Raw genomic sequence first — 54,813 nt, 5'->3', positions numbered from 1 at the left:
CAATTGTAGGGGCGGGTTTAGGCACAATTGTAGGGGCGGGTTTAGGCACAATTGTAGGGGCGGGTTTAGGCACAATTGTAGGGGCGGGTTTAGGCACAATTGTAGGGGCGGGTTTAGGGACTAAATTCAGATATTCACCCCTAACGGAACAGCAAAACCCGCCCTCCCCACCAATAACGGAACAGCAAAACCCGCCCTCCCCACCAATAACGGAACAACAAAACCCGCCCTCCCCACCACTAACGGAACAGCAAAACCCGCCCTCCCCACCGATAAATTAACAACAAAACCCGCCCTTATAAGGCAATAATCCCTAAGCCAAATTTCCGTGACAATGATTCTTGTTATCATTAGCGCGGCTGACCTAATTCGTAGGCGGCGGATGCCAATGTATCAGCAGCCGCGTAGTTACCCTGCTGATGGAGTAGTTTAGACCAAGCATCCAGAATCTCCCAATCGTGGATTCCTTGAGACTTGAGAGACGCGATCGCGTGGTTAACCTGTTGCTGTATCTGTCGGGTACGGGTTGAATCTGTATTCAAGACTTTTGGGCAATCCAGTTATGGCAAGTGGGAAAAGAGTTGAATTAATAGAGGAGCAGTGCAAAGCAAAGCCACATCGATGACGGTAATGGTTGCGGTGCGAATCCAAGAGGTGTTCATAATGCCCCTTCCTTTAAACCACGATAGGTTTGAGATGAACTATTGCATCCTAAGCGATGACGCCTCTGATGATCTAGAGATTTCCGTCACAGGATGATTGTGATATTGAACACAGAATCGTGCGATCGCGTCCGGTTAAATTTTTCTGTGAAAACCAGTCCTGGCTTATGATTAAGCGGTTGATTAGCCTGATTTATCGCCCAAAAGTTATCGTAATGAAACTTAATTAAGCCGAGGGCGACCCGACCCCATTAAAGGGATAGGACTTGTGAATGAATGCAGGCGGGTCGCCCCTACAGGAGAACCCAAGGGTGAACGGGTCGCCCCTACAGAAAGACCAAAGGTATTTCAAGGTAATAAGCGTAAATCGCCCAAGTTACAGCAGCTAAGACAATAATCATATTACCCAATAGATAGGTAGAACGTGAGGTAATTACGACTTGGAATCGATCATGGAAAAATAGAGTAAATCCTAACACCAGAATACCCACACCAATCCATTGACGCAGAGTATAGTGTTCTTTAAACACAACTAAAGCGCCCAAACCTAAAAACATGGGGGCTAACTGAATCAGCACTTGGGCATTTGTAGGAGACGTTTGCCCTAACCCTTGCAAAAATAGGAGGTAATTACCTCCTAAAAAAAGAGTCGCGATCGCTAATAGTCCCAGAGACGCTGACCGCAGTTGCTGTAATGACGGAAACTGTTGTCTTGTGGCTAAAAAAAGCGCCAGCAATCCAAAAGCCATAAGAAAACGAAACCAGGTGATTGTATAAACATCCAACACCTGAAGAGTTATGGTTAGCGCTAGAGGGAGAATCCCCCACATAAATACAGTAATTAAAGATAGCGCTAATCCCAAGCGCCAGCGACCCGAAGTTTGATGGAGTGACATGAATATAAAAAAAGTAACAAGTCATGTAGAGACGCGCCATGGCGCGTCTGCCAATTGTAGGGGCGGGTTTAGCCACTCAACTTGAATATCACCGATAACATTTAGAACAAAACCCGCCCTTTCCTAAATTGAAGATATAGACTGTAGCTTAACTTAACACTAAGTAGGTGGACACAATTAAAGTTAGCGGTGGAGATTAGGGAACAGGGAACAGGGAACAGGGAACAGTAAGGGTTTGAGCTTTGTTTACATAACTTAATCTAGTTGAGTTTATTTCCACCAACCTACTTAATGCAAACCCCAATCCCTAATCCCGATTAAAAGAAATCCGGCATCCAAGGTAATGAGCCAGAAAATAGTGAATTAGCCCTTGACAACGCTGCCGCCGTACTATCCAAATAACCCATCCGTTGCAGTTGCTCAGGTGTAAATAAACTGGTAAACAGAGAAGCCAACGCCCTTACATGCAAACGGAATTCACCAGTCCCTCCGGGCGTGACTTTCCCGCGTCCCTGAGACACGTTCAAGATAAAGTTACCGTTATTAGTGGCAAATAATTCATCTTGAACCTGTAAATGTAATTCAGTTTCAATCTCTAAAGGATATCCTCGTTTTTCCAACGCTTTCGGAACATCAAGAATCCGCAGCATCCAACGTTCTTGTTGACAAATTTGAGCCGTTTGCTCCGGTAAGAGTAATGTTAAACTATCCATCAAAGAGCTGTACCAACCTACTTGCCTCACCTGAGAACGATGATCCGCGCAGAATGTCCAAAAACGCCGTGCGGCGGCTGGGGTAAGGAATGCCCAATCTTTAATATTCAGCAATAAGCCCTCAGCGTTTGAATATTGGGTACAGATAACATAGCCTTCCGGTTGAGATTCTGCACCGATAAGATAAGCATAAACCGACTGATCATTTGGTGCTTCAACCAGACTTTGCCAAATCGCTGAATTTCGATTTAAATTACCGTTGGTTGTTTTTGCCTGTTGAGAATATAAGTCCTGAAAAACCTCATAGTTTACGGGTTTTACCCTAAACATCGGTAAAGTGCGATCGCGCTTTTGAATCCTCTGGGTTGATATCTGCCAACGACAGCGAATCCCTGCTTGTTCATAGCCGACTTTGCGATAGAGAACTTGGGTAGCCGCGTAGAGGGTGGAAATGGGTACGCCTTGCTGATGAAGTTCTTGGAGTGTGCATTGCATCAGTTTATAAGCCGCCCCTGTACCCCGATACTCTGGGGCAATGCCAACGGCGGCAATTCCTGCCATGGGTATGGACTGACCGCCATACCATTGTCCCATAGCGTAAATGGCTAAACCGCCAACAATCTGTTCCCCTTGACGGATGAGACGGAAATTATCTTGACCGATACGATTCAGGTAAACTTGCCCATCGTTAAGGGAACTACCAAAACATTGCGTCAGTAGTTCCCCAAGTTGTTCCGCCTCATCCGGGGTGGAGATGCAGCCATAATCAAGTTGAGCGCTGATAACCATTTTGCACTCTTATAATACTGTTTGTATGTAATTGTAATACATTATCGAGAACTTCCTGATCGGTTATCGAGAATTTCCTTATCGGTTATGGATGAAAACCCTGTAGGGACGGATTTAGATGTTCTTAAATGGCATACAAAACCCGCCCTTGCACAAACTGCCGCGTGAAAGCGCTTCTGAGGAGATTAATCAAAAAAATGTTATCAATAGTGACAATTGTCACAGGACTAGAATAACTTGTGGTAATTTTTTCCAGTTCAACGATACCAGATGCAGTCGGCGGCGTTGGGTTAAGCGACTTGTTGACTACAAGCAGGATGCGCCGTCAAAAACTTTGGGTTGTAGTATTTCACCCCGAGTTTATCCAATGTTGCGATCGCGCTATCCATGGCTTCCTTAATCCAATCATTTGGATCAGGGGACTTGGCACTGAGTTGGTAATCCGTTACATGAGGTTTGCACTCATCGGGATCATAGGTGCCGGAAGCTCGGCAAATAGACACATAGATGGTGTTATCAACATCTGGATTTGGCATCTCAATTCTGATGTAGTGATTCAGATAGAGCAAGGTTGACATGAACATGAGCCTAATCTCTCCGTCTTGGCTAAAGGGATTTACATCTCTTAATTTACTATCACTTTTATTTTTATTTGATCCTGATATTTTCGCTTCCGCCAAATTTTCTGATTATTTTGTGTACTTTGGCGGATTGACAAAGATTACATTTTTAGTTACATGGATTTGACTTTATGTTTTTTTATATTCCTAACAAAACATAATATATTTTCGTCAGACTAATAATTATATAACAAAACTTAATCAAATGCAACACAGTATCCCCACGTTGGCAGATGTTCTTCAGACGCACACCATCAAATCAACCTAGTGCAGCATGGGGGAAATCTATTTACGACTGATAAATATATAAGTCGTCATTTCTCCCTTACCTTTAACCGGAATTTGACCCCGCTGCTCAAATAAAAACTTATCCTTACAGAGTTTGTATGTCGTTTCTGTCACCTGAATCTTATCCGGAATGCCATGAGATTCCATGCGGCTAGCGGTATTGACCGCATCTCCCCACAAATCATAAATAAATTTCTTGGTGCCAATTACCCCAGCAATCACAGGACCACTATTGATCCCAATCCGCAGACAGAAATTTTCATCCTGAAACTGATTAAAGCGAGCAATGGCGATTTGCATATCTAATGCCATTTCGAGCATGGCTTCAGCATGATCTTTGCGAGGAGTGGGAATACCACTGGCGATCATATAAGCATCGCCAATTGTTTTAATCTTCTCTAACCCATGTTTTTCCGTTAATTGATCAAATCGGGAGAATATCTGATTTAATAAGAACACCAATTGCGCGGGTGGCATCCGAGCCGAAATATCGGTAAAACCAACAAGATCGGCAAATAAAATCGTCACATCAGCAAAGCGATCGGCAATGAGACAGGTTTCCTGTTTTAATCGCTCGGCAATGGGTTTGGGTAAAATATTCAATAATAAACGATCAGCTTTCTCCTGTTCCCAACGCAATGCCTTCTCAGCTTGCTTGCGTTCGGTAATATCACGGACAAAGGCACAGTTGTATTCCTTGCCGTTAAATTCCAAATAACTAATTCGCACTTCTACGGGGATACGTTTACCCGTTTTGCTGCGATGATGAGATTCAAGGCAGAGGGAACCACATTGTTTAAGAATCTGCCAATGATCTGACCAACTCTGAGCTGTAAAATTCGCATCAATCTCATGAATTTTCATCGACAGCAAAACATTCAGAGGATACCCCAGCAACCGACAAGCGGCATAATTGACATACAATAACTTTCCATTTTGCCCAATCCAGAAAATTGCATCAGCCGCTCGATCAATTGAAAACTGCGTAAATCGTAATGCATCATTAACAGTTTCCAGTTGTTCATTCGCCGTTTCCAGTTGGGTTGTACGTTCAGCTAATGCTTGTTGAGCCAAGTATTTTTCAGTGATATCATTGAACAACCAGAGGCGACCTTGAATATCTTGACCGTAAGTCGGCAAACTTGAGATACTCAGTACCACTGATTTGGGTTGACTAAATGTCCAGATCCAGTCGTGAATTTCAGCATCCGGTTGGGAAAAAAGCTGTGCCGCCTGTTTAGCAATCTCCTCCTGATTATCCGCGCTGCTGCGTAAGGTTGCCATCGCCTGGGCGATCGCACTCGGTTCCGCTTCTCCCTGTTTTAATCCCAAAAGCTTTGCCCCGGCTGGATTTAGCCAACCTTGTCCGCCACTGATATCGACAAATACGATTCCCTGGGGGATCTCTAAAATGGCATTGTAGCGGGCTTGGAGTTGTTCGAGGCGAAACGTGGTGGTTTGTAGGCGTAGAAGGGTGTGGAGTTCTCCGAGTAGTAAATCCAGGAAATGACGCTGATAGGAGGGTAGGTAAGTTTGACGATACCAGAGTAATAAGATAGCACCTTGCTCCTGTGTCGTTTGCTCCTTTCGCAGGGGGAGTACCGCTAGAGACTTGGTACCTTTGGCGACAAGCACAGGGGCGGCTTTGGGCGTCGCTGGATAATTCTCATAGAATAGGGTGCGGTTATGGGTTAGGGCTTCAGCAAAGAGTTTCGGTGTTGTCAGTTTATCCGGTAGGGCTGTAGGCGGGAAACTGACGAGTGATTGAGCCGTTACCTGATCGAGTTGACGCAGTGCGATCGCGGCGTCGGCTTGGTTATACTCATACAACAAGCGGGTAACCTGCTCAATTAGCTGATCAGGAGTATTGGTATCTGATTGGGCGATCGCGGCAAGTACAGAACCCGCTGCTAATTTCCATTCAATCTCTAACAGAAAACGACGCACCAGCAAACCCGATGCGATCGCCAAACTCACTCCTGTGAGCCAAGGGCATAAGTAGGCATACCGACTAACAAGCAGCCAGCCACCGATCAAAATCAACCCTATTACACACAGCGATCGGAGATTGGGGATTGAGGATGGAGGAACCATTCGTTCGCCTTGATGATAGGGTTTTGATGGTTCAGAGGTATCATGGCGCGTCTTTTGGGGCGGGTTTAGGAAATTCGGGCAAGCTATTGATGATAACATTTGTGCAAAACCCGCCCTGACTGTAGAGACGTAGCATGCTACGTCTCTACAATCTCCCTTATCTTCCCCCGTTTCTGTTGCTGTGAAGGGATTCAGCATCCAAGCAGGTAGAGGTAACAAAGCGATTACAGTACAGACAATCGATGCTAGACTCAGTGTCGAGATCCTGCTGGGATTAAGGATATCTAGTCCAACCAGCATCAGCAATAGTCCGATTAAAAATCGTCTAAAGGTAGGAAGCTGATTGGGATGATCCAAGGACAACAATTAGCATTAACAATAAGTAAAGTAGGATGTTGGTCATCAGAGCCAAAGTGCAACTGGCACAAAGAACGCCGACGATAAACTCTTAGATCAACGTCCTTTAAGTTCAGATAAGTTCAGAACTAAAGATAAGCCGCGATCGCTTGGGTTACGGTATCTGGCGCACTCAAGTGAGGTAAATGACCCCATGCTTTTATATTGATTAGCTGACTCTCAGGGATGTTATCTGACATATACTGACCCACTTCTGGAGGTACAGCAACATCATCACTCGATTGTAGAATCAGAGTCGGTACATTCAGGCGCGGTAACTCTTTCCGGTGATCCGACTGGAATATAACTCGAGCAACGGCTTGGGCAATATCCGGACGAATAGCCGTCAGAGTATTCGCAAATTCTGTTGCCAGTTCCGGACGTTCAGGGTTTCCCATCACCATGGAGGCAAAACCACTTACCCAAGCATAGTAGTTCGCTGACATCGCCCCATAGAGTGCATCTAGGTCAGACTGATCAAACCCACCCACATATCCCACATCGTTGAGATACCGAGGAGATGCACCAACAAAAATAAGCTGGCTGAAGCATGAGGGATCGATGAGTGCAGCTAGCAAGCTAATCATACCACTGACTGAGTGACCCACCAAGATGGAGTTAGTAAGTTCTAACTCATGACAGATTTCTAGTAAGTCCTCGGCGTAGCTATAGAGACTACTGTAGCGATGGGGACTATAGGCAGAAAAATCGGATTTTCCAGCACCGACATGATCAAAAAGGACAATCCGATAGTCAGAGGCGAAGGCGGCGACTTGATGACGCCAAGCGGTTTGGTCTGAACCAAAGCCATGGGCAAAGATGATCGTCTGAGTACCTTCACCGAGAATATTGATATGATTGCGTTCTAATACACTTGTTGTCATAAGCGGGGTTTTCTAATGTAGGGGCTGCTGAATGTCTTGTGGTGGGGAGAGGCAATAGGGAATAGGCAATAGGCAACAGGAAATACCCAATTTAAATGCATGACAAAGGACGAGGAGATCGTCAAACACCATGAGAGACGCGATTAATCGCGTCTCTCCCCTGAAAATCCTGCATATAAAATTTGTCTTTCTCAGACAGCGTGGAATGCGGCTAATATTTGTTTAGGTCTCAACGGAAACTTAAACCGTGAATGATTGGTAGATGCAACGGGTTGCGAGTCGGAAGCCTTCGCTTCTTTCTCCTCTAAACTATCCTCGTTTAACTCAGATACCGGAACTAACATGGAATCGTGAGAACGCACTGCCATTTCGCCTTGTGCTAATGCCTCTCGCCACTGACGCCCAGTTTTCCAAGCTTTAAACTTGGCAGCATTCCAACGAGGATTCACTGGATATCCCGCAAATCCACAACGCAACGCGGCATGGTTAGCACTGGGAATCAGGGTATTAACCCAAACATTATCGGTTAGATCGATTCGCATGAAGTTTGGCTCCTTGGAAACTGTAGACATAAACTTCACCTCCCTATTGTTGTCAACCGCACAATTTTGTTGAGTATTATCAACTATTGTATTACGGATTGTTAAATAGCTACATCGCTTACTTGCGATTTACTTGTATTCACCTTCAACCGCAACATAGCCATTTCCGGAGAAACGTGCGATCGCGCCCGACTTCCGAAATTGACTAGAAAGCTTACCAGCAACCTTTCTCACAGGCGCTAAAACCTAAAGGGTTTGGGATTTTTCCCACCCACGCCATTACCCTTTAGCAATGTAAAGAAACCTTAAAGATTTGTCAAACGTCTTATTTATACAAGCATCCCCTAATCTGGGGTAACGTTCAATCCTAAATGTTCTCTGCACCCAAACGCAGGCGATCGCACATCTTTTCCCCGGCTACCCTACTGGGACGGACAAAGTTGGGACGGACAAACAATGCGAGTCACTTCCCGATGCCCTCATACACCAGGGAGTGCGGATGGCGAGACTCGAACTCGCAAGGCTTACGCCACACGCCCCTCAAGCGTGCGTGTCTACCAATTCCACCACATCCGCATGGCTAACCTATTATATCAACTCTTTTGAGAAATTACGACTTCCCGACAATTTTGTTGAAATCCCACGCCTAGAACGTCGCCAATGATTCCTCAAGGATGCCACCAAAGGGGACAATCCCCTTTATCCTACTGAATACGGATATAGCAGCGCTGTTTTATGGACTTTGCCAAAATCTTAATTGCCAATCGTGGGGAAATTGCCCTGCGGATTCTCCGAACCTGTGAAGAAATGGGAATTGCCACCGTTGCCGTTCACTCAACCATCGATCAACAAGCCCTCCATGTCCAACTGGCGGATGAAGCTATATGCATCGGTGAAGCACCCAGTAGCAAAAGTTACTTGAATATTCCCAATATTATTGCCGCCGCCCTGACGCGCAACGCCACCGCCATTCATCCCGGCTATGGTTTTTTGGCAGAAAATGCCCGATTTGCCGAAATTTGCGCCGATCATCAAATCTCTTTTATCGGTCCATCACCCGAAGCGATGCGGGCGATGGGGGATAAATCTACTGCCAAGGAAACCATGCAACGGGCAGGCGTACCCACCGTACCCGGAAGTGAGGGATTGTTGAGTAGTGAACGAGAAGCCATCACCCTTGCCAAAGACATCGGTTATCCGGTGATGATTAAAGCCACAGCAGGCGGTGGCGGACGAGGGATGCGCTTGGTTCCCGATGAGAGTGCCATGAGTCGCCTGTTTCAAGCCGCCCAAGGAGAAGCCGACGCAGCCTTTGGCAATCCAGGACTTTATCTGGAAAAATTTATCGTCCGTCCCCGCCATATTGAGTTTCAAATTCTTGCTGATAGTTACGGTAACGTAATTCATCTGGGAGAACGAGACTGTTCCATTCAACGGCGTCACCAGAAACTCTTAGAAGAAGCCCCCAGTCCCGCCTTGACCCCAGAACTGCGAGAAAAAATGGGAACTGCTGCTGTCATGGCTGCCAAGTCGATTAATTACGTCGGGGCGGGTACGGTTGAGTTTCTTCTGGATGCCATGGGTAATTTTTACTTTATGGAAATGAATACCCGCATTCAAGTTGAGCATCCTGTCACCGAGATGATCTCAGGATTGGACTTAATTGCCGAACAAATTCGGATTGCCCAAGGCGAACCCTTGAAACTGACTCAAGACCAAGTAAAGCTTAAGGGACATGCAATTGAATGTCGGATTAATGCCGAAGATCCCGATCGCAATTTCCGTCCTCAACCGGGGCGGATTAGTGGGTATCTGCCACCCGGAGGACCCGGCGTGCGGATGGATTCCCATGTGTATACCGATTATGAAATCCCCCCCTATTACGACTCATTAATCGGCAAGTTAATCGTATGGGCACCCAACCGCGATGCCGCGATTCGCCGCATGAAACGCGCCCTGCGCGAATGTGCGATTACTGGGGTTGCCACCACGCTGAGTTTCCACCAAAAAATCTTAGAAACCCCAGCGTTTCTCAGTGGTGATGTATATACAAATTTTGTTGAGCAAATGATGGCAACCGCCCAATCTTAAAGGGTTAGGGGCAGTCAGTGCATCATGGTCAGTAATCCTTGCTGACCTACAAGAATCTCCCGCAGTAAGCTAACAATCCCAACCCAAATAATCGGCGTAATATCCACACCCCCAATGGGCGGCACCAGTTTGCGGGTTGGGACTAAAAAAGGTTCGGTGGGCAAAGCGACCAGATTAAAGGGGAAGCGGTTGAGATCAATCTGAGGATACCAGGTAAGGATAATCCGGAAGATGAATAGTAAGATAGCCAGTCCCAGTAAAGGGCTGAGAATCCATGTTGCCAGTGTCAGAGTATTCATGAGATAAGTCCTAATTTCACAAAAAAGTATGGAAATCAGTTAGCCAGTCTAACGCAAGACGAGGATGAACTACTATCAGGGATAGGGTAGGATATCCGTTGATCCTAAGATGTAACGGACTCCAGGGTAACTAACGTCTGCATCTTCTCAATCAGCCACATCTATATCAAATGGGCTAATTTTTAATCTTTTAATCAGCCCTTAGTTCTGCTATACAACCTTTATCTATAGCAATCTTATTTGAGTCCTGTCCAAAAAGCTGATAATTTTCGGGTATGGGCAATGGGCAATGAGAAAGAGTTTCAAAGCTTTTTTCTATTTTTTGATTTTTCACAACCTATTTAGGATTGCTATATCTGCACTGCCAATTTTCAGCTTAGGTTGAAACCACTACTTTGTGTCACCGGAGTCTGAGCTCTAAAGTCAATCCAATTCCGTCCCACTCGTTCAGCGACATCAGCCGAATCATAGGGGAGTTGCATCCCAAATACGTCTCCTGCTAAGGTAGTTACCCGGAACTGCCAACAATGAAGCTTGGTAAAGAAAACCGTGAGCAGGTAACCCCGATACGCTGTAAAAATATGGATATGGGTAATAGGAAGGGTGGATTGAGAAATTGGAATATTCACGAACTTGAACGTAGATTATTTGCCAAATAAATAAGGAATAGCATGACGAACTTTTGCTTACCCGCTCGTCAGAACTTAACCTTGTGTTAACATTTTAGCACTATGACTTATTTTTAGGTCAGAAATCATCCTTTTGAATTATCTATCCGCTCCGGAAATTACTACTTTTTATAGACAAATATATTGAGTAAAAATACCTAATAATTTGCAACTCCTCACCCGTGCGTGAGGAAACTGTAGGGGCGCAAGGCTTGCGCCCATCAAATCGGCAAAATCTAACTTGTAATGTTTGAATAAAAAGCAAAAGCACATTTCTACCTCGTCAAAAGTTTACCCTGATTCGCGGCAGCCGCGATCGCGTTACGGTTTGCTGTAAAAACTTTGATTCCCGGAACAGTTACATAGTCACCATCATCAGTAATCACGTTCACGATTCCTGCTTGATCTATTGCTTCAAGTATGAGCAGATCGTAACCATCAAGGGGTTGAGTCTGGAGTCTGACTAGAGATTTGTTAATGCTAACATCATCCACTGTAATATCAATACATGAAGCAATAGATGTAACCAGACTCCAAGCGGTTTGAACTTCAGCTACAACATTAGCTCTTTGCGATGGATGGTTGTGGCGATAGTCTTTGGCTTTTATTGTGGCGGAAAAAATTTTTCGTTCGGTTGTCTCAATATTGTGTGCTAACTCTGCTAGGGAAAGACCACAGTATCGGAGTGAAGCTTGAACAGAAATAGCTTTCATTAAATAGGAGGGATACACATTAGTCTGATAAGATAGTGCTGAGGTACTAGCTTGGGTATAGGTGAGCCAGTACCAGACATTAGTGTCAACAAGAAAAATGTCATCCTGTTTTGGGATATCAGAGTGAATATCAAAAACCTCAGCCTGAACTGTGTAGTTGATCACCATCAAAGACTATTTGCTTGTTCGCTAACGACTTTATCTACTGCTTTGCGAGTATACTCATCTGAGTAATACCGCTTCGAGTTCTCAATCACCGCTTTGAGTACCTGTTTGCCAACTGGGTTGAGGTTAGACACTTTAAGCAAACGGTTGAGGGTTTCTGGTTTTATGTCTCCTAGCAATTGACCAATGGCAAAGTTAAAAAAAGGAGACGCAAAAATATTCACTCCAGCAAAGTCTACCTCGACAGGACGCTCTGCTTTCAGTTCCGGGTGAATGAGTTTGTAAACCTTTTGACCATCTTCAAGAGTCATGCAGTATTTGCCCACCAGGTCGTAGATATTGTATTTTTTCATCATTCTGACCTCCCTTTAGAACAGCGGCTCCTCACTGGGTTCAGAGTTCAGCGAGTCTAGTGAGTAATAAGACTCATCAGATTTAAGTGTGATATTGACCAGTGTTCCCTCAAAGAAACTTTGACTACTCTGATACGTTTCTTGTGTTTTATCAATTATGACATATCCATTATGACTGAAAATCTCTAGTTTTCCCTCATTCACCCTGACAAATTGTTTTAAAGAGTCAAGTCCTATGCCCCTTGCTATACCATGTTTGGTGGTTGTCCCTCGCCTAAATGCCCATTTGAGAGTCTCATCTGCTGATAAATCAGTCTGGTTCAAGAAATCGCGAACGTTGCGAGGAATACCAACCCCAAAATCGACTACGGTAAGTTTCAGTTCTCCCAGAGTGGGGTAGTGCTGTCCGCAACTAAAAACCTCAATATTTGTTTGTCCATGCTCGAAGGCATTTGCATAGATTTCCCAGACGGTTGAAACAATATGGTTTTTCAATAACTGATCGATATGAACCCAGCCACGACCTAACCATTGTTCAGATAGGTAGTCTACTAAACCGCTGTTGTCTAGATATCGGTCTTCTCTATATGGGATGGAGTTTCCTTCCCAAGGCTCTACACCCTCCCCAAAGATGTGCATGAAACCATTTTGTTGAAGATTTATCATGATTGGATTGTAAAGTGTATCCCACTTGAAGCTAACCTTACGCCCCTGGGATTCAATTAAGCGGGCTAACCCACCTATAAAAGCTACAGCATTTTGTCGTAGAAAGCTGCATCCAGAGAAATCGAAGACTACTTCCAAGTCTGTCTGGTTGACTTGCTGCCAAAGTTGAAACAGCAGCTCAAAGTCTTTCAACTCATCGTTGATAGTTAGAACTTGAAGAACTAGTCTCACAATTAATTCTGGAATGTGTGGTCAAGATATAGAGTATAGTTTAAACTTAGCCCAATCCCAGCGATGACTGAATTAGCGACGGCGGACACACCGACACCCAGCAGAGTTAGCGATCGCACTCGTTGCCGATAGCGGCGAGTATAGCGCTAGTCTAGCAATTCTGCCGTACTGCGACCAATCAGATGAACGGGTTGATCCAGGGAACTCTTTTTTTTGCCCATCTCCCTCAATGGCTGAGACGCTGAGAAATATTTACGAAATGAAATATTTCTTAATTATTTTGTACTAATACTTAATTAAGTTAAAATCTCCCAGCTTGTAAAAACTAATACAGCTTATTATTTAGATTATTTTAAGGTAGGGAGTTGCCAAAGTCTTAAATAAATTAAAAAAAAGTTAGATTACCTAAATTACTAAATTTTTGTTAGATAATAGAAGAGTATTCGGAAGAAGGCGGGAAGGTTAAAAGACCGTTAAGGAATCCCGGAAACGACCGTCAGCCATATAGCCTGGGGTTGAAAGTCGATTTATGTCCGCCTAGAAAAAACAACATTGACGTTGTTCAAAGAAGGACTCAATTGGAAAATTTATGCTAATTCGATTGCCAAGAAAATTGACGTTTTGTAGTGGAAGAGACGAAATTGATAGGGGATTTGCAATAGATAAAGAATTAAGTTGAAGTTTAGCGCCCCAAACAAAAAAGATTACCCAGCAACCCAAAAAGGTTTGTAACTATGACGAAACGAACGATTGCAACTCTAGACGGAAACGAAGCGGTAGCTCGCGTTGCCTACCCACTCAATGAAGTGATCGCCATTTATCCGATCACCCCCGCTTCACCCATGGGAGAATGGGCAGATGCCTGGTCTTCAGAAGGTCGCAAGAACCTCTGGGGTACTGTTCCCTCAATCATTGAAATGCAGAGTGAAGCAGGGGCGGCAGGTACGGTTCATGGTGCGTTGCAGGCAGGGTCATTAACCAGCACATTCACCGCCTCTCAAGGCTTGCTGTTAATGCTGCCCAACCTCTACAAAATCGCTGGGGAAATGACCTCAGCCGTGATCCATGTCGCCGCGCGATCGCTAGCCGCCCAAGCCCTGTCCATTTTTGGGGATCACCAAGATGTGATGGCGTGTCGTGCTACAGGCTTTGGTCTGTTGGCGTCGGGATCAGTCCAAGAGGCACATGACCTGGCATTGATAGCCCATGCCGCCAGCCTAGAATCCCGCATTCCCTTTATCCATTTCTTTGATGGCTTCCGCACCTCCCACGAAGTTCAGAAAATTGAACTCCTGGCAGAAGAGGATCTGCGGGAAATGATCAACGATGAACGGGTGATGGAACATCGGGCGCGGGGTCTAACCCCGGATCGCCCCGTCTTGCGAGGCACCGCCCAAAACCCAGATGTCTATTTCCAAGCACGGGAAACCGTTAATCCTTACTACAACGCCTGTCCGGGAATTGTCCAGAACACCATGGACAAATTTGCCGAACTCACTGGGCGCAAGTATGAACTGTTCCAATATTACGGTGCCCCTGATGCCGAACGAGTGATTATCCTCATGGGTTCTGGTACAGAAACCGCCCATGAAACCGTGGATTACCTGAACAAACAGGGTGAAAAAGTGGGGATGATCAAAGTGCGGCTGTATCGCCCCTTTGATATGAAGCAGTTGGTTAAAGCGCTGCCTGCTACCACCAAGAGTATCGCTGCCCTAGACCGCACCAAAGAACCCGGTGCCGGTGGCGAACCCCTGTATTTGGATGTGGTGACAGCCGTTCAGGAAGCCTGGGAAGCCGATACACCTAAACCCAAGGTTGTCGGTGGACGCTATGGCTTATCCTCCAAGAAATTTAGCCCCGCGATGGTTAAGGGGATTTTCGATAACCTGGCGGCAGATCAACCGAAGAACCACTTTACCATTGGCATCAACGATGACTTGACCAATACCAGCCTCTCCTTCGATCCCAACTTCTCCACGGAACCGGAAAGCGTGGTGCGCTGTGTGTTCTATGGCTTAGGGTCAGATGGTACTGTTGGCGCGAATAAGAATTCGATCAAAATTATTGGCGAAGAAACTGATAACTACGCCCAAGGCTACTTCGTTTACGACTCCAAGAAATCCGGTGCTGTTACCGTTTCTCACCTGCGCTTTGGGCCAGAACCGATTCGTTCAACCTACCAGATTAGCCAAGCCAACTTTGTGGCTTGTCACCAGTGGCTGTTCCTGGAAAAATTGAACGTCCTCAGTAGTGCTGCCCCTGGTGCCACCTTCTTACTAAATAGTCCCTTTGGACCCGATGAAGTCTGGGGTCTACTGCCTCGTCCAGTGCAAGAGGAAATTGTCAACAAGAACTTGAAGTTCTATGTCATTGACGCTAACCAAGTGGCAGTTAGCAGTGGGATGGGACGACGGATTAACACCGTGATGCAAGTCTGCTTCTTTGAACTGGCGAATATCTTACCCAAAGAAGAAGCGATCGCCAAAATTAAGCAGTACATCGAAAAGACTTACGGTAAGAAGGGTGCAGAAGTTGTCCGCATGAATATTGAGGCGGTGGACAATGCTTTGGCACATCTGTATGAAGTGCAAGTGCCAGACACCTTGGACAGTACTGTAGATATGCGTCCCCCGGTTCCCGACACCGCCCCAGCCTTTGTTCGGGATGTGTTAGGTAAGATGATGGCGCGGGGTGGCGATGACCTACCCGTGAGTACCATGCCCGTAGATGGGACATTCCCCACTGGTACAACCAAATGGGAAAAACGCAATGTGGCATTAGAAGTCCCCGTTTGGGACCCCGATGTCTGTGTCCAGTGTGGCAAATGTGTCATGGTTTGCCCCCATGCGGTGATCCGAGGCAAGTCTTATGACCCGCAGGTGTTAGAAAATGCCCCAGATTCTTTTAAGTCTATCGATACTCGTGATAAAGAGTATGAGGGACAGAAATTTACGATTCAGGTGGCGGTAGAAGACTGCACCGGTTGCGGGATATGTGTCGATGTTTGTCCGGCGAAGAATAAGTCTCAGCCCAAGCTGAAGGCGATTAACATGGAATCCCAGTTACCGTTGCGGGATCAAGAACAGCAAAATTGGGACTTCTTCTTAGATATTCCTAATCCCGATCGCCGTTCCTTAAATTTAGACCGCATCCGTCAGCAGCAATGGCAGGAACCCCTGTTTGAGTTCTCCGGTGCTTGTGCCGGTTGTGGGGAAACCCCCTATCTGAAACTGGTGACTCAGTTATTTGGCGATCGCATGTTGGTGGCAAATGCCACAGGCTGTTCCTCGATTTACGGCGGAAACCTACCGACTACGCCTTGGTCACAGAATGCAGAAGGGCGTGGACCGGCTTGGTCGAATAGCTTATTTGAAGATAACGCTGAATTTGGCATTGGCTTCCGCGTTTCCGTTGATAAACACACCCAATTTGCCGCTGAGTTAGTGCAAACTTTAGCGGGTGAGATTGGCGATAACTTAGTCGGTGGCATTCTTAACGCTGACCAGAAATCCGAAGCCGATATCTGGGAACAACGGGAACGAGTGGCGCAACTCAAGCAGAAGCTGCAAGGGATGAACTCTCCTGAAGCCAAGCAGTTGTTGAGTTTAGCCGATTACCTGGTTAAGAAGAGTGTCTGGATTATCGGTGGTGACGGCTGGGCGTATGATATTGGTTACGGTGGTTTAGACCATGTGATTGCCAGTGGTCGCAATGTGAATATTCTGGTGTTGGATACTGAGGTGTATTCCAATACAGGTGGTCAAGCGTCCAAAGCTACCCCACGGGGCGCAGTGGCGAAGTTCGCCGCAGCAGGTAAACCGGCACCCAAGAAAGACCTAGGGTTAATTGCCATGACCTACGGGAATGTCTACGTTGCCAGTGTGGCAATGGGGGCGCGGGATGAACATACGCTGAAGGCGTTCTTAGAAGCGGAGGCGTATGATGGTCCATCTATAATCCTGGCGTATTCCCACTGTATTGCCCATGGGATTAATATGACCACATCCATGTCTCATCACAAGGCGTTGGTTGAGTCCGGGCGCTGGTTGCTGTATCGCTTCAATCCAGATTTAGTCAAAGAAGCGAAGAATCCGCTGCAACTGGATATGCGGAGTCCGAAATTCCCAGTGGAACAATCCATGTATCAAGAAAACCGCTTCAAGATGCTGACCAAGAGTAAGCCAGAAGATGCTAAACGTCTTCTAGGAGAAGCGCAACAGGATGTGCAGACTCGGTGGCAGATGTACCAATATCTGGCAGCCCGTCAGTTGGACACCCACAACGGTGATGGAAATGGTCAGACAACCCAAACAGGTGGGGAGGTTAAGGAACCGACGAATACCTAATTAATAGTGTAGAGACGTAGCATGCTACGTCTCTACACCCCGCCACAGGATTACCCATAAAGAATTGAGAGGTTTAAACGGATGGATCTGACAACAACATATTTAGGGTTAGAATTGCGATCGCCACTCGTCGTTGGTGCGGCGGCACCCTTGACCGAAGATGTTGACAATATCAAGCGCATGGAGGATGCAGGCGCGGCGGCTGTGGTGCTGCATTCCTTATTTGAAGAACAACTGCGCCAAGAAAAGTTGGAGTTACACCATCACTTAGAGTATGGTACCGAAAGTTTTGCCGAAGCCCTGACCTATTTCCCGGAAGCGGAAGTCTTTCATGTGGGTTCAGAGCAATATTTAGAGCATATCCGCAAGGCAAAAGAGACGGTAAATATGCCGATCATCGCTAGTCTTAATGGTGCTACCGTGGGCGGCTGGACGCACTACGCCAAGGAAATTGAGCAGGCGGGGGCGAATGCGCTGGAGTTGAATATCTACAGCATCCCCACGGATATGGATCAGACGGGGGCGGAAATTGAGCAGAATTATCTTGATATTCTGCAAGCGGTGAAATCTGAGGTGAGTATTCCAGTTGCGATTAAACTCAGTCCCTTCTTTAGCAATATGGCAAATATGGCGAAGCGGTTAACTGAGGCGGGTGCGGATGGTTTGGTCTTTTTCAACCGATTTTACCAGCCGGATATTGATATTGAGGAGTTGGAAGTTTCACCCAATATCTTGCTGAGTACACCGCAAGCGATGCGCTTACCCATGCGCTGGATTGCGATTTTGTATGGTCGTTTGTCGGTGGATTTTGCTGCTACCAGTGGGGTACATAAAGGGCAGGATGTGATCAAAATGATGATGGCAGGGGCAAAAGTGACGGAAATCGTCAGTGTACTGCTGCGTCATGGGATTGGTAATCTGCAAGAGATTGAGCAAGAGGTGCGCCATTGGATGGAGGAACATGAATATGAGTCCATCAAGCAGATGCAGGGTAGCATGAGTCAGATTAACTGTCCTGATGAAAGTGGCTTTGAACGGGCGCAGTACATGAAGGCGATTCAGACATACAAGCCTCAATTGGTGGGGTTTGCGCCGTAGGATAAACGCCAATTAATTAGATCCCCGATTTCTGGAATAAGTCGGGGATCTGATCAGGACAAATCATCCAGGAAACCGTAGGGGCGCATAGACGTGCGCCCGACTCAATGGTAAAAGCCGCGAAACCGGAGGGGCGCAAAGATTTGCGCCCGATTTAACTGGATTATTTACCGTCAGTTATCCGATCAAGGGTTAGTTTTTCGGTGTGGTTCAAGGATTCTTCTGATTTTTTAGCTTTTTCGGCTTTTTCAGCCATCGAGTCTAGTTTACGGCTTGCCTTTTTCCGTCCATGTTCAATCGCCTGTTTTCTTTTCTCGGTTTTGCCGATCAATTCCTTGGTTGTCTCTAAGCCCTCAAATGCCTTTTCTGATGCCTTTTTCGCTTGCTCACTCCCTTTGTCTAAATCGACAGATTTCTCAGATTGGGGATGGGCTGGGGTTAATTGGGCTGTAGGCGTTAGAGGGGTGGCTAAGGCTGCGCTATTATTGTCTGCGATCGCTAATCCGAAAACTAGGCAAATTGGAATTAAAAACAAGGCTAGGATTTGACGCAGTTTGCTGAGGTGTAGTTTCATTTTTAATAACGGCATAATAGTCTTTAAAGGCAATAGGGAACAGGGAACTAGGAAATGGGCAATACCCGATACTTGCACCTTTGTCAATAAGCCCCGACACCCGCCAAGAAATCAAGTTTTTGGCTAAAAGCACAAGTCGTCTCAAGACGACTAAAACTCTTATTCAGTCAGCTAAGGCTGACTTGGGATTTTAGTCTTGGGTTTCAACCCTAAGCGGTTGGTGAGACTCTGGGCATACTTTCCCATAGTGGCAATAAACCCCTACAATTTTCTTCATACTAAAGACAGAAAAACGGCAGTTTTGACACTCACCCTCATCTTCCCTATCTCCCTCCGCTTCCCCAGCTTCCCGATCATCATCCTGTGAAACGTCAGCCCTTATCTCGTCCCCCAATTCTCAGCCCACAAACGGTTTGGGGATTAGTATTTATCGGCGCGATCGCACTTTCTCTCTACCAGGCGGGTATCTGGGGACAAGATATCTTGAATCCAGGTGGATTTTCCTTATTGGGGCGATTTCTCCAAGCTAGTCTACAGCCGGAGTTAAGCCTTGAGTTTCTCCAATTAACCTTAGAGGCGACGCTTACCACATTAGCCTATGCCGTCTGTGGTACGTTTCTCAGTGTGGTGCTGGGAATCGTTGGCGGAATTTTTACCTCAGAGGTGTGGTGGTTAGCGGTTTCCCAGGGTTCAATCGAGAGACATTCCGCCAAAATTTGGGTGAGTTTGCGGGGATTGTTGGCGGTTCCCCGGGCGATTCACGAAATGCTCTGGGGATTGTTTTTTGTGAATATTTGGGGACTTGATCCCTTAGTCGCCATTTTAGCGATCGCGCTTCCCTTTGGGGCAGTAGTGGCGAAGGTTTTTGCCGAAATTCTGGATGAGACGCCCCGTCAACCGCTAATCACGCTGCTGAATAGTGGGGTTGCACCGTTAACCGCGTTTCTGTATACGCTGATTCCCCAAGCCTTCTTAAATCTTCTCTCCTATACGTTTTATCGCTTTGAATGTTCGATTCGTTCGGCGGCGGTATTGGGAATTATCGGGGCTGGGGGATTAGGATATGAGATTTTCTTGAGTTTACAGTCGCTACGTTATCAACAGTTGTGGACGTTTTTCTATGCCCTATTTATCTTAAATGGGATGGTTGATTTCAGTAGCGCTTGGTTACGCGATCGCTTAGGCTGTAGCAGTCGGCTGGATTTAAATGCTGATCACGGTTCTACGTCTCAAAGGAAATTATATCAGCGTGATCCGTTGATTACTCTGGCGGGTATCGGCGGGGCGCTACTCATTCCCTTTTGCTTTTGGTATGTCCATCCTGACTTTACTCAACTTTGGTCACCCCGCACTGGGAAATTATTGGTGGATGCGATAACCGTATCCTTTCCACCGGATATCAGTTGGGAACAATTGCCAGAATTAGTCCGATTATCAACCCAAACCCTATCCATGTCTATTCTCGCGATCGCACTAGCGGGTATGGGTGGCATTTTACTCTCATTTCCGGCGACTCGTAATTTTTTCCTACCTGGAGGATTACTCAATCCCAGTCGTCATGGAAGAGGGCGAGGCGAGACGATTTGGGTATGGATTACCTTTTTACTCACACGGGCGATTTTATTGGTATGTCGGGCAATTCCGGCACCAATTTGGGCGTTAGTGGCGCTGTTTATCTTCTTTCCAGGTATTTTACCGGGTGCGATCGCGTTGGGATTGCACAATTTGGGAATTTTAGGGCGGCTGATGGCAGAAGTGACGGAAAATCTCCCCCAACCTCCATTACAAGCCTTAAAAGCTCAGGGAACCCCCGCTAAGTTGGTGTTTTTATATGGGGTGCTACCAATGACATTACCCCGTTTTCTGGCATATAGTCTGTACCGTTGGGAAGTCTGTATGCGAGAAACGGTAATTGTGGGATTAGTGGGGGCGGGTGGGTTAGGGCGGTTATTGAGTGAACAATTGAGTAGTTTTGACGCGCCCGGTATTGTTACCACTATCGCCTGTTTAATTATGCTGACAATTCTCGTGGATTGGGTGAGTGGAATTAGTCGGCGATCATTGCGATGAACTTGTTGGATCGCCGAAATCCTTGATATTCCCTAGGGTGGGCATTGCCCACCAGCATACCAGTCAGTACCATTCAGGTTGGGACATTCTTGACTGTTGCCTGTTGCCTATTGGGAGCAACTGATATCCTAACGCATCTCCATAGTGCTATAGTCGTTGACTATCATGCTTTTTGTATATACAATGTACACACATAGCTAACATCATCAAACTATAAAGTAAGAGCAACTATGGCGTTTCTTGATAAAACCAATAAAGACAAGCGCTCCCTTGTCGTCAATATGAGAGTTGAACCCAATCAGCTTGATCTCATAGACACAGCGGCATCTGTTTGTGGCAAGACTCGGAGTGCTTTTATGTTAGACGCAGCCTATCGAGCCGCAGAAGAGGCATTGCTAGATTGGAGATTGTTCCGCCTTAATGATGACCAGTGGAAGGCTTTTAATCAAGCTCTTGATCTGCCACCAGAGAAAAACGAAAAGTTACATCAATTGCTTCAGGTAAAATCTCCTTGGGAATAATTATTATTCTGTGGTAATTACCTCATGAAGTATACCCCACCGGAACATATTCAACCAACCCATGATCTAGAGTCATTTGATTGTGGCGAGACAAGCTTAAATCAATGGTTAAAAACACGCGCTCTTAACAATGAAACCCTTGGTTCATCACGCACTTATGTAGTCTGCTGGGAAAACAAAGTAGTAGGATACTACTGTCTAGCTAATGGTCAGGTTTCCCATATTGAATCTCCAGGCAAAATCAAAAGAAATATGCCCGATCCAATCCCAGTCGTAGTAATGGGTAGACTGGCTGTTGATATTCGTCATCAAGGAAAGGGGATTGGTATGGGAATGATCAAAGATGCCGTAAAGCGTACTCTACAAGCATCAGAGATACTAGGGATTAGAGCGATTCTAATTCATGCCCTTAACGAGAATGTGAAAAATTTTTACGTGGAACGTTGCGGCTTTATGCCTTCTCCAATTCATCCTTTAACGGTCATGGTAAAACTTTCTGACATAAAAAAGAATCTTATTTGAAATGTATTATATTAACGCGATCGCACGATTGGTATAGTCGGGGAGTTCAGGCGTTTTTCCATCCTGATCCGGAACCGCTTCGACAAAAACCTCTTTATAGTCCATCTGAACATTACCAAAAATAGTAGCAAAGGCTACGTCAGCCGCATCGCGCCCAATCCCAATCCGAATTAAGCCATTACAGGGGGCGAGTCGGGTAGGGTCAAATAAATACCAGCGATCGCCTAAATACGCCTCAAAATAGGCATGAAAATCTTGCGGTTCTAAATTATAGGCATATCCCGTCACAAATCGAGCCGGAATATTCAACGCCCGACAAAACGCAATTCCCAAATGGGCAAAATCTCGACAAACCCCTGCTCGTTCTGTCACGGTATCATAAGCCGAGGTATGTTGATTCGTGCTACCCGATAAATAGGTGACATTATCGTAAATCCAGTTACAGATAGCCGTGACGCGGGAATAGTCAGGAATCAAATTACCAAACTCATTCTGTGCCAGACGCATCAGCCGATCTGACTCACAGTAACGTGATGGATAGAGATAATGTAACGTTTCTAACGGTAACTTATCCGGAGGATTTTCCGGAATCGAACTGGGGTCTTCATCCCGATAAAATAAATCCACAGTTGCTTGATAGGACACCTGTAAGTTACCTTGGGGTACATAGAATCGTAGATATCGGTTTTCCATCCGAGGAGAAACATACTCCTCATAATCCAATGATGGTTCAATTTGCAAGCTTTCTTGCAGGATTTTTTGATGTTTTTTCTCAACAACGCTGAGATTAAAAATAAAAGTGCTGCTTGCCGCAATACTATAATTTAATTGACAGCCCAGTTTAAATTTCATAATTTATCTCAATAAGGATTATTTTAAGGCTTTCTCTAAATAATTTGCCATTATTTGGCATTTATTTATATTAATTGTTGTCAACGTAAATTTTTAGAATTAACAATCTAGGTTCTAATAATCGTAAGCCATAGAGGTTTTATTGAAAAAATGACAAATGACAAATGATAATCACTAACGTCTTAAGAAGCTTGATGAGTTGGCTGTTGTGCGGCTGAACCCGAACAGCGAAATTGAGGAGTCTCAGCTAGTACAGCGATGATTCCCTCCCTTTGAGTTTCTAGAGTGGTATCACTAAGCAAATCAACCACCTCTACTCCCAAAATTTTCTGGATTCGCTCTCTCAATTGAGGCTTGATGGCAGCATCTAAATCTGAGCGCACCTTCTCCGTTAGGTCTTTGTCTCCCTGGTTAGCAAGTAACTGCTCCGGCTGAGTTACAGCATCTTCCAGAATTAGCGTAACTCTATCACCTTGAATACTGGTTGTTATTTTGCCCGGTTGATGTCCAAGTTGCTCACGGTAGAGTGATTGTATTCCTTGAGAGAGGCGGCGTTCCAACTGTCCCCGGGTCGGAAGAGCTTTTTTTGACATAGACATAATATTAATATACAGAGGTAACGCAGAGGATGATAGCAATAGATTGGCTCAGATGCATGCTTGGAAATTAAGCGTATCACAAAATGTCACACCTGAAGCAGCAGGTAAGCGTTGGTGTTAACTGAAGTTGAAAGCAAAATTTCCCCACACCCGACACCCGACACCCGACACCCCATACCCGACACCCGACACCCCGCCCCCTCAGCCATCACAGTAACAGTTGTTACAAAATCTTGACATTAGCTTTGTTAACCTAAGCAACAATGCCGAAAAAGGAAACAAAATGCCGTGGGAGCATCGGTTTGTATTCAGATTATCGAGGGGAATCCCCATTTGCGATCGCTGCTAGGTTGGCACTTACAGCAAGCTGGCTATTGGGTTTATCAATCTGCCAGCCTCTATCAAGCCAGAGAAACGTTCTACAATCGCCAACCCACTCTTGTGGTTCTAGACTCTGACTTACCTGATGGTGACGGAGTAGAGTTTTGCCGCTGGATTCATCAGCAGCGACAATCATTAATATTTATGTTGTCTGCCCGTAATCACGAGGTCGATATCGTCCAAGGGTTAAAAGCGGGTGCCGATGATTATCTAACTAAACCCTTTGGGATGCAGGAGTTTCTGGCAAGAGTTGAGGCGCTGATTCGCCGCATCCAAACCACGGCTGTGCCAATGACGCTGGAATATGGTGATCTCAAAATTGATTTAGTCCAGCGCCGGGTATGTTACAAAGGGGAGTTTGTTGATTTAACGCCTCAGGAGTTTAGTTTACTCTACGTCTTAACCCAAGCGGAAGGATTACCATTAAGTCGTTCTGAGTTACTCCGTCGAGCGTGGCCCGATGCGATTGACAATCCCCGCACTATTGATACCCATGTCCTCTCGTTGCGGAAAAAAATCGAAACTGATCCCCGACAACCGAGTTTAATTCAAACGGTGCGGAATGTGGGTTATCGATTTAATCCAGAAATGCTGGAACGCAGCCAATCAACTGGAGGAGAAGCCAATAATCATTATCCGGCGTCTCACTCCCGTGTCGCACCCGCAGCCGCGAGTACCGCTGGGCGACAATAGTGTTCTGGGATGGAGAGGAGCAAAGGTTGATAACAGGTATATAGCGACAAGGAGGTTCACTGCACAATTTAGTCAGGGCGGGTTTTGTACAAACGTTACCATCAATCGCGATCAGAAAGTCCCTAAACCCGCCCCGACAAACCAGGTTCCCTTGCTTCCTCTGCTCCTCTTAACCGAGCGGTATTGGGTTCTCTTGAGGGAAGCGAAGGGTCAAAACTCTTCTTCTTCCCAGTCTTCAGTCGCTTGTGCTTTGGCTTGAACTAGGGATTCTCGTAACAGGTTCCAGTCCAAATTAGTCGCGGATTTATCTTGCCTTAGTTGACCTGTTTGTAGATACAATACTCGATTACAGAACAGTTGAGCCATGTCTAACTGATGATTGACCATTAAAACCGTAATCTGATCCTGCTTCACCATGTCAGCCAAGACACCCAAAACATGAGAAGCTGTCCCCACATCAAGGGCGGATGTCGGTTCATCCAGTAAGATAATTTTGGGTTGACAAACTAAAGCCCGTGCGATCGCCACCAGTTGTCGTTGTCCGACGGAAAGTTGTAATTCGGTGCGTTCGAGCCAATCATTGGGGATGTGCAACCGTTCCCGATAGGTTTCAATCCGTTGGGCGATCGCGGATTTTCCTAGCTGCTGTAACACCAACGGATAAGCCATCGCCTCCCGTACTGTCATTCCGAGTAGCTTGGGTTCTTGGGAAACCAGCATAATTTGCCGTCGTAACTGCAACACGGGAATGGTGTGAATCCCTTGATTATCCAGATAAATCGTACCGCTGGTGGGATCACTCAATCGGTTCAACAGCCGCAGCAGTGAACTTTTTCCCGCACCCGATGGACCAATTAAGGTTATGCGATCGCCTCTAGCCACGTCAAAGGAAATATCGCTGAGAATAGGCGTCGCTGGAATCGCGCCTTTGGCTGATGTAACCAAACTCACTTGTTTGAGTTGGAGTTGAGCCAGCGCCGGGGATAATGAATCATCAGATACCGTGGGCGAGTTCATGGTTACTTACTGTTCATGGTTACTTACTGTTCTCCTGATTCCTCTATTTCTCTTATTTCTCGGATTTCTTTAACGTTTCCCAGTTTTACCGTCGTTTCCGCCCGGGCAATCACATCTTTGGCTAACCGTTCACTAAATCCCACGGTAAACGCGATCGCAAAATAAAATAATTCTTCTTTTCTACCCGTAGCCTCTGTTGGGTTCGTATCCAGGGGAATCAGTCCAGAACTAATTAGGGTGTACATAAAAACACCAAATGATGCCCCAATAATTGGCTTAAACGCCCCGATTAAAAAGGGAATAACTGGATCGAGGATTTCTCGAAACTCTACATCAAACTCCTTCAGTCGAATTAAAATACTGACTACACTTCCCAACGCTCCCGATGCGCCAACCACAAAAACTCGGAAAATAATTTGAGAATCTTCTGGCGATAAAGAAATCGTTTCCAAACCAAAAGGCAAGGTGATAGTTAATTGTTTAGCGGATTGATTTTCTGCTTGCATTAATTGAAGTTCTTCCTTGACCTGATTCTCAAGGGATGTCAACGTTGATTCAATCTCGCGGATTCTTTCTTCCATCGGAGCTGGACGGCTGTCCGCACCTAATGAACTTAACCTTCTTTGTGGTGTCTCCATACCTGCTAAACTTTGTTTTATTTCTTCACGTTCATTACTGATTTTCTCTAAAGATTCACTAACTTGGGATAGTTCTGAAATTTGAGTTTCATAATTCAAAAAATAAACGGAAGAAATTAGCGCAATAATCCCTGCCAACGAAAAGGGAAAGCATAGTCCAATAATGACTTTGGTCGGGACTGAATCCAAATAGTAAATATCGATAAAACTATTAAGAATCGAGCGTCTAAGGATTAGGAAAAATGGTTCGTGTCGGCGGAGCGATCGCAACAGCCTAATTCGGGTCTGTTTGACCAGAGAAATACCCGCTTTGTCATCCACAACCGATTGAATCGCTGGAATCAAAACTTCAACGATACTGGTAAGTTCTAGAACTCTGGGTTCATGTCCTCGGTCAATTTGCTTCTTTTTTATACTTAGTCTTTCAATCCGTTGAATAAAAACTAAAATATTAGAAATCTCGTCAAGAATCTTTTGGCGAGATTTTGACGATCCATCAACACTTTTCTGTTTATTAATTAATGCATTAACCAACTCCATAATTTTTTGCTTTTTTATAGCAAAATTATGCATATAGTCTTGAGTTGAATTCATTTTATATTAGACTAAAAAACTGATAGATTAGTATTTTTAGGGGGCATCGATATGATTCGTGTCAACTTAAACCTATTCCAGTTCCCTCCCCTTGACAAGGGGAGGGTTAGGGTGGGGTAAAATCAAGGTATTGCAAATTTTTGCTTAAGTTTACACCAATAACCGACGTGCGCCCATAAAACCGATAAAGTCTACTGCACTTAAATGTATCACGTCCCTCGAACCGTCGGATTGGTTGAAAATTTCAAGCGATCAAACCTTGACTAAAAACCGTCCAAATTGTCCAACCATCGACGAGTAATAGCAACAGCGTCAATCCTAACAAAATGAGATACATCCAGGGTTGTGCCAATGGACGGATATCGGTAGTATCAATACCTGTATACGTTTCCACCAACTTAACTAACCGAGCAAAACCCACCACACGCATCGGTAGTAAATACGCCTGCTCCGATGACTGGCTTACAAAATAGTAAACCAATCCCCCTTGTCCCGTCGTCCGCATTTTTAAATCTTTAACATCTGTCCAATGTAACTCCCAACCTTTACGGAAAAAACGAGGAACCCATTTAGGATAAGTCACCTGAATTTTCTCATTATCCACAATGACTCGTTCACTCAACGCCCCATACAGCGCTAATAATCCCAAACCAATCCCTCCCCACAGTAACAATGCTGGCGGTACGGGAGCATCAGACACTTGAGCTAAAAAGGGTAGAGGTACCGTTAGCGCCACGTATAGACTCAAAAGAGTAATCCGAATTAAGGGAGAAAGGCGAAACGTAGAAGGACTAGATTGAACGTCTTGTTCTGATTTTGATAGAGTTTCAATGTTTGATGACATAGACTTAAACGTGCCTATAAAAATATTTTTTTCCAAATTTCACACACCAGCTAAATCAACTAGCCTTTTTAGCTTGTTATTGTACCATTTTAAAGTGCGACACTATGCTCCAGCAAGACTTTACGTAAATTAAGCGGTCATGCATTTAAATTGGGAATGGGTAGCGAGCAAGATGCTCGCACTACAATGATTCCCATGAATTTACCCTCAGAAAGCATTGTCAAGCTAAAATTGATCTGAGGTTTACCCTTCACGGAGTAATCATTAATGGTAAGGTTAACAGATCATTGTCACATTGTCAGAAATGACGAAATACTCAATAGCGAACCCATTATCAAAGGCACCCGCACACCAGTCAGGGCAATAGTGGAAATGTGGCGTATCGGAGTTTCGCCGGAGGAAATTCCTCAGCGGTTGCCGCATCTTACGCTATCACAGGTATTTGATGCACTCAGCTATTATCTGGATTATCATGCAGAAATCAATGAATACATTGAGCGTAACCGTATTCCAGACGAACTAATTGATCCACGAGTTCGGAACCTATGACTGATATTTTTATTCATGTTTATTTGGACGAAGATGTTGACGTATTGGTCGCCAGTCTTTTGCAATCTAGTGGTTTCCAGGCAACAACAGCGCAACAAGCAGGACAACTCGGTAGAACAGATGCTGAACATAGATAGATTTTTAATGTTTGATGACATAAGTTTAAAGTTGTCTTTCTTGCCAAAATGCACAAGCTAAATCAACCAGCATTTCTACCTTGTTATTGTATGATCTTGGCATATCTGGCATATATTGGTTAATGTATTTTTCATAGTAACGTCCAAACGATTTGCTACTGGCATGACCAAATCAATAATTCTATAGCCAATGTTTAAGACTTGTGTAACTTTTTCCGGCTCAGAATATCTATTTAATAGAGAATTAAGTGCCTGGAGGGAATGATTTTCAGATTCGGAATTCATTTTTACTCTTTGTCTCAGTTATTGCGTTTCTCATAAGCATGAGGGAAAAGGGTGGGGGCGCAAGCCTTGCGCCCCTACAGCGTTTTTCAACTCGATGTAGTACATCCAACTTCTCCCAAGACGGCTCGGATAAGTTCTAAGTTAATTTTTTCTTCCCCAGCTTCCCCAGCTCCCCCAGCTCCCCCAGCTCCCCCAGCTTCCCCAGCTTCCCCTGCTCCCCCTCACCACAATCCTTATTCAGCAACCCCTAATCAGAAACCATGCTTGGCTTCATCAAAACATTACAACAGCGCACTCCCCTAGGGTTACTTCAGCTTAAACATGATCGAATGCGGCTGTTAACCGCGATCGCAGGTATTACGTTTGCCGATGTGCTGATTTTTATGCAACTGGGGTTTGCTGCTGCCCTATACAGAACCAACACCCAATATCCTCGCACCCTACAAGCCGACTTGGTAGTAATTAGCACCCAAGCCCAGAACTTTGGGCAATTGCGAACCTTTACCCGACGGCGACTTTATCAAGCTCAAGACGTGCCAGGAGTCGCCTCTGCCGATGCATTATACCTTGGCTCAGTACAATGGCGAAATCCCCAAACCCGCCAAAAGACATCCATGCTGCTGATCGGACAAAACCCGGATCGCCCTGCCTTTAATTTACCTGAAGTCAATCAGCAACTCGACGCGATTCAGCTACCCGATACAGTTTTATTTGACCAAGCCTCGCGGGGTGAATATCAAGACATGATTACCCAGATTCAACAGGGAGAGTCAGCCACCACAGAAATTGGACAGCGAACCGTAACCATAGCCGGATTATTCCAAGTCGGTGCATCCTTTGCTGATGATGGCGCATTAATTACCAGCGATCAAAACTTTCTGCGGCTATTTCCCAAACGGGATGCTGGATCGGTAAGCTTGGGGTTAATTCGTCTGCATCCGGGGTATGAGCCAGAACAGGTGAGAGATGCTTTAGCGGCGCGGTTACCGGAAGATGTGCAGGTGCTGACGAGTCAGGGTTATGTAGATTTTGAGATTGCCTATATTCAATCAAGATCACCGATTGGGTTTGTTTTTGGCTTAGGTACGATCATGGGATTGATTGTGGGTACGGTGATTGTCTACCAAGTGCTTTCGACCGATGTGAATAGCCACTTGGAAGAGTATGCCACGTTCAAGGCAATGGGTTATCGGAATACTTACTTGTTAGGAGTAATTTTTGAAGAAGCACTGATTCTATCGGTGTTAGGGTTTATCCCCGGTTTAGCGATCGCATTAGCGGCTTATCAAGTTACAGCGGCTGCAACGGCGCTGCCTTTGGCAATGCCGTTGAGTCGGACTATTTTGGTGCTTCTGCTGACATTTATTATGTGTGGTGCATCAGGTGCGATCGCGACTCGCCGACTCCAAGCGGCTGATCCGGCTGATATTTTTTAAAGCTGGGGAAGCGGAGGGAGCAGGGGGAGCAGGGGAAGCGGAGGGAGCAGGGGGAGCAGGGGGAGCAGGGGGAGCAGAGGGAGCAGGGGGAGATGGGGAAGTCGTGAGTTAACTCAACACTCTACCTTACACTGTTCCCTGTTCCCTGTTCCCTGTTCCCTATTCCCTGACAAATGACAAATGACAAATGACAAATGACAAATAAACCCGTAATTTATATTCATCAACTTAACCACTACTTTGGCACAGGGAAACTGCGAAAGCAGGTGTTATTCGATATCAATTTAGAGATTTTTGCTGGCGAGATTGTGATTATGACAGGTCCTTCTGGATCGGGGAAAACCACGCTACTGACTTTATTAGGCGGCTTGCGATCGGCTCAGTCAGGCAGTTTAAATGTGTTAGGGCAGGAACTTTGTCAAGCTAGCCAGAATATTTTGGTACAGGCAAGACGACACAATGGTTATATTTTCCAAGCCCACAACTTACACGGCAGCTTAACGGCGCTTGAGAATGTGCAAATGGGGTTAGAAGTTCATGGCATATTTTCCAAGTCAGAACGCCACCGTCGGGCGGCAGAAATGCTCAAGCAGGTTGGTTTGGAGGAGCGCATCAATTATTATCCGGCAGATTTATCAGGTGGACAAAAACAGCGAGTCGCGATCGCCCGCGCTCTTGTCAGCCGTCCCCAAATCGTGCTAGCTGATGAACCCACTGCCGCCTTGGATAAAAAATCGGGACGAGATGTGGTTGATATTATGCATGATTTAGCCAAGCAACAGGGGTGTACAATCTTACTCGTAACCCACGATAATCGCATTTTGGATATTGCGGATCGGATTATTTATATGGAAGATGGGCGCTTATCCAAGCAACCTGAATCAGTAGCGATTTCCCAGTAATCCAGTTCAATCATACATAACGCGATCGCGCCGGCTTGTAGTAAGGGCTTTAGCCCTATATTCTATTGGGTAACATGCGCCAACCCAACCGACCAATTACAATACGCTGTAGTCCTTACGTTCTTTCGGAACAGGCTCCGTCAACCCCTGCTTTTGAGCTTAAGTTGACATCAATGACAGACGTGCGCCCCTACAGTATCTGAAACCTGAGGTAGTATCGGTTGATAAAGTGTATCGCGTTGCTGGTAGGGACGCCCTAGCGCATGAATCGCTTTTTGGAGAGTCTCGACTTCCATACAGGTTCCCCCTTGAGCGCCTGCCATGGTGGTGATATGTTCTTCCATTAACGTGCCGCCAATGTCATTACAGCCCCATCTGAGAGCTTCCTTCGCACCAGCCAAACCCAATTTTACCCAGCTTGGTTGATGGTTAGGAATCCAATTACCCAGGAAAATTCGCGCCACCGCCGTTAATAATAGGGCATCCTGGAGAATCGGTTGATCTCGCCCCACACGCTGACGCAACGGTTTAGGGGCATCTTGACCAACAAAAGGCAGTAGAATAAACTCTGTGATATGGCCCTGATAGCCTTGAGCGCGAGTTCGTTGCTGAAGCGATCGCAACTTGGTTAAATGCCCCATCTGCTGTTGGTTCGTTTCAATATGACCGGAAAGCATGGTGCTAGTTGTGGGCATTCCCAATCGATGCGCCGTTCCCACAATCTCTAACCAGGTTGTCGTATTTGTCTTTTCCGGACAAAGGATACGGCGAACCTCATCATCTAAAACCTCAGCCGCCGTTCCAGGCATTGAACCAACCCCAGCCTCTTGCAGTGCGGCAATGACCTCAGCGTAACTCAATCCATCTTGTTCGGCGATAAATTGGACTTCCTGGGGGGAGAACGCATGGAGATGTAATTGAGGAAATGCTTGCTTAATCGTTTTCACCAATTCCAGATAATAGGGTAAAGCCGCACCATTAATAGTGGCTTCCGGGTTCAAGCCCCCCTGCATACAAATTTCCGTCGCCCCCCGTTGTACTGCATCCTCTGTCTTTTCCAGAATTTGCCCCCAATCTAGCCAATACGCCCCCTCTGTACCCCCATCGCGGCGGAAGGCACAGAAACTACAGTGCTGAGTACAAATATTGGTAAAGTTGATATTACGGTTAATCACGTAGGTGACGCGATCGCCTGCTTGGTGATGGCGCAATTGGTCAGCCGTTTCCTGAATCGCCGCCACAGCAGTCGGTTCAGTTTGCTGGAGGAGAATCACACCTTCCTCTGGAGAAATGTCTTCACCAGCTAAGGCGCGGTTCAGAATGGCGTCAACGGAGTTGGTAATCACGGAATATCTGGAAAAGATAGGGAAACACTCCTCTTGATACTACTATGCCCTAGAGTATCGAGCCAGTAATCATTGACACTCCCCCGGCTGAAGGCGCAGAGGCTTACACCTCAATGGGCGGGTAAGACAGCCAAAAAGGAGACAGGGTGTAGGGTGTGGGGTATGGGGTGTGGGGTGTGGGTAAATTCAGGAGGATCAAGGGGCGGGTTTAGGAACTGTAGGGGCGGGTTTAGGAACTGTAGGGGCGGGTTTAGGAACTAAAGTCAGCTATTGCTGAAATCAATGAACAACAAAACCCGCCCTATCTCACCAATAACATATCAACAAAATCCGCCCTTATTTATAAGTTGGAAATTGCCAATTATTTAACCTCTCCCCTATCTTTAACTAACACATTTATCTGGTCTGAGTTAGCTGACCAAGCGCTGACATAAGTGCTACTCTGAACCACCATTTCTTTAACGGGTTCCTCTTTACTACTTCTAACCGCAATAATGGCACAGGGATTAAAGTTATTGTGGGGATATATCTTCGATTTGACATTCGAGCGATTATCCGGATGTAAAATATGCTGAACCCGAATAGTTTTAGAATTGTTTTCCTGCAAAAGTACCCAAAATGGATATTCCCAATACGTCCCCGATGGTACGGCTGTACCTCCTAAAGATAACCCAATCGTTTCACAGTTTTGTTTTTTGAGAAAATCAGCAGTCGTCAAATAGGGTTCTTTGAGATATTTACGATTAGCAAAGTACAGTTCATTGCGGCTGGTATTAAATATATTTTGCTCGGCAACAATCGGTCGGTATTTATTACCAACCACAAAGGGAATTGATGCTACGAGCATAATCACAGCCATAATTATTAAAACATGACGATTCCAGCTTTTGTTAAAAACTAAACCGACAAAAGACGAAAATAGGACAAACAGCGAAAGATGGTGGCGACTTTGATAAGGTTGTATTTTCAGCATCCAACAAAGGAGTAAGAAGCCACCAATTAATGCCAAGACATAACCGATTACATTGTTTTTTGTCCTCAATTCCTTGTTAAACACAAAAACTATAATCGCTAAAGCAATGAGTAATAGATGCAGGGGGTTTCCGGCAACATTTTCATCAAAGGATAGACCCGGAACTGTATAGGAGTTTAGGGGCCAGGTTGTTCGCGGATCATTCATATCAACGCCCAAAACGGAATGAATTATACTGATTAATTTATGGCTAATCCCCGTAATCGGCGTAATAAAATCCTGTAGTCCTAGGTATCTAACGATATCAACATGGAGAGAAAGATTCCGGATAATATTGGAGATCCATGTCGGCAGGCTGTACACTTCTATTTTATAGTCGGCTGAATATTCGGCTACCGATATGGGATTTCCATACAAATCAAAGTTGCGTAAATAATGACCTAAGTTCAGGCTGAAAAATATAAGAGTAATGATACCTATTGGTTTCCATAATTTCCAGCGTAGGCGGTTTAGTTTCGCCAGGAAAAACCAAACCATTAAAGGAAAGGCATAGATATAGCCTGAACTCTTGGTAAAAACAGCCAGTCCTAAGCTAGCGCCAATACTTATAACTAAGGAAAGCGGAATCTTTTTTTCGGGCAATGCCAACAGAATATAATGGGCAAGACAAACTAACCAAAAAGCGACAGCATAATCATTTTGAGTGCTGGACGCTTGCAGGATTCCCATCGGAATCGTAGCGCAGAAAATCGCCGCAAAAATTTGTCCCCGTTGATTGGCACCCAGTTGTTTAGCAATTAGGGATACGCCAATAATGCTGCCAACCATACTTAACCATTGCACCAAATTAGCCAAGCGATCGCCCCGACTGAGAATCTGTAAGTGCATGATCACAAATTCGGCAAACGGAGGATGAACTAATTGTGCCGAATAGTAGGTGGGATAATGGGCAACACTGCGATTTTGCATCCAATGAACTACCCGCGCCAGATGATAGGTCATAGAATCCCAATTATTCGGCGGCGCTACCACGGCAATTAAACCCACTGTCGCCACGATACAGACGACACCGCCCAGCAAAACCAGTGAGACTGGGGTGAGTTTGGGGCGTTCAGGGAAATTTAGCGATCGCTTTCCTCTCTTAACCAGTCGATAATAGATAAACAAGAGTGCGATATCTGTAATCAGCCATAAGACTAAGACTGAACTAAATGTCAAGACTCTAAATAGACTTAACGTCTCAGTCAATACCGTGATCAAAACTCCCCAGACAATCGCTGCGGATAAGACAGAACGCCGCCAGTCTTGACCTGGATACTGGAAAATTAGAAATAGAAGCAATAATGAGAGTAAAGGTAAGCCAGCCAGCATATTGATGATTCCGTTCACGAATTAAACGAATGGTCTTGATTTTCTATCTTGTAGACCGTGACTAACCAGGGATAGAATTTCTGGGCAACCGTAGGATAATTGTCGAGTGAATGTTGCTCAGAATGGAGAATGCTGGATTGCTCTTGCAGATTACGAGTCTCAATAATGTAAGCGTAATAGCCACTATCGAGAATAGCATCCAAGGGTTGGCGGGGAAAGCTGGGATCAACGCTAACTTTCTGTGGCTTGCGACCCGTGCGCTGCAGATAAATTTCACGCTGTTCAAAGGGAAACTGATCAATATTTAGATCCTCTAAGCGTTTGCCAGAAAGTACGGCGGCACGCCAGCGAATAGCCAATAGATTATATTGATCAGTATTGAATCCGAGTAGCAGAACAGGTTGATTTAGGTCAACCTCTTGCAGTCCGAACTCCTGCATTTCGGCATAGACGGGTAACCCTTCAAACACTTTTATCAATCGAGCCTGTAGCTGTAAAGCAGGTTCTATGGCACAAACAATCAGTAAAGCCCAAATCAATCCGATTGTACCGACAACGAAGGGACGAGTCTGTGTTCTACGACCAAGCCATTGCAATACCTTGACGAGTCCAAGTCCAGCCAGCATCCAGATTACAGGTGCGATAACCAGTATATGTCGTTGAGAGTTGGTCGTTGAAATCCCGAGTACGACGGTTGCAGCCAAAACAGACCAAACCCCAATCCGCACCGGTAGATGTTTCCAATAGCGAACAGCGCCGATGACGGCGAAGGTGAGGGAAAGAAGTCCGACTGGCTTTTTGGTTGAGTATTCGTTAAGCCAGACAATGGGGTAGTAGAGAAAATTCTCGACCGACCAAACATCCACGTAGCTGGGGTGATTGGTAAAGAACATCCACATTGTTGGTCGATCCGTGACCAGAATCCATAAAACCAAGACAGCGGCGTAGATACCCAGGACTACAGTTGTTTCTAGCCAGACTTGACGACCCAATTTCCCAGGTTTGGTGGCGGTGACTAAGGCGGCGAGTAGTCCAGGTATGTAGAATAAGCCAAAGGAGTATTTGGTTAACACAATTGCCATGACCACGAAAGCCGCGATCGCAATCCCGATCAGGCGGGAACGTTGGTGGCGGATTTGATCAATCTGATCCCCAATCAGTATTAGCAGAACGGCTAGCATCGCACCCGTCATTTCCAGCATACAAAGGACGGCATTGGTGACAAAAATCGGGCTGGTAATAGCGAGGGCGATCGCGAAAATAGCACCTGTCCAGGGAAACCATTGATCGGCTGGGTTCACGGCGTCTTCTTGTCGTTGAGCAATCCTAAAGGTGAGCCAGCTTAAGCCAAACACTGTAAGTGCGAAGAGTAATACTGATGGTATACGACTGGAGACAACACTAGCTCCAGCCAACAAGTATGCGATCGCAACGAAGAATGAGTTGATAAACGGGTAGAATGCTTGGCTGGTAATTGCTTGGAACAAGTCTACTAGATTGAGCCTAATCAGGCTATGGTAAACTTGCAAACCATCAACCGCGTGTTCAGCTTCATCGCTATCGAAGGGAATCGTTGTCGTCGCCACTGTATGAGCCAAAACTATCAGTAGCGTCAGCGCTGCAATGACTGTAATTACACTGGCTAAGAATATGGCAGCATGAATCTGTGCTGTTTTGCGGTTAGCATGAGTAAAAGGTAAATTCATAGTTTAGTTAAGAATTTTCCTCTCTAATCTTTAATTTCCATAGAGTCGTTTGAGTTGTATTAACCGGAGTTGTTTGCCGTTTCCATGTCCAGGTTTTGTCTATTGTATAGTTGGGATTTTCTTCAAGTAAATAGTCCAATGTCGCTTTAGACTGGTACACGAATACATTACTGAAACCCTTGCCTACAGAATTCACCTCTTGCAGTGGGCGAATATCTTGCAAAACAACATGGGGCGCCAGTGAATGACTGAGAGTACGGATATCGAACCATGTTGCTATAACCAGGGACTGGTCTGTGGGATTAACAATCTTAGCAACCTCAGTATGATAGTATTCTCGACCTTTCGTCCACCATGTATCTGATTGGGATATGAGGATGCCAGAAAAAACTCCACTTGAAACGATAACCACTGTAATTAGTTGCCATAGCTTCTGTTGCCAATTTCCCAAATTTATACTCGGAGTAATTTTACTAGAAAGTAGGTAAGCAACTGCTATCTGAATGCCCAAAGAAGACGGGATAAAATATCGCAGCGGAGTCGAGCGTCTTCCTCCCTCTAATAAGTCGGGTAGTATTAAAAATAACGCGGGGACTGCGATTAATAGACAGACAAACAGCCAAACCCGCTTGGGCGTGTAATTACATAAAAAGTAAATAGCGTATAAAACGAGAATGGATGTCAGGGCATAAATCCATAAGTTCCCATAAACAAAACTATCATTTAAATCGACAAAAATGTGGCTAATATTCACCAGCCAAGTTTGAACTAACGATGGCAGTGGTGTAGGTGTTTTGCTCCAGCCTGGAGATGGATTTTCGACTTGTGAATCAGCGATCATCACCCCAATCCAAGGGAGAAAAAGTAAGCACCCTGCCAAAGATGCCAGCACGTAAGCAATCAGCGTTTTACTAAATCGGAAGCTATCATTGACAACCACGTAGATGCCATGTGCAATCGCAACAATTACAGAAATCAAATGCGTATAGAATCCCAGTGCCAGAGTTACCGCATAAACTCCCCAGTTCAGTTTACTGTGGAGACGCATGGCTCGCAGCAATGCCCAGCTTGATAATAATACAGTCACTGTCCAGAGGCTGTACTGCCGTGCTTCTTGGGCATAGAGTATCTGAAGGGGAGAAATCGCAAGAAGTCCGATGGCAACCCATCCGACTAATGACGACTCAAATAGTTCCCAACACAGTAAATAGATGCAAGGCATTGCCACCACGCTAATCACAGCCGACAAACTTCTGGGCGTCGTCACAACATTTTGAAATAACTGCATCCAAAATCGTGCCGTCAAGTAATAGAGGGGTGGATGTTCGCCATGTTTCACAAAAGCATTTATGGCATCAAGTAAACCTCTTTGGGGATTGGGACGTTGATAGTCTTGGATTTCGACTACCTTCATTTCCTCGCCTTGTAAGATTACCGCTTGGAAATCCTGATCGGTATAACCAGAAATTCGTTGTGATGTGAGGCTTTCATCACCCCAATAGGGTTTTTGTTCCAGGTTGGCAAATCGAAAGAATATACCGAGAACTAATAATACAATAATTAAGAGATGCCAAGGATTTTTAGATAACCTGAAATTATATTTATGCTTTTTGGGCATAATCAATTTATTGTTTATAGACTATTGACAAAATTAACGGGTTGGGTCTCTAGATGGCTCAGGGAAACCACCCACTTCTGCTAAGGTGTAAAGGGGTCTGGCTTTGACCTCTTCATAAATTCGCCCAATATATTCGCCTAATATGCCGATACTGATGAGCTGAACTGATCCCAGAAAGAAAATGGCGATCGCGATCGTGGCAAATCCTGTTAAGGGAGAATTAGGTGAGGCTAAACGCCAGTATAGGACTAACACTGACATGAATAAAGCTAACGCCGCCGACAGCAATCCGAGATAGGTGGACAGTCGTAACGGTACTTTAGAGAACGAGACTAAACTGTTCACGGCTAACCCTAGGGATTTACGAAAGGTGTATTTGACATCCCCAGCAAAACGGGGATCACGTTCAAACCGAATGGCAGTCTGCCGAAAACCCACCCACGATCGCAAGCCTCGAATGTAGCGGTTTTGTTCGGGCATGGCATTGAGCAAATCTACAACTTGCCGATCCATTAAACAAAAATCACCCGTATCTGTGGGAATATCCACCTCGGCTAGAGACTTGAGTAAACGATAAAATACATAAGCAGTGAAGCGCTTAAACACACTTTCGTTTCGGCGTTTAATGCGCTGAGCATACACCACTTGATAACCTTGCCGCCATTTTTCCACCATATCGGGGATCAACTCCGGTGGATCTTGCAAATCCGCATCTAGGACGACAATAACCTGACCTCGGGCAAAATTCAGACCTGCCGTTACCGCCATCTGATGCCCAAAGTTACGTGCCAAACTAAGATAACAGACTCGCTTGTCCTGCTGGTGCAGTTCTCGGATAATCTGTAGAGAGCGATCGCGACTGCCATCATTAATTAAAATGAATTCTACAAGACCATCCATGCGATCGGCGACAGCGCTGATCCGACGATACATTTCCTGGAGGGTTTCTTCTTCGTTATAGATGGGAATAATCCAAGAATACTTTGGCAGCATCGTCTATTGTCTATGAATTGACATCTCCACTCCTTAAAAGAGAGTGGATTCTGATAGGAACAGGCAAACCCTGACATAAGACGTAGCTTAATTCTTGAAAAGCAAGTATAACAAATGACGTAGCTTGCTTCTCAAGGGAGCGAGTATGACGAATGACGAATGACGAATGACGAATGACGATCCTACTTACCCAGTTGTTGAGAGCGCTGATAAGCGGCTTGTACAGCTTCTATCAGCGCCGAACGGAAACCAGAACGCTCCAATTCAGCAATTCCAGCAATTGTAGTGCCACCTGGACTTGTCACTTGATCTTTAAGTTGAGCGGGATGGAGTTGTTTATCCTGTAACAGTTGTGCCGTTCCCCATACCGTGGAAAGTGCTAATTTGGACGCGATCGCTCTGGGTAATCCGGCAGCTACACCCCCGTCGGCTAAGGCTTCAATCATCACTGCCACGTAAGCCGGTCCCGATCCTGATAACCCAGTAACAGCATCCATTAAGGATTCCGACACCTCCACCACTTCACCCACTGCACCCAAAAGGGTTTTTGCCACCTGTAGATGCTTAGCGGTGACAGTTTTTCCGGGTGCGATCGCGGTTATTCCTGCTCCTACTGTGGCTGGGGTATTGGGCATCGCCCGAATCACTGGCTGATGCTCAAATACGGCTTCGAGTTTCCCTAAAGATACACCCGCTAAAATCGAAATCACCAGAGGCAGGGTTTCGGAAGCTGAGGGATTCTGGTCATCCTGTGACAAGTTACTCGCTACCGCCTTAAACACTTGAGGTTTAATTGCCAAAAGTAAAACCTCGCCAGCTTCCGCCGCCACCCCGTTATCCGAGGTGACATTAACCCCATAGCGTTGGCTTAAATCCTCTCGTCGCTGGGCTTGGGGATCACTGACCAGTACCTGATCAGAGCGATAAACTTGCTGTGCGAGCAGGCGGGATAAAATCGCTTCTCCCATTACCCCGCCGCCGATTATACCAAGTTTGATAGACACCCACCCTTCCTTTCGTGAACCGACATTCGATGTTCGACAATCTCAATTGAATTACTGAGCCATACGTTCCGGCTCAGACGTCCAACTGGGAGGAGGCGCTGAACGTGACCCACGAGTTTGTTCGGCGACTTCGTGAATGACACCCGATTGAGTACTTACCTGTACACAGCTTGGTGTAAAGAGGAAAATACTCTCACCAATGCGCTCTTGATGACCGTCGATCGCATAAGTTCCGCCCGCCACAAAATCCACAGCTCGTTGAGCTTGATCAGGGTCCATCATGGTGAGATTTAAAACCACAGACTTGCGTTCTCGCAGAGCTTGAATCACCTGGGGCATTTCTTCAAACGAACGCGGCTCAATCACGGCGACTTCCGAAATCCCGTTTACCGCTCCCGGCATACCAATCACATTATTCATGTTTACCGCTCCCATTCCTGAATCCGATCCTACAACAGGACGTTCCCGAACCCGACGTCGAGGAGGACGTTCTTCCTCCGCAGGCGCTGGCATAGGTGGTTCTTGCTGATAGAGATTTTGATAGGTCTCACCATCCACGTCCTCGTATTCATACTCATATTCGGGATCATTAGGACCGACCACAAAATCTCGCAGCTTGTTAAAAATATTGTTCATTGGATCTACTCTCCATCACAACTTTAGGGTTTGTCGGGAAACGCTAGAATCGACCCTCGTTGAGGTATCGGTTCTTAACTCTTGCGGGTTGAGACCGAAACCCCAAGCAAACGGCTAGCTTACCCCGCGATCGCCTAACATTTCCTACCACCGGAGCTTGTCAAAAGTAAGCCCTTAGTATACACCCGCTTCTAATCAAACGGGTAGTTCTATGCCCATAACGGTGAAAACACTCAGGGATTACTTACAAGACAATACATATCATAAGAGTTATTTTGGCACTATACAGCAGTTGCTTACTCATGATGCTAATTAATCGCTCCATTCCTCACCGACTTAATCCCCGCGTTCACCAAAAATAATTCGCCCGAGTCGTACCATCGTTGCACCCGCTTGGATGGCTAGGGCGTAATCCTCTGACATTCCCATAGAAAGCTGATGCATTCGCAAATTCGACCAATTTTGCTGTCCAATTTCATTCGCCAGATCCCGAGTCCGCTCAAAGACACCCAGAGTTTCCTGGCGGGACAATCCCAACGGGGGAATCGTCATTAATCCTTGAATTTGCAACGCCTTACACTGATCCAGTTCAGGTAAAGCCTCTAGCAATTCCGGTATCGTCCAACCATATTTATGGGGATCAGGCATAATTTTGACTTGGAGACAGATTTGGGGAGTGACAGCCAACTCACAAGCTAATTGATTCAGTCGCTGGGCTAACTTGAGGCTGTCACAGGAATGAATCCACTGAAATTGAGTTAAAGCTTTTTTTGCCTTATTGCTCTGAAGATGTCCGATCAAATGCCAGGTAATGTCAGGCAAATCTTGCAGTTCATCCTGTTTAGCCGCCGCCTCTTGAACTTGGCTCTCGCCAAAATCTCGCACGCCAGCTTGATAGGCTTCGCGTATCGCCTCTACCGATACTCGTTTAGTCACAGCAATTAACCGCACGTCGGGCGGTAGCTGTTGGCGAATCTGAGCAATACGTTCTGGAATTGAGCCTGTCATGATGTGAGATGAGCAATAAGGGAGTCACGAGAGAGAGTGAATCATCCAAAAATCAACCGCTACTGCTCACTGGAATGTTTGCTTATGAATTTTCTGAAGCTGCTCAAAATCTTTGGATGCACCCATACGACGGAGAATGCGGAGACGATTTTCCACCAAATGACGAGCATCTGAACGACTAATCGGTTCAAACGCCAAACCATTCGAGCCTGTCGTCACCAAAAAAAATAGACGCTGGGCGTAAAGGGTAGTGAACAGTTCCTGGTTGTCTTCAACCATGCAAACGCGAAAAAGTAAACCAAAGGTTGGATGATTTAGATAGGTTTCCATTAAAACCCTGCGATAGACCTGTTAGACAACAGATTGGACATAAGAGAATAAGTATGGGAAGAGATGCCGTATAGGTTAGTCATTGTTAAACACAATTATCAATAGGTCAGCAAGAGATCAGCTAAATTAGTTTACAGCGTTATTATTGATTGCCCCAAACTTACCACAGCCCTTCAGAGTGCTACTATCCTCAAAAGGTTATATCATGCTTAGCATCCCTTAAAACATCCTCTGGTCATTGTAATTTCGCGTGAAACCCCTCCCTCAGCAGATCCTTTGCCAGCTCAGGAGGGAGAGGAGGGATAGCGTGCCTTTGGCAATTAAGGAAGCTGGGGGAGTAGAGACGTGCCACGGCGCTATGGGAGCTGGGGGGAATTGTTCAATTAGAGCCTATCGCAGCAATATTGGAATCTCCCTGCACCTGTGCGCTAAAAAGAAAATATTCTCCATCTACCCGCAAAATCGCCATGTCTATAGCCTCTCCCAAAAAACCACAAACTAATGATAGCTTCGCCATAACCTTTGCGCCCCTATCCCTCGCCGATGTCTATACCCTCGCCGATGATCCTGCCAATGGTGCTGTCGTCGTCATGAGTGGCACCGTCCGCAACCAAACCGAAGGCAAACCTGTTGTATCACTGGAATATCAAGCCTATGAACCCATGGCATTGCGCGTATTTGCCACCATTGCCCAAGACATTCGACAGACGTGGGCTGATGTCAATCGCGTCGTCATTCACCATCGCATCGGACGCCTACAAATTGGCGAAATTAGCGTCTTAGTTGCCGTCGGCTGTCCCCATCGTTCCGAAGCCTTTGCTGCCTGTAAATATGCCATTGATACTTTAAAACATAACGCTCCCATCTGGAAAAAAGAACACTATCAAGATGGTGCCAGTACCTGGGTGAGTATTGGCGCCTGTGAACAAGTCAATGAGCCTTGCTGAACGTGAAGGTTTGCAGGACGTAACAAATGATGCTCCCTGCCACGAACTTAAATTATTTCCACCGATTTCATTTAGGTTAATTGGGGAAATTTGAATGATGTGGTGGCGGGTAAATATGGTCAACAGCTTAACTTCTGGGATTGGGAAACCCACGATATTATTCAAACCGTAGACCTGGGCGAAGAGGGTTTAATTCCCTTAGAAGTCCGTTTTCACCACAATCCAGGTAGCACCCACGGATACGTCGGGACGGACCCGCCCGCGCCCATGAGATGCGCTATCCCGGCGGGGATGCTACGTCTGATATTTGGATTTAGGATTGACGGATTGGTTGAGATATCGCCATCCCTTATTACAATGGGGTGCTGGTTGTGTCGTCGGAGTTCAACGGTGCGATACCCGTGTTCTGTATCTATTGTGCCATTGTCGGGATTATTGAACCTCAACAGAGCAATCTTAATTTATCTAAAAAGTCGCGCCCACACATATAACACAGGTATTAGGATCAGAATATTCAACGTAATCCCGATAGAGTTACGGTAATATAGCTGATCCGTTCGGACTTATAGCATCCATGGTTGTATCTCAGAATCCCTCTGTACAGAAAACGTCTAAACTTGAAGGCATAAAAGAACGCAGTAACTGCTTACGCGAACCCGTAGCCAGTGAGTTGCTGGAAGACACCACCCATTTCAGTGGTGATGCCGTACAAATTCTTAAATTTCATGGTTCCTACCAGCAAGATAACCGCGATAACCGGGTTAAAGGGCAAGAAAAAGATTATCAGTTCATGCTGCGAACCCGTTCTCCCGGCGGGTTTATCCCCCCCCAACTCTATCTGACGCTGGATCAACTCTCTGATGAGTACGGGAACCATACCATGCGAGTCACCACTCGCCAAGGGTTTCAGCTTCACGGCATTCTCAAAAAGAACTTAAAGGCAACAATTGCCGCCATTGTTCGCAATATGGGTTCAACCCTGGGCGCTTGCGGGGACTTAAACCGCAACGTCATGGCACCTCCTGCGCCGTTCAAGACTCGTCCTGACTACCAATGTGCCTGGGAGTATGCCGATAAAATTGCCGATTTATTAACCCCTCAGACGGGCGCTTATTATGAAATTTGGCTGGATGGGGAAAAGGCAATTAGTGCTGAAGAAGCCCCAGAGGTGAAAGCGGCGCGTCAACGTAATGGTAATGGTACGATATTCCCAGATAAAGAAGAACCGATTTACGGGGAACATTATATGCCCCGTAAGTTTAAGTGTAGTGTTACCGTTCCCGGCGATAACTCCGTTGATCTCTACACCCAAGACGTCAGCTTGGTGGTGATGATGAATCAGCAGGGAGAATTGGAAGGATTTAATGTTCTCGCAGGTGGTGGTTTAGGGCGCACCCATAATAAGGAAGAAACCTTTGCCCGTATGGCTGATCCGATTGGTTATGTGGCAAAAGATGATATCTTCGACTTGATCAAAGCGATTGTTGCAACTCAGCGAGACTATGGCGATCGCGTGAATCGTCGTCATGCCCGGATGAAGTACCTGATCAATGATTGGGGCGTTGATAAGTTCCGCGCCAAGGTTGAAGACTACTTCGGTAAGCCTATCGCCCCCTACAAACCCCTCCCTGCCTTTAAATACAAAGACTATCTGGGATGGAATGAGCAAGGAGACGGTAAGTTATTTTTAGGCATTTCCATTGAGAATGGGCGAATTAAAGATGAGGGTAATTTCCGACTAAAAACAGCCCTGCGGGAAATTGTCAAGCAATTTGACCTGCCCATGCGGATGACGCCTAATCACAATGCGATTCTGTATGAGATTGAACCCTCCCAGCAGCAAACCATCGAACAGATTCTCAACCAACATGGGGTGCAAATCACCCCAGAGGGAATTGAACCCTTAGTCCGCTATTCCATGGCTTGTCCCGCCCTTCCCACCTGTGGCTTAGCGATTACTGAATCAGAACGAGCAATTCCGGGGATTACGGTGCGAATTCGGACATTGTTGGACAAACTAGGATTAAAGGATGACCATTTTGTCATTCGGATGACGGGATGTCCCAATGGATGTGCCAGACCTTACATGGCAGAATTAGGATTCGTCGGGAGTGCGCCAGGAAAATATCAAATGTGGTTAGGCGGTTCACCGGATCAGACCCGGTTAGCACAAGCCTATATCGAAAAACTGCCGATTGAAGAACTCGAATCCTTCCTCGAACCCATGTTCATGCAATTCAAGCAACAGCGCGAACTGGGGGAAAGTTTCGGTGATTTTTGCGATCGCGTAGGTTTTGATGCGATTCGGGAGTATTCTGCCAATTACGAATTCCCAAAACCCATCAAGAAAACCCGACATCGGATTTCCCTCAATGATGACCTTTACAGCCGTCTCAAAGATGCCGCCGCCAGTCAAGGGAAGCCGATTAGCCATCTCGCCGCCGACGCGATCGAGGCGTTTCTCAATCAGTCATCTTAAATCGGGCTTAACTGATTAAGATTGATTGGGTAGGGGCACGATACTATCGTGCCCTTTATCAAATACCGTCTGTTCCCTGTGACACACCGAGCGTGTTACTGAGCGAAGTCGAGGTAAGCGTTCGACTGAACTTCGACAGGCTCAGGGGTCCGCGCTCACGCCGAAGTCCGAGGTGTTCCCTATTCCCTCTCCCCACCACAAGATTTATTCAGCAGACCCTAAGTATGATTGATTTTACAGTTTGGGATCAACTCCTACGCCAATACGTTGATGAAAATGGTCACGTCAATTATCAGGATTGGTCACAGCAGTCATCCCAAACCCTGATGAATTGGCTATGGACTGTAGAACAACTCGAACCCAAATCTCTCTCCAATCCCGATGAACGATTAGCGCTATGGATTAACCTCTACAATGCTTCTGTTATCGCTTCCGTTTTGGCACGCTACCCGATGAACTCCATCCTCCCCCGGATTTTCGGTATCCCAAACTGGTTAGCCTTTCTCTGGTTCTTCAGCCATCCTTTGCCACCCAATCGCCGTTACACCCTCAATCAAATCGAACATAAAATTATTCGCCGCGAATTCAATGAACCCCGCATCCATTTTGCCTTGGTTTGTGCAGCGATTGGCTGTCCCTTGCTGCGTACTGGTGCGTATTGGGCAGAATCAGTACGCAGCCAATTAGAGGAAGACGCCAGCCGATTTATTAATAATCCTGATAAAGTTCGATACAATCAATCGAATCAAACCCTTTACTGTAGTCGCATCTTCAAATGGTACGGGGATGACTTTCTCAACGTCGCTGACTCCATCCCCGATTATATCCGCACTTACCTGAACACTGAGAGTGCGATCGCGTCTGATACTCCTATTATTTACCTGGACTACGACTGGACACTTAATGATCAGCCTTACTTTTCAGGGGAAGTCTAGAAACCTGAGTAGGGGCGGGTTTAGTTACATCGGGTTACCACCAAAAAGATAGTAGTGAAACCCGCCCCTACAAAATTCACAATCACGTTGCGCCACATACCGTGAAAAGTCAGAACGATCAGCGAATATCCTGGTAAAATTTTTTCAGATAAGCTGCGGGCATCCCCAACCCCCACAAAACACCCACATAAACGTAAATCGCTGTCGCTTTCAGTGATCCCCAACGTGCCACTCGGCGATCAGAACTCTGAACCACTCGATTCACCAAACGAATTCGTCCCCGCTTGACCAACTTCAGACACAAATCTGCCTCTTCCATAATTGGTAACGTGCAATCAAACCCACCACAGTCCCAGAAATCGAAGCGGCGAACAAACATCACTTGATCCCCAAACAGTAGGCGCAATCCTCGACCAAATAAATGAGGTCGAAACAGTAGAGGCGCGTAATAGGTTTTCAGGTAATTATGCAACGATATTCCCCAGCGCGTTGTTCGTGAACCCGCCATCAGGGAGATAAATCCACCACAGACAACAGTGGGGTCAGTTAAAGTCTGTTGGATGAGTGATATTAAGTCATCAGGTACTAATGTGTCAGCATGAAGAAAACAGAGAACCTCTCCTTTTGCCTGCTGTGCGCCTTGGTTCATCTGGATCGAACGTCCAGCGTCCTGAGAGAGTATAACCTGTACTCCGGCGGATGACGCGATCGCGACGGTCTCGTCTTCACTTCCACCATCCACCACAATCACCTCTAAAGCAGGAGGCGTCAACACATTGAGATGGCGCAAGGTGCGTTCTAAACAACTTGCCTCATTTAGGGTGGGAATGATAATAGACACAGAAGATGACATGATTGCTCGATAGTGTTGGTCTAAGTAGTCGGAAAAACTGTTGTAATGCGAGCATCTTGCTCGCCACTCATTCCCAATTTAAATGTTTGACAGCTTACTTATAGCTTTCAAAATAGGATAAATATATAGATTTTGCCTTGAAGTAATGAAAAACCACCCCAGAAAACGAAATGATTTAGAGTTTTATGACCGGATGGCTGATCGATGGTGGCAACCCAATGAAAAAATATATACCCTTTCTTATCTCAATTCACCTCGATTTACTTTTTTTGATTCTTATGTTAAAGACTGGCAAGGCTTGAAGGTTTTAGATGTTGGCTGTGGCGGGGGATATTCTTGTGAATTTATGGCAGCAAAAGGAGCAATTGTCTCCGGAATTGACCGCTCTTATCCATGCATCATCAGCGCTCAAAACCATGCCGCAACTCAGGCCTGGGAGATTGACTACAAAGCTGGGCAAGCTGAAGCTTTACCTTGGCAGAATGATACATTTGATGCTGTCATTTGTGTGGATGTCTTAGAACATGTTGTCGATTGGCAAAAGACAGTAGCAGAAATTTATCGAGTTTTGCGACCGCAGGGATACTTCTTTTTTGATACCATTAACCGAAATTTCAAATCACAACTAATATTTATATTTTTGTTGGAAGATATTTTACAAGAAATACCCATTGGTGTGCATGATTGGCACAAATTCATTCAACCGCAAGAATTAAGGGATTTTTTATGGCAAGTTGGCTTTGATGATATAGATATCAAAGGATTTGACTTGTTTGGGATTTCTTTCTATCAAAATATTCGGGCTTATATCCACTATAAAAAGACTGGAGGATTTCAAGCTAAAATCAGTGATGATACATCTCTGATGTATATTGGCAAAGCCGTGAAGCCGGGATAGGTAAAAATAAAGGCGCTGGTTGAACGAATACAGTAGAGTTTAGGGGTTGAAAGCACAAGAAAGCTGTTAAGCAGTTCCCTGTTAAGCAGTTCCCTTCCCTAACCATAATACTTATTCAGCAACTCCTATTTAGAGGATGAGTCTTAGCCGGATAAGCTGACCATTCCCACATCGAACCAGCATAGTTTTTCACACAGGAATACCCTAACTCAGTTAGCACCGCAACAATAAAGGCAGAGCGCACACCCCCTGTACAATAGGTAGCAATGGGAGTCTCGCGATCGCATCCCCGTTGATGTAACTGAGTCATAATTTCCTCTGGGGAAAGTAAGTACCCTTTTTTATCCATCAAATCCCGGAAATGGAAATGCACAGCACCAGGAATATGTCCACCCCGTTTTTCACAGTAGGGGGTAGCGCCTGCAAATTCTTCCGGTGAACGGCTATCCAGGACAATATACGCTTGGGTTGTCAAATTGTCTTGCAGTTGATGGCGCTGAATCGTCCATAAGGGTGTAGGGTTTACCACAAAGTCTCCAGGTGCTGGACGAGTCAATCCCCAAACCGTGGGAACTCCTATTTTAACTAGCGCCGCCTGTCCGCCATTAACGAAAGCTGCTTGCGGGTGTCCCAGAGTCCGCAACATCCACACCACTCGCCCCTCTTCGCCAAAGTTATTCGGGGGATTGCCAATCACGATAACAGGTTTACGGTTACAGATACCTAACCGCCGCAGTTTTTCTTCGAGTATCTTTGAGTCTTTGAGCAGTTTTCCGTTAGGGGGTAACAGTTGCTCTAAGAATTGCCACCATCCCAACCAAACCGCACCAGGAACATGACTGAAAAACCAGGATATCGGCTGGCGGACATCCAGCACAGTTGCGGCGTTTTGTTCGATGAGTTCCTTGGCTTCGGCTGCATTGACGACCCAGCGATGTTGGAGTTGGATCATGATTGGGTTGGTTATGGGAAGATGGGGTAGGTTTTGTTGTTCCGTTATTGGTGAGGAGGGCGGGTTTTGTTGTTCATTTATCGGTGAGGAGGGCGGGTTTTGTTGTTCCGTTATTGGTGAATAGTTGAATTTAGTCCCTAAACCCGCCCCTACAATTGATACCCTAAACCTAATGGCACTGACTTAAGCCTTTTGGAATCGCCGAAACCCTTGATATACCGTAGAGTGGGTTGAGCGAAGTCGAAACCCACCAGCATACCAGTCAGTACCATTCCACCTAAATCCGCCCCTACAGTGGCTAAAGGGAAACCCGACAATTGACTTTTCAACTCTCCAGAATAGAATGGTGGTCGGTTGTACGGATCAACCTAAAGTAAGATTCCCACTCAGGAGACCCATACTATGCTCGTCGATCTATTGAGCCGCAAGCAAACCCACTTCGTCTTGTGGCGTCCGGGTATATCCCAACCACCGCCCAGCGTTTACATTGCGAAACCTTCAGCTAAGGCTTCAAATCGATTCGAGAAAGTTGGGGAATACCCCCTCAGCCAATCTCCAGAGTTCCCTGAGTTGTGGGAAATCTCCGCTAAAGCCTGTGGTTTGACAGACGGGCAAGTTTACCTGTACTGGTTTAAAATCCACAACACGGAACCCTATAACCCAGACAATATTAACAAAGTTCTCTATTGCACCGATCCAACCGCCACAACTGTAGACCGCCGGATCATCGCCCCCATTCCTGATGAGGACGGCGGTATTGCCAGTCATGATCCTGCCAGTGTTATTTTGTATCAGAATGGCTCATTAATACCCTGTGATCCGGGGGGACAAACGGTGAATTGGGAAGGAGAACCCCCATTAGACACCTTACCCGCGAACAATCAACTGGTTATCTATGAACTACCAACCCGTTGGACTCAAGGGAAAACAGAGGACAATCGAGAGGTCGGAATCGGTACGTTTCAGGATGTGCTGTCTTTGTTGCAACCTCAAACTGCATCTCCTAATTTTTGCCATGTTGAGGCTTTAACAGATGGGAAAGCGCATCTGATGGAATTAGGAGTCAATGCCTTAGAATTATTACCCCCAGCCGATAGTGATGACAAGCTGGAATGGGGCTATGGTACGGCTAACTTTTTTGCGGCTGATTTTGATTTAGGACATCCAGAAGGTCAAGATGCGCCAACTGCATCCACGGATTTAGCCCATTTAATTAAAGTGTGTCATCAATTGGGAATGCGTTTCTTTGTTGATATGGTGATGGCGTTTTCCCGAAATAATCCGTATCAAAACATCAATTTTCTGGATTTTTATGTCCAATGGCGACCAGCAGGTGATCCCAAACGTGATCCTGAACAAGCCGGTCGTGATGGTTTTGGCGGGGATTTATTTAAGTACAACTATTGGAACGAAGGGTATCATCCAATTCTGGGCAAAAAATCCTGGTTTGTGCCAGCCCGTGAATATATGAAAGCGTATATGGCTCATTGGCTAAACTACTATCGGGTGGATGGTTTGCGACTGGATAGTGTTAATAATGTAGGAAATTATGACTTTTTGCAGCATTTTCGAGAGTTAGCCCGCACCATTTGGGAAAAACGGGGCGGTTCAAGTAAGCATTTTTTGGTTGTTGGTGAAGAATTAAGTGTTCCCTTAGCCTTGGTTCACCAAAATCGCTTAGATGGACTGTGGAACGAAAAGTTCAAGCAGATTCTGCGACAAGTTATTTTAGGCAATAATGCGTTTAATGACTCTAGTTTTGAATGGAGTGTCCGCAAACTCATTGATTGCCGTTTTCTCGGCTTCACTGATAGCGCTCAAGCAGTGAATTATCTCACATCCCATGATGTAGGTGGTTTGGGGAATGAGCGCTTCTATAACTACCTGATCAATAATGGAATTTACGATACTGAACCCCGGATTAAGCTAGCATTTGTCTGCCTTTTAACGGCTGTTGGTATTCCGATGATTTTGGCAGGGGATGAATTTGGGGATCAGCAAGATCTCGATATTACGGATGAACATGCAGATCATAAACAGGTTGACCCGGTTAACTATAGTCGAGTCCAAGAAGATTGGCGACAACGCATCTTTCAGTATGTGGCGCGGTTAGTTCGTTTCCGCACCTCATCTCAGGCGTTAGCGGTGAATGATAATGAGTTTATTCATGCTGATTTCCATGAAGGTAAACGGGTTTTAGTCTGGCGGCGTGGTAAAAAGGCGGATGAATGCGTGATTGTTGTGGCTAATTTCTCCGACTATGGAACGCCTGTCGGGTCTGAATATAAAGTCCCGAATTGGTCTCCCACTCCAGCAGGCAAGCAGTGGAAAGAAATTACCCAAGACCGCATCGTTCCTCCTGAATGGGTGGGCAGAGAACCGATTTTCCCATGGGAAGCCAAGGTGTATGCTCTGATTTAATTTTTTTTTACGGTAACATCAGCTACAACATTATCCCTGATTTAACCTTGTAGAGACGTTCCACCGGAACGTCTCTTTCCTTTGCGGTGGTTGCTCACTCACAACTAATGAATACTACAGCAAAACAAGACTTAACCAACCGCTTTAAGTTAGAGTTTGACCCTCATACATATCGCCGCCTTATTGGTAAAAAAGATGTCGTGATTCACTGCCATCATTATAATGCTCGCCTGCAAAATATTATCGAAGGTACTAAGCAAATTAATGGAAAACTGATTATTTTATCGGCGGCTGAAGAAATATTTTCCGATTATATCCATAGTTTTATTGAGCCGGAGGATACCTTAGCCGATAAATGGCAAATAGCCGCCAAACTCTATGCTCACTTAGGATATGGACATTTGGACTTTTCTCAACTTGATCAAGGGATAGTGTCTTCCAGTAGTTCCCATTTTGTCGAAGGATGGAAAGCCGGATTTATTGAGTCAAACTGTCCTGTATGTACGTTTACTCAAGGGTATTTGCAAGGCGTGATTCATGGGATTACTGGACAATCGGTTAATGAATTTTATTTTCGTCAATTAGAAAAAGGTGCTGAAGAGAATAGTGAGCAATCTCAGTTGGGTTTTCTCAGCATGACTAATGATTATAGTGCTAAGTTGGGATGGAAAATTGAAACCATTAACCAAAACTCTGAATTGAAAACAGTTACAACGATGGTACAGCTAACGACGTAATTAAGTGATCAGGACTAGGATGGAGTATATCGCATGAACATTCAGACCGAAGACTACACGGTATGGTATGAACCAACAACGGCAACTGTGAACTTCAAGGGTTTGTTGCGGGAAAGTTTAATTAATGATTATAAACCCATCGAGGGATTACTAGATCAGGTTATGGTTCAAGAACTTCCCCTAATTACGATGAACCTACAGCAGCTCGAATTTCTCAACAGTTCGGGTATGAGTGTTTTGTCTCGATTTGTGATTCGTGTACGCAAACAAAAAACGACTCAGCTAAGGGTTAAAGGTTCAACACAAATGCCCTGGCAAGAAAAGCTTTTAAGTAACTGGCAACGGTTGATGCCCAATTTAAAAGTGGAGTGGGAGTAGTGCAAGAAGGCAGGGAGAAAGCAGGAAGGTGACAAGGTGGAAGGAAATAATAACGGTTTAGACAAACATAATCTTACAAAGTGAATTAGATCTGAACTCAATATATCTGAATTTACCTGAAATACCTCTCAAACACCTAAAATATTTACCCTCAATTTTCCTGAACTAATTACGTTGAACTAAAGTACAATATTATTAGGACAATCTGAGTAGTGATTGATAGTCCTGAATTAGGGAGTACCATAATTAAAATTTATCAGTTTGACTAAGAGATTTGGCGGCTGGTTTAATAAAAATAGGACTTGGATTTTTCCCTGTATTTTTCTGTGAACCAAATTTAATTTGGCAAAAACTCCTGGTTGCCACTCAATTGCCTTGAAAAGGACTATCTATGGATTCCTCATACACTCTGTATAAAATAACCGTAGGCTTTGATCATGTTGCCTTTAAACCAACCATCTTCTGCATCGGGAGTGCGAGTTGGTATCTTGCATTCCCAAACTGGCACAATAGCTCTGAGTGAGAGACCATTAATTGATGCAGCACTGATGGCGATCGCACAAATCAATCAAGCTGGAGGCGTTTTGGGTGAACCGATTGAGCCGCTTGTGGTTGACGGTGCGTCTGATCCGGCAGAATTTGCCCGCCAAGCCCAACAATTGATTCAATTTGAGGGAATAACTACCATTTTTGGCTGTTGGACATCGGCTACTCGTAAAGCGGTTAAACCCATAGTTGAGACATTGAATGCTCTCCTCTGGTATCCAGTACAGTATGAAGGATTAGAACAGTCTACTAACATCTTTTATACGGGCGCTTGTCCCAATCAACAAGTGGAACCCGCCGTCAGTTGGTTACTATCTCACAAAGGAAAACGATTCTATCTGCTGGGTTCCGATTATGTTTTTCCCCGTACTTTAAATAAGATTATCACCTGTCAACTCAAGCAACAAAGTGGGGAAGTCGTTGGCGAAGACTATGTTGATTTAGCAGAGACAGATTTTAGTGGCGCGATCGCACGCATTCAGCAAACCCAGCCGGATGTTGTTTTCAATACCCTGAATGGACAAGGAAATCAATTTTTCTATCGTCAATACCGAGATGCTGGGATAACTGCTGAGGACATTCCGATTCTGGCGGTAAGTGTCGCAGAAGTGGAACTGCAAACGATGGAGGATGCGGCTGTTGGACATTATGCCAGTTGGAGTTATTTCCAAAGTTTAAATACGCCGAAAAATAATCGGTTTGTGCAGGAATTTCAGGCGCGATATGGCACAGATCGAGTTACGTCTGATCCAATTGAAGCGGCTTATAGTCAAGTTTTCCTGTGGAAATTAGCCGTCGAATCTGCCCAATCCTTTACCGTTGATCAGGTGCGGTTGGCAGCTTATGGTCAGAGTTTTGCCGCACCGGGGGGATTGATTCAAATTCAACCCAATCATCATGTTGGCAAACATTCCTATATTGGACAAGTTTTACCCGGTGGACAATTTCAGGTGATCCACAGGAGTCAAACACCGATTAAACCGCTTCCTTGGTTAGGCGTTGAAGAACTTAACTTTAATCAATCAGACTTGGTGATTGAAATGTTATCTCAAGTCAGCCAAGGGATTCAAGAAACCTGGCTGTCGGAGCAAAAATCCCGCCAACTTGAAGCCTTGACGCAAAAATTACAGCAAGCCGAACAAGCCTTACGGGAAAGTGCGATCGCGCTGCGGAATCATAACCGAGTCTTAACCCAATTAGCGAAAAGTCCCGCTATCCATCAAGGCGATTTAAACGCCGCTTTCGCTGAAATTACTCAAGCTGGTGTACAAAGTCTGGGCGTTGAACGCACGGGGATTTGGTTATTCGATAAAACCGGAAGCAAACTCCAATGTCTTGACCTATTTGACAAGAATCACAACCAACACAGCCAAGGGATTGAACTCGCTGTGGCGGACTATCCGACCTATTTTAATCTGAAGTTCCCCTTTGACAAATAGCTACACTGTATGCGTATCCCGGCTTAGGGCGATTTGACTTTCGGGTTCACTGGGTACAAATCAGGCTAACGCCCAATAAATCTAAAGCTTTCCTTTGCACAGGAGTCGGTTC

General features: G+C 45.6%; 53 protein-coding genes, 1 tRNA gene and 2 pseudogenes. 23 read left to right on the top strand and 33 right to left on the bottom strand.

Features of this window, described 5'->3' with window-relative positions; translation table 11 throughout:
* The coding region (locus RIC07_RS29505; protein ID WP_446397619.1) for a hypothetical protein at positions 1 to 281 on the top strand (281 nt) is incomplete at its 5' end.
* A 69-nt stretch (positions 282 to 350) separates the two neighbouring features.
* Here RIC07_RS29505 and RIC07_RS29500 read toward each other — a convergent pair.
* The 8 genes and pseudogenes from RIC07_RS29500 to RIC07_RS29465 all read right to left on the bottom strand — a co-directional run bounded on the left by RIC07_RS29500 (position 351) and on the right by RIC07_RS29465 (position 8,460).
* On the bottom strand, positions 351 to 542 hold the full coding sequence (locus RIC07_RS29500; RefSeq protein WP_446361167.1) for a hypothetical protein: 192 nt from the start codon (positions 540 to 542) through the stop codon (positions 351 to 353).
* A gap of 479 nt (positions 543 to 1,021) precedes the next feature.
* A pseudogene (locus RIC07_RS29495) lies at positions 1,022 to 1,558 on the bottom strand (DMT family transporter); the annotation flags it as partial.
* Between the two features lie 317 nt (positions 1,559 to 1,875).
* Positions 1,876 to 3,060 carry a GNAT family N-acetyltransferase gene (locus RIC07_RS29490; RefSeq protein ID WP_446397618.1) on the bottom strand — a complete coding sequence of 395 codons (1,185 nt, stop codon included), beginning with the start codon at positions 3,058 to 3,060 and terminating at the stop codon, positions 1,876 to 1,878.
* A gap of 290 nt (positions 3,061 to 3,350) precedes the next feature.
* Positions 3,351 to 3,644: a hypothetical protein gene (locus tag RIC07_RS29485; protein WP_446341276.1), complete on the bottom strand. Its 294-nt coding sequence runs from the start codon at positions 3,642 to 3,644 to the stop codon at positions 3,351 to 3,353.
* Positions 3,645 to 3,965: 321 nt separating this feature from the next.
* Complete coding sequence (locus tag RIC07_RS29480) at positions 3,966 to 6,425, bottom strand: adenylate/guanylate cyclase domain-containing protein (RefSeq protein ID WP_446397617.1); 2,460 nt, start codon at positions 6,423 to 6,425, stop codon at positions 3,966 to 3,968.
* Between the two features lie 122 nt (positions 6,426 to 6,547).
* Positions 6,548 to 7,342: an alpha/beta fold hydrolase gene (locus RIC07_RS29475; protein WP_446397616.1), complete on the bottom strand. Its 795-nt coding sequence runs from the start codon at positions 7,340 to 7,342 to the stop codon at positions 6,548 to 6,550.
* Between the two features lie 191 nt (positions 7,343 to 7,533).
* A complete protein-coding gene (locus tag RIC07_RS29470; protein ID WP_446374319.1) occupies positions 7,534 to 7,884 on the bottom strand; it encodes a hypothetical protein in 351 nt (116 codons plus the stop codon).
* 494 nt (positions 7,885 to 8,378) lie between these two features.
* Positions 8,379 to 8,460: transfer RNA gene (locus RIC07_RS29465), tRNA-Leu, on the bottom strand.
* Between the two features lie 159 nt (positions 8,461 to 8,619).
* On the opposite strand from RIC07_RS29465, the gene accC reads away from it, so the two are divergent.
* A complete protein-coding gene (accC, locus tag RIC07_RS29460) occupies positions 8,620 to 9,975 on the top strand; it encodes an acetyl-CoA carboxylase biotin carboxylase subunit (RefSeq protein ID WP_446374317.1) in 1,356 nt (451 codons plus the stop codon).
* Positions 9,976 to 9,989: 14 nt separating this feature from the next.
* Here the strand turns inward: accC and RIC07_RS29455 are convergent, their stop codons facing one another.
* The 6 genes from RIC07_RS29455 to RIC07_RS29430 all read right to left on the bottom strand — a co-directional run bounded on the left by RIC07_RS29455 (position 9,990) and on the right by RIC07_RS29430 (position 13,031).
* A complete protein-coding gene (locus RIC07_RS29455) occupies positions 9,990 to 10,274 on the bottom strand; it encodes a YggT family protein (protein ID WP_446335557.1) in 285 nt (94 codons plus the stop codon).
* Between the two features lie 190 nt (positions 10,275 to 10,464).
* Positions 10,465 to 10,608 carry a hypothetical protein gene (locus tag RIC07_RS29450; RefSeq protein ID WP_446397615.1) on the bottom strand — a complete coding sequence of 48 codons (144 nt, stop codon included), beginning with the start codon at positions 10,606 to 10,608 and terminating at the stop codon, positions 10,465 to 10,467.
* Positions 10,609 to 10,645: 37 nt separating this feature from the next.
* Positions 10,646 to 10,903, bottom strand: coding sequence for a hypothetical protein (locus RIC07_RS29445; protein ID WP_446397614.1), 258 nt, complete (start codon positions 10,901 to 10,903; stop codon positions 10,646 to 10,648).
* 314 nt (positions 10,904 to 11,217) lie between these two features.
* The gene (locus RIC07_RS29440; RefSeq protein ID WP_446397613.1) at positions 11,218 to 11,823 is read right to left on the bottom strand and encodes a hypothetical protein; all 606 of its coding nucleotides are present in this window, start codon (positions 11,821 to 11,823) and stop codon (positions 11,218 to 11,220) included.
* Positions 11,823 to 12,176 (bottom strand): STAS-like domain-containing protein, encoded by a 354-nt coding sequence (locus RIC07_RS29435; protein WP_446387217.1) that lies wholly within the window; start codon positions 12,174 to 12,176, stop codon positions 11,823 to 11,825. Before RIC07_RS29435 ends, RIC07_RS29440 begins: the two co-directional genes overlap by 1 nt.
* A 12-nt stretch (positions 12,177 to 12,188) precedes the next feature.
* The gene (locus tag RIC07_RS29430; protein ID WP_446397612.1) at positions 12,189 to 13,031 is read right to left on the bottom strand and encodes an ATP-binding protein; all 843 of its coding nucleotides are present in this window, start codon (positions 13,029 to 13,031) and stop codon (positions 12,189 to 12,191) included.
* Between the two features lie 773 nt (positions 13,032 to 13,804).
* On the opposite strand from RIC07_RS29430, the gene nifJ reads away from it, so the two are divergent.
* Together nifJ and RIC07_RS29420 are read left to right on the top strand one after the other, a co-directional pair.
* Complete coding sequence (gene nifJ, locus RIC07_RS29425; protein WP_446397611.1) at positions 13,805 to 17,419, top strand: pyruvate:ferredoxin (flavodoxin) oxidoreductase; 3,615 nt, start codon at positions 13,805 to 13,807, stop codon at positions 17,417 to 17,419.
* Positions 17,420 to 17,500: 81 nt separating this feature from the next.
* Positions 17,501 to 18,517 carry a dihydroorotate dehydrogenase-like protein gene (locus tag RIC07_RS29420; RefSeq protein WP_446397610.1) on the top strand — a complete coding sequence of 339 codons (1,017 nt, stop codon included), beginning with the start codon at positions 17,501 to 17,503 and terminating at the stop codon, positions 18,515 to 18,517.
* A 163-nt stretch (positions 18,518 to 18,680) separates the two neighbouring features.
* Here RIC07_RS29420 and RIC07_RS29415 read toward each other — a convergent pair whose 3' ends face one another.
* Positions 18,681 to 19,106: a hypothetical protein gene (locus tag RIC07_RS29415; protein WP_446397609.1), complete on the bottom strand. Its 426-nt coding sequence runs from the start codon at positions 19,104 to 19,106 to the stop codon at positions 18,681 to 18,683.
* A 348-nt stretch (positions 19,107 to 19,454) separates the two neighbouring features.
* On the opposite strand from RIC07_RS29415, the gene RIC07_RS29410 reads away from it, so the two are divergent.
* From RIC07_RS29410 to RIC07_RS29400, 3 genes are all read left to right on the top strand, one after another.
* Positions 19,455 to 21,161 (top strand): PhnE/PtxC family ABC transporter permease, encoded by a 1,707-nt coding sequence (locus tag RIC07_RS29410; protein WP_446397608.1) that lies wholly within the window; start codon positions 19,455 to 19,457, stop codon positions 21,159 to 21,161.
* A gap of 230 nt (positions 21,162 to 21,391) precedes the next feature.
* The gene (locus RIC07_RS29405; protein ID WP_446397607.1) at positions 21,392 to 21,682 is read left to right on the top strand and encodes a type II toxin-antitoxin system TacA family antitoxin; all 291 of its coding nucleotides are present in this window, start codon (positions 21,392 to 21,394) and stop codon (positions 21,680 to 21,682) included.
* Between the two features lie 24 nt (positions 21,683 to 21,706).
* On the top strand, positions 21,707 to 22,204 hold the full coding sequence (locus tag RIC07_RS29400) for a GNAT family N-acetyltransferase (protein ID WP_446374303.1): 498 nt from the start codon (positions 21,707 to 21,709) through the stop codon (positions 22,202 to 22,204).
* 6 nt (positions 22,205 to 22,210) lie between these two features.
* Here RIC07_RS29400 and RIC07_RS29395 read toward each other — a convergent pair whose 3' ends face one another.
* From RIC07_RS29395 to RIC07_RS29385, 3 genes are all read right to left on the bottom strand, one after another.
* The gene (locus RIC07_RS29395) at positions 22,211 to 23,056 is read right to left on the bottom strand and encodes a transglutaminase-like domain-containing protein (protein ID WP_446397606.1); all 846 of its coding nucleotides are present in this window, start codon (positions 23,054 to 23,056) and stop codon (positions 22,211 to 22,213) included.
* A 182-nt stretch (positions 23,057 to 23,238) separates the two neighbouring features.
* On the bottom strand, positions 23,239 to 23,649 hold the full coding sequence (locus RIC07_RS29390) for a DUF2294 domain-containing protein (protein WP_446397620.1): 411 nt from the start codon (positions 23,647 to 23,649) through the stop codon (positions 23,239 to 23,241).
* A 92-nt stretch (positions 23,650 to 23,741) separates the two neighbouring features.
* Positions 23,742 to 23,864, bottom strand: a complete 123-nt coding sequence (locus RIC07_RS29385; protein ID WP_446397605.1) for a hypothetical protein — start codon at positions 23,862 to 23,864, stop codon at positions 23,742 to 23,744.
* A gap of 79 nt (positions 23,865 to 23,943) precedes the next feature.
* Between RIC07_RS29385 and RIC07_RS29380 the strand changes: the two genes are divergently transcribed.
* A complete protein-coding gene (locus RIC07_RS29380) occupies positions 23,944 to 24,729 on the top strand; it encodes a response regulator transcription factor (protein ID WP_446397604.1) in 786 nt (261 codons plus the stop codon).
* A gap of 210 nt (positions 24,730 to 24,939) precedes the next feature.
* Here RIC07_RS29380 and RIC07_RS29375 read toward each other — a convergent pair whose 3' ends face one another.
* From RIC07_RS29375 to RIC07_RS29365, 3 genes are all read right to left on the bottom strand, one after another.
* Positions 24,940 to 25,746, bottom strand: a complete 807-nt coding sequence (locus tag RIC07_RS29375; RefSeq protein WP_446397603.1) for an ABC transporter ATP-binding protein — start codon at positions 25,744 to 25,746, stop codon at positions 24,940 to 24,942.
* Positions 25,747 to 25,769: 23 nt separating this feature from the next.
* A complete protein-coding gene (locus RIC07_RS29370; protein WP_446397602.1) occupies positions 25,770 to 26,978 on the bottom strand; it encodes a hypothetical protein in 1,209 nt (402 codons plus the stop codon).
* 244 nt (positions 26,979 to 27,222) lie between these two features.
* The gene (locus RIC07_RS29365; RefSeq protein ID WP_446397601.1) at positions 27,223 to 27,822 is read right to left on the bottom strand and encodes a hypothetical protein; all 600 of its coding nucleotides are present in this window, start codon (positions 27,820 to 27,822) and stop codon (positions 27,223 to 27,225) included.
* Positions 27,823 to 28,089: 267 nt separating this feature from the next.
* On the opposite strand from RIC07_RS29365, the gene RIC07_RS29360 reads away from it, so the two are divergent.
* From RIC07_RS29360 to RIC07_RS29340, 5 genes are all read left to right on the top strand, one after another.
* Positions 28,090 to 28,371, top strand: coding sequence for a DUF433 domain-containing protein (locus RIC07_RS29360; RefSeq protein WP_446397600.1), 282 nt, complete (start codon positions 28,090 to 28,092; stop codon positions 28,369 to 28,371).
* A complete protein-coding gene (locus RIC07_RS29355) occupies positions 28,368 to 28,508 on the top strand; it encodes a hypothetical protein (RefSeq protein WP_446397599.1) in 141 nt (46 codons plus the stop codon). The genes RIC07_RS29360 and RIC07_RS29355 overlap by 4 nt, the downstream gene beginning before the upstream one ends.
* A gap of 545 nt (positions 28,509 to 29,053) precedes the next feature.
* The gene (devC, locus tag RIC07_RS29350) at positions 29,054 to 30,229 is read left to right on the top strand and encodes an ABC transporter permease DevC (RefSeq protein WP_446397598.1); all 1,176 of its coding nucleotides are present in this window, start codon (positions 29,054 to 29,056) and stop codon (positions 30,227 to 30,229) included.
* Positions 30,177 to 30,341, top strand: coding sequence for a hypothetical protein (locus RIC07_RS29345; RefSeq protein WP_446397597.1), 165 nt, complete (start codon positions 30,177 to 30,179; stop codon positions 30,339 to 30,341). The genes devC and RIC07_RS29345 overlap by 53 nt, the downstream gene beginning before the upstream one ends.
* A gap of 82 nt (positions 30,342 to 30,423) precedes the next feature.
* Positions 30,424 to 31,131, top strand: coding sequence for a DevA family ABC transporter ATP-binding protein (locus RIC07_RS29340; RefSeq protein WP_446397596.1), 708 nt, complete (start codon positions 30,424 to 30,426; stop codon positions 31,129 to 31,131).
* Between the two features lie 170 nt (positions 31,132 to 31,301).
* On the opposite strand, the gene cofH is transcribed toward RIC07_RS29340, so the two are convergent.
* From cofH to pipX, 9 genes are all read right to left on the bottom strand, one after another.
* Positions 31,302 to 32,477, bottom strand: coding sequence for a 7,8-didemethyl-8-hydroxy-5-deazariboflavin synthase subunit CofH (gene cofH / locus RIC07_RS29335; RefSeq protein WP_446397595.1), 1,176 nt, complete (start codon positions 32,475 to 32,477; stop codon positions 31,302 to 31,304).
* 361 nt (positions 32,478 to 32,838) lie between these two features.
* A complete protein-coding gene (locus tag RIC07_RS29330; RefSeq protein WP_446397594.1) occupies positions 32,839 to 34,839 on the bottom strand; it encodes an ArnT family glycosyltransferase in 2,001 nt (666 codons plus the stop codon).
* Positions 34,836 to 36,527: an ArnT family glycosyltransferase gene (locus RIC07_RS29325; protein WP_446397593.1), complete on the bottom strand. Its 1,692-nt coding sequence runs from the start codon at positions 36,525 to 36,527 to the stop codon at positions 34,836 to 34,838. Before RIC07_RS29325 ends, RIC07_RS29330 begins: the two co-directional genes overlap by 4 nt.
* A 7-nt stretch (positions 36,528 to 36,534) precedes the next feature.
* Positions 36,535 to 38,145 carry a glycosyltransferase family 39 protein gene (locus RIC07_RS29320; protein WP_446397592.1) on the bottom strand — a complete coding sequence of 537 codons (1,611 nt, stop codon included), beginning with the start codon at positions 38,143 to 38,145 and terminating at the stop codon, positions 36,535 to 36,537.
* 33 nt (positions 38,146 to 38,178) lie between these two features.
* On the bottom strand, positions 38,179 to 39,138 hold the full coding sequence (locus RIC07_RS29315) for a glycosyltransferase family 2 protein (protein ID WP_446397591.1): 960 nt from the start codon (positions 39,136 to 39,138) through the stop codon (positions 38,179 to 38,181).
* A 182-nt stretch (positions 39,139 to 39,320) separates the two neighbouring features.
* On the bottom strand, positions 39,321 to 40,142 hold the full coding sequence (gene proC / locus RIC07_RS29310) for a pyrroline-5-carboxylate reductase (protein ID WP_446397590.1): 822 nt from the start codon (positions 40,140 to 40,142) through the stop codon (positions 39,321 to 39,323).
* 51 nt (positions 40,143 to 40,193) lie between these two features.
* Positions 40,194 to 40,778 carry a cell division protein SepF gene (locus tag RIC07_RS29305; protein ID WP_446346916.1) on the bottom strand — a complete coding sequence of 195 codons (585 nt, stop codon included), beginning with the start codon at positions 40,776 to 40,778 and terminating at the stop codon, positions 40,194 to 40,196.
* 336 nt (positions 40,779 to 41,114) lie between these two features.
* Complete coding sequence (locus RIC07_RS29300) at positions 41,115 to 41,786, bottom strand: YggS family pyridoxal phosphate-dependent enzyme (RefSeq protein WP_446397589.1); 672 nt, start codon at positions 41,784 to 41,786, stop codon at positions 41,115 to 41,117.
* 66 nt (positions 41,787 to 41,852) lie between these two features.
* A complete protein-coding gene (gene pipX, locus RIC07_RS29295; RefSeq protein WP_006103405.1) occupies positions 41,853 to 42,116 on the bottom strand; it encodes a transcriptional coactivator PipX in 264 nt (87 codons plus the stop codon).
* Positions 42,117 to 42,423: 307 nt separating this feature from the next.
* On the opposite strand from pipX, the gene RIC07_RS29290 reads away from it, so the two are divergent.
* The 5 genes and pseudogenes from RIC07_RS29290 to RIC07_RS29270 all read left to right on the top strand — a co-directional run bounded on the left by RIC07_RS29290 (position 42,424) and on the right by RIC07_RS29270 (position 46,477).
* Positions 42,424 to 42,618 (top strand): hypothetical protein, encoded by a 195-nt coding sequence (locus RIC07_RS29290; protein WP_446397588.1) that lies wholly within the window; start codon positions 42,424 to 42,426, stop codon positions 42,616 to 42,618.
* Positions 42,584 to 43,063 carry a molybdenum cofactor biosynthesis protein MoaE gene (locus tag RIC07_RS29285; protein ID WP_446397587.1) on the top strand — a complete coding sequence of 160 codons (480 nt, stop codon included), beginning with the start codon at positions 42,584 to 42,586 and terminating at the stop codon, positions 43,061 to 43,063. The genes RIC07_RS29290 and RIC07_RS29285 overlap by 35 nt, the downstream gene beginning before the upstream one ends.
* A gap of 87 nt (positions 43,064 to 43,150) precedes the next feature.
* Positions 43,151 to 43,312: pseudogene (locus tag RIC07_RS29280) on the top strand (selenium-binding protein SBP56-related protein); the annotation flags it as partial.
* Positions 43,313 to 43,637: 325 nt separating this feature from the next.
* The gene (gene sir, locus RIC07_RS29275; RefSeq protein WP_446397586.1) at positions 43,638 to 45,542 is read left to right on the top strand and encodes a sulfite reductase, ferredoxin dependent; all 1,905 of its coding nucleotides are present in this window, start codon (positions 43,638 to 43,640) and stop codon (positions 45,540 to 45,542) included.
* Between the two features lie 224 nt (positions 45,543 to 45,766).
* A complete protein-coding gene (locus RIC07_RS29270) occupies positions 45,767 to 46,477 on the top strand; it encodes a DUF547 domain-containing protein (protein ID WP_446397585.1) in 711 nt (236 codons plus the stop codon).
* A gap of 118 nt (positions 46,478 to 46,595) precedes the next feature.
* Here the strand turns inward: RIC07_RS29270 and RIC07_RS29265 are convergent, their stop codons facing one another.
* The gene (locus RIC07_RS29265; protein ID WP_446397584.1) at positions 46,596 to 47,330 is read right to left on the bottom strand and encodes a TIGR04283 family arsenosugar biosynthesis glycosyltransferase; all 735 of its coding nucleotides are present in this window, start codon (positions 47,328 to 47,330) and stop codon (positions 46,596 to 46,598) included.
* Positions 47,331 to 47,475: 145 nt separating this feature from the next.
* Here RIC07_RS29265 and ubiG point away from each other — a divergent pair, with 145 nt between their 5' ends.
* The gene (gene ubiG / locus RIC07_RS29260) at positions 47,476 to 48,228 is read left to right on the top strand and encodes a bifunctional 2-polyprenyl-6-hydroxyphenol methylase/3-demethylubiquinol 3-O-methyltransferase UbiG (RefSeq protein WP_446397583.1); all 753 of its coding nucleotides are present in this window, start codon (positions 47,476 to 47,478) and stop codon (positions 48,226 to 48,228) included.
* 115 nt (positions 48,229 to 48,343) lie between these two features.
* Here ubiG and RIC07_RS29255 read toward each other — a convergent pair whose 3' ends face one another.
* On the bottom strand, positions 48,344 to 49,180 hold the full coding sequence (locus RIC07_RS29255; protein WP_446397582.1) for a sulfurtransferase: 837 nt from the start codon (positions 49,178 to 49,180) through the stop codon (positions 48,344 to 48,346).
* Between the two features lie 149 nt (positions 49,181 to 49,329).
* Entirely contained in the window at positions 49,330 to 49,509 is a 180-nt protein-coding gene (locus tag RIC07_RS29250; RefSeq protein WP_446397581.1) for a hypothetical protein, read from the bottom strand.
* 73 nt (positions 49,510 to 49,582) lie between these two features.
* On the opposite strand from RIC07_RS29250, the gene RIC07_RS29245 reads away from it, so the two are divergent.
* The 4 genes from RIC07_RS29245 (at position 49,583) to RIC07_RS29230 (ending at position 54,701) form a co-directional block, all read left to right on the top strand.
* Complete coding sequence (locus RIC07_RS29245) at positions 49,583 to 51,601, top strand: alpha-amylase family glycosyl hydrolase (protein WP_446397580.1); 2,019 nt, start codon at positions 49,583 to 49,585, stop codon at positions 51,599 to 51,601.
* 107 nt (positions 51,602 to 51,708) lie between these two features.
* Positions 51,709 to 52,338, top strand: a complete 630-nt coding sequence (locus RIC07_RS29240) for a hypothetical protein (protein WP_446397579.1) — start codon at positions 51,709 to 51,711, stop codon at positions 52,336 to 52,338.
* Between the two features lie 33 nt (positions 52,339 to 52,371).
* Positions 52,372 to 52,716: a slr1659 superfamily regulator gene (locus RIC07_RS29235; protein WP_446376004.1), complete on the top strand. Its 345-nt coding sequence runs from the start codon at positions 52,372 to 52,374 to the stop codon at positions 52,714 to 52,716.
* A 437-nt stretch (positions 52,717 to 53,153) separates the two neighbouring features.
* Complete coding sequence (locus tag RIC07_RS29230) at positions 53,154 to 54,701, top strand: urea ABC transporter substrate-binding protein (RefSeq protein WP_446397578.1); 1,548 nt, start codon at positions 53,154 to 53,156, stop codon at positions 54,699 to 54,701.
* Positions 54,702 to 54,813 lie beyond the last annotated feature (112 nt).

The organism is Coleofasciculus sp. E1-EBD-02 (assembly GCF_040218245.1).
GTDB lineage: Bacteria > Cyanobacteriota > Cyanobacteriia > Cyanobacteriales > Coleofasciculaceae > Coleofasciculus.
Note: the sequence above shows the minus strand (reverse complement) of the source record. Positions and strands in the feature narration are given on the sequence as shown.

Excerpts from the sequence above, each read along its gene's own strand:
- RIC07_RS29270 (WP_446397585.1), top strand. The coding sequence starts at position 45,767 with ATGATTGATTTTACAGTTTGGGATCAACTCCTACGCCAATACGTTGAT.
- RIC07_RS29245 (WP_446397580.1), top strand. The coding sequence starts at position 49,583 with ATGCTCGTCGATCTATTGAGCCGCAAGCAAACCCACTTCGTCTTGTGG.
- RIC07_RS29240 (WP_446397579.1), top strand. The coding sequence starts at position 51,709 with ATGAATACTACAGCAAAACAAGACTTAACCAACCGCTTTAAGTTAGAG.
- RIC07_RS29320 (WP_446397592.1), bottom strand. The coding sequence starts at position 38,145 with ATGCCCAAAAAGCATAAATATAATTTCAGGTTATCTAAAAATCCTTGG.
- RIC07_RS29390 (WP_446397620.1), bottom strand. The coding sequence starts at position 23,649 with ATGTCAAAAAAAGCTCTTCCGACCCGGGGACAGTTGGAACGCCGCCTC.
- RIC07_RS29420 (WP_446397610.1), top strand. The coding sequence starts at position 17,501 with ATGGATCTGACAACAACATATTTAGGGTTAGAATTGCGATCGCCACTC.
- RIC07_RS29485 (WP_446341276.1), bottom strand. The coding sequence starts at position 3,644 with ATGTTCATGTCAACCTTGCTCTATCTGAATCACTACATCAGAATTGAG.
- RIC07_RS29435 (WP_446387217.1), bottom strand. The coding sequence starts at position 12,176 with ATGATGAAAAAATACAATATCTACGACCTGGTGGGCAAATACTGCATG.
- RIC07_RS29365 (WP_446397601.1), bottom strand. The coding sequence starts at position 27,822 with ATGTCATCAAACATTGAAACTCTATCAAAATCAGAACAAGACGTTCAA.
- RIC07_RS29340 (WP_446397596.1), top strand. The coding sequence starts at position 30,424 with ATGACAAATAAACCCGTAATTTATATTCATCAACTTAACCACTACTTT.
- RIC07_RS29300 (WP_446397589.1), bottom strand. The coding sequence starts at position 41,786 with ATGACAGGCTCAATTCCAGAACGTATTGCTCAGATTCGCCAACAGCTA.
- RIC07_RS29400 (WP_446374303.1), top strand. The coding sequence starts at position 21,707 with ATGAAGTATACCCCACCGGAACATATTCAACCAACCCATGATCTAGAG.
- accC (WP_446374317.1), top strand. The coding sequence starts at position 8,620 with ATGGACTTTGCCAAAATCTTAATTGCCAATCGTGGGGAAATTGCCCTG.
- RIC07_RS29470 (WP_446374319.1), bottom strand. The coding sequence starts at position 7,884 with ATGCGAATCGATCTAACCGATAATGTTTGGGTTAATACCCTGATTCCC.
- RIC07_RS29265 (WP_446397584.1), bottom strand. The coding sequence starts at position 47,330 with ATGTCATCTTCTGTGTCTATTATCATTCCCACCCTAAATGAGGCAAGT.
- RIC07_RS29440 (WP_446397613.1), bottom strand. The coding sequence starts at position 11,823 with ATGGTGATCAACTACACAGTTCAGGCTGAGGTTTTTGATATTCACTCT.
- ubiG (WP_446397583.1), top strand. The coding sequence starts at position 47,476 with ATGAAAAACCACCCCAGAAAACGAAATGATTTAGAGTTTTATGACCGG.
- RIC07_RS29405 (WP_446397607.1), top strand. The coding sequence starts at position 21,392 with ATGGCGTTTCTTGATAAAACCAATAAAGACAAGCGCTCCCTTGTCGTC.
- RIC07_RS29455 (WP_446335557.1), bottom strand. The coding sequence starts at position 10,274 with ATGAATACTCTGACACTGGCAACATGGATTCTCAGCCCTTTACTGGGA.
- RIC07_RS29370 (WP_446397602.1), bottom strand. The coding sequence starts at position 26,978 with ATGAATTCAACTCAAGACTATATGCATAATTTTGCTATAAAAAAGCAA.
- RIC07_RS29235 (WP_446376004.1), top strand. The coding sequence starts at position 52,372 with ATGAACATTCAGACCGAAGACTACACGGTATGGTATGAACCAACAACG.
- RIC07_RS29385 (WP_446397605.1), bottom strand. The coding sequence starts at position 23,864 with ATGGCTGAGGGGGCGGGGTGTCGGGTGTCGGGTATGGGGTGTCGGGTG.
- nifJ (WP_446397611.1), top strand. The coding sequence starts at position 13,805 with ATGACGAAACGAACGATTGCAACTCTAGACGGAAACGAAGCGGTAGCT.
- RIC07_RS29360 (WP_446397600.1), top strand. The coding sequence starts at position 28,090 with ATGGTAAGGTTAACAGATCATTGTCACATTGTCAGAAATGACGAAATA.
- RIC07_RS29415 (WP_446397609.1), bottom strand. The coding sequence starts at position 19,106 with ATGCCGTTATTAAAAATGAAACTACACCTCAGCAAACTGCGTCAAATC.
- RIC07_RS29305 (WP_446346916.1), bottom strand. The coding sequence starts at position 40,778 with ATGAACAATATTTTTAACAAGCTGCGAGATTTTGTGGTCGGTCCTAAT.
- RIC07_RS29255 (WP_446397582.1), bottom strand. The coding sequence starts at position 49,180 with ATGATCCAACTCCAACATCGCTGGGTCGTCAATGCAGCCGAAGCCAAG.
- RIC07_RS29355 (WP_446397599.1), top strand. The coding sequence starts at position 28,368 with ATGACTGATATTTTTATTCATGTTTATTTGGACGAAGATGTTGACGTA.
- RIC07_RS29230 (WP_446397578.1), top strand. The coding sequence starts at position 53,154 with ATGTTGCCTTTAAACCAACCATCTTCTGCATCGGGAGTGCGAGTTGGT.
- devC (WP_446397598.1), top strand. The coding sequence starts at position 29,054 with ATGCTTGGCTTCATCAAAACATTACAACAGCGCACTCCCCTAGGGTTA.
- RIC07_RS29475 (WP_446397616.1), bottom strand. The coding sequence starts at position 7,342 with ATGACAACAAGTGTATTAGAACGCAATCATATCAATATTCTCGGTGAA.
- RIC07_RS29315 (WP_446397591.1), bottom strand. The coding sequence starts at position 39,138 with ATGCTGCCAAAGTATTCTTGGATTATTCCCATCTATAACGAAGAAGAA.
- RIC07_RS29395 (WP_446397606.1), bottom strand. The coding sequence starts at position 23,056 with ATGAAATTTAAACTGGGCTGTCAATTAAATTATAGTATTGCGGCAAGC.
- RIC07_RS29490 (WP_446397618.1), bottom strand. The coding sequence starts at position 3,060 with ATGGTTATCAGCGCTCAACTTGATTATGGCTGCATCTCCACCCCGGAT.
- RIC07_RS29325 (WP_446397593.1), bottom strand. The coding sequence starts at position 36,527 with ATGAATTTACCTTTTACTCATGCTAACCGCAAAACAGCACAGATTCAT.
- RIC07_RS29375 (WP_446397603.1), bottom strand. The coding sequence starts at position 25,746 with ATGAACTCGCCCACGGTATCTGATGATTCATTATCCCCGGCGCTGGCT.
- RIC07_RS29285 (WP_446397587.1), top strand. The coding sequence starts at position 42,584 with ATGTCTATAGCCTCTCCCAAAAAACCACAAACTAATGATAGCTTCGCC.
- sir (WP_446397586.1), top strand. The coding sequence starts at position 43,638 with ATGGTTGTATCTCAGAATCCCTCTGTACAGAAAACGTCTAAACTTGAA.
- pipX (WP_006103405.1), bottom strand. The coding sequence starts at position 42,116 with ATGGAAACCTATCTAAATCATCCAACCTTTGGTTTACTTTTTCGCGTT.